The sequence below is a fragment of the Ideonella sp. FW305-24 genome, from assembly GCF_058788035.1.
Genome location: NZ_JBYTAI010000001.1, coordinates 441172 through 498569, shown reverse-complemented (window position 1 = coordinate 498569; position 57398 = coordinate 441172). Strand labels below are relative to the sequence as shown.

Genomic DNA, 57398 nt, shown 5'->3' with positions numbered 1-57398 from the left:
GGACGTGGACGACTTCGCCGGCCGGCTCAGCTTCTTCTGGGCCATCGGCATGAACTTCTACCTGGAGATCGCCAAGATGCGTGCGGCGCGCCTGCTGTGGTGCCGCATCATGAAGGGCTTCAATGCCCAGAAGGCCAAGAGCCTGATGCTGCGCACCCACTGCCAGACCTCAGGCTGGAGCCTGACCGCGCAGGACCCGTACAACAACGTGGTGCGCACGACAGTCGAGGCCATGGCCGCCGTCTTCGGCGGCACGCAAAGCCTGCACACCAACGCGCTGGACGAAGCCATTGCGCTGCCCACCGAATTCAGTGCCCGCATCGCCCGCAACACCCAGCTCATCATCCAGGAAGAGACGCACATCACCAGCGTGGTCGACCCCTGGGCCGGCAGCTACATGATGGAAAAACTGACCCAGGACATGGCCGACCAGGCCTGGGCCATCATCGAGGAAGTCGAAGGCATGGGTGGCATGACCAAGGCCGTCGCTTCCGGCTGGGCCAAGCTGAAGATCGAAGCCGCCGCGGCCGAGAAGCAGGCCCGCATCGACTCCGGCGCGGACGTGATCGTTGGCGTCAACAAGTACAAGCTCGCGAAGGAAGACGCGATCGAGATCCTGGACATCGACAACGTCATGGTGCGCGAGGCACAGGTCGAACGCCTGAAGAACCTGCGCGCTGCACGCGACAGCGCCAAGGTCGAGGCCGCGCTGGCGGCGCTCACTGCCGCCGCCGAAAGCGGGCAGGGCAACCTGCTGGACTTGAGCATCCAGGCGGTGCGCCTGCGCGCCACGGTGGGCGAGGTGAGCGACGCGCTGGAGAAGGCCTACGGCCGCCACCGCGCCGACATTCAGAAAGTCACCGGCGTCTATGCCGCGGCCTATGACTCGGCCGAAGGCTGGGAGAAGCTGCAGGGCGAGATCGCCGCGTTTGCCGAAGAAGCCGGTCGCCGGCCGCGCGTGATGATCGCCAAGCTCGGCCAGGACGGGCACGACCGCGGCGCCAAGGTGGTGGCCACCGCGTTTGCCGACCTGGGCTTCGACGTGGACATGGGCCCGCTGTTCCAGACGCCCGAAGAGTGCGCCCGCCAGGCCATCGAGAACGACGTGCATGCGGTGGGCATCTCCACGCTGGCGGCGGGGCACAAGACGCTGGTGCCGGCCATCGTCGCCGAGCTGAAGAAGCAGGGCGCGGACGACATCATCGTCTTCGTCGGCGGCGTCATCCCCGCGCAGGACTACGGCTTCCTCTACGACGCCGGCGTCAAGGGCATCTACGGCCCCGGCACGCCGATCCCCGTCAGCGCCAAGGACGTGCTGGAGCAGATCCGCGCTGCACAGTCCGCCTGAGCGGTTTGATCGACACTGATTGACTGACCGCCGGCCAGCGCCCGCACTCCGCGGGCCGCCGTCGCCCCAAGGACTGCTGCATGACGCTCCCCCTGTTCCGCCCGCCGGCTCGCGTGACCTGGACGTTTCGCTGGCCCCGGCTGGCGAAGGCGACTTCGAGGCCTTGCTGTCGCTGCGCCTGGCCGCCATGCGCGAAAGCCTGGACAAGGTGGGCCGTTTCGACCCGCAGCGCGCCCGCGAGCGCCTCTCGCGCGGCTACCTGCCGGCGTACACGCGGCACATCCTGCGCAGCGGCGAACTGGTTGGCTTTGTCGTCGTCGTGCCGCGTGAGCATGACTGGCTGCTGGACCACCTCTACATCCATCCCAGCGCGCAGGGCGAAGGCATCGGTTCCTGGGTGCTGTCGCAGGTGCTCAACGAGGCAGACGCGCAGCACAAGGCCGTCAGCGTGACCGCCCTCAAGCACAGCGACGCCAACCGCTTCTACCTGCGCCACGGCTTCGTGCTGCAGGCCGAAGGCGAGTGGGACCTGTACTACCTGCGCTCGTCACGATGAAGCCCTTCACCGTCTACCTACTGCGCTGCGCCGACGACAGTTTCTACGTCGGCCACACCGACGACCTGGCGGCGCGGCTGCGGCAGCACCAGGAGGGTGAGGAGGGCTACACGTCGACTCGCCGTCCGCTGGCGCTGGCATGGACGGGGGAGTTCGAGACGCGCGACGGGGCGCTGGCGTTCGAGCGGCAGATCAAGGGATGGTCGCGGGCGAAAAAAGAGGCGCTGATGCGCGGGGATTGGGAGGGGATTCAGGCGCTGGCGCGCAATGGCCTGGAGCGGGGGCTTCGACAGGCTCAGCCTGAACGGCTCCCTTCCGTTCGCCCTGAGCCTCCCACCACCGTTCGCCCTGAGCCTGTCGAAGGGCCGGCCGGTCCACTGGAAGACGCTGCTTCCGAAAGCCGGCTTCGACAAGCTCAGCCCGAACGGGGGGTGAGTGGCAATGTTCACCCTGAGCCTCCCTTTACCGTTCGCCCTGAGCCTGTCGAAGGGTTGCTTCGACTGCGCAGCCAGACCTCATTGAGTGAGGCAGGGCTTCGACAAGCTCAGCCCGAACGGGGAGAGGTGAGCGCTCCCCCATCCGTTCGCGCTGAGCCCACGCTTTCCGTTCACCCTGAACCCACCCTTTCCGTTCACCCTGAGCCTGTCGAAGGGCCCAAGGAACCCTGGCTTCGACAGGCTCAGCCCGAACGGAGTGGGGTGTCCGAACGGGAGGCTGAGGGCGGCGTTCTCCGCGAGCCCACATTCGCCATCGAGCCCGAACCCACATTTCCCGTTCACCCTGAGCCTGTCGAAGGGCCCAAGGAGCCCTGGCTTCGACAGGCTCAGCCCGAACGGGGGGAGCGATCTCAGCCTGAACGAGAGGAGGGGTCTCAGCCCGAACGCGGGCAGCGATCTGAGCCCGAACGAGAGGAGGGATCTCTGCTCAATCAGGCGGCAGTGGCTCAGCCCGAACCGGCTGAAACCGACCCGCTGTTGCTCGCCATCTTGAACCCGGAGCCCGCCCCGCGCCGCCGCGCCATCGCCAAGACCATCACGCTGCTGGAGTCCACCCGGGCGGATCATCGGCAGCGCGCCGATGCCTTGCTGAACGCCTTGCTGCCGCACACCGGCCGCTCGTTCCGCCTTGGCATCTCCGGTGTGCCGGGTGTCGGCAAGAGCACTTTCATCGAGGCGCTGGGGCTGCACCTGATTGCCCTGGGCCATCGCGTGGCGGTGCTGGCGGTGGACCCATCTTCCAGCGTTTCCGGCGGCTCCATCCTGGGCGACAAGACGCGCATGGAGCAGCTCAGCGTCAATGAGTCTGCCTACATCCGCCCCAGCCCCAGCAGCGGCACGCTGGGTGGCGTGGCCGAGCGCACGCGCGAGGCCATGCTGGTCTGCGAGGCAGCGGGCTACGACATCGTCATCGTCGAGACCGTGGGCGTAGGCCAGAGCGAAACAGCAGTCGCCGGCATGACCGACATGTTCGTGCTGATGCAGCTGCCCAATGCCGGAGACGACCTGCAGGCGATCAAGAAAGGCGTGATGGAAATCGCCGACCTGGTCGTCATCAACAAGGCCGACCTGGACGAAGCCGCGGCCACCCGCGCCCGCGCGCAGATCAGCTCGGCGCAGCGCCTGTTCCATGGCCACGGCATGGCGCATCCCGCGCCCGGCGAGCCTGAACGCTGGCAGCCCACCGTGATCCAGCTCAGTGCGCTGAAAGCCCAGGGCGTGGACACTTTCTGGCAGACCGTGCAGCGCTTCCGTACGCTGCGCGCCGCGGCCGGCCAGATCGCGGCACGCCGCCAGCGCCAGGACGAGTCCTGGATGTGGGAGCGGCTGGACGCCGGCCTGAAAGCCCGCTTCCGCGCCCACCCCGGCGTGCGAGAACAACTGGCACCGCTGACTGCTGCGGTGCGCGCCGGCGAGGTGGCTGCCTCGGTGGCGGCGCGCCGCCTGCTGGACCTGCTGGACACGCGCTGATCTCACCATCTTTCCAGATACCCGAACGAGACAAGAGGACGACCCCATGCAAGACATTCAGCAACGGCTGGAAGACCAGCGCCAGAAGGCCCGCCTGGGTGGCGGCGAGAAGCGCATCGCCGCACAGCATGGCAAGGGCAAGCTGACTGCGCGCGAACGCCTGGAGCTGCTGCTGGACGAAGGCACGTTCGAAGAGTGGGACATGTTCGTCGAGCACCGCTGCACCGACTTCGGCATGGCCGACAACAAGATCCCTGGCGACGGCGTGGTGACCGGTTACGGCACCATCAACGGTCGCCTGGTGTTCGTCTTCAGCCAGGACTTCACCGTCTTCGGCGGCGCGCTCTCCGAGGCGCACGCCGAGAAGATCTGCAAGGTGATGGACCAGGCGATGAAGGTCGGCGCGCCGGTCATCGGCCTTAACGATTCGGGTGGCGCGCGCATCCAGGAAGGCGTGGCCTCGCTGGGCGGTTATGCGGACGTGTTCCAACGCAACGTGATGGCCTCCGGCGTGGTGCCGCAGATCAGCATGATCATGGGGCCCTGCGCTGGCGGCGCGGTCTATTCGCCGGCCATGACTGACTTCATCTTCATGGTGAAGGACAGCTCGTACATGTTCGTCACCGGCCCCGAGGTGGTGAAGACGGTCACGCACGAGAGCGTGACGGCCGAGGAACTGGGCGGCGCGCTCACGCACACCGGCCGCAGCGGCGTGGCCGACCTGGCCTTCAACAACGACGTGGAAGCGCTGCTGATGCTGCGCCGCTTCTTCAACTACCTGCCGCTGTCCAACCGCGAGAAGCCGCCCGTGCGCCCCAGCGGTGACCCGGGCACGCGCATGGACCTCTCGCTGGACACGCTGGTGCCGGAGAACCCGAACAAGCCCTACGAGATGAAGGAGCTGATCCTGAAGGTCGTGGACGACGGCGACTTCTTCGAGCTGCAGCCCGACTACGCGGCCAACATCGTGATCGGCTTCGCGCGCATGGAAGGCGCCACGGTCGGCATCGTCGCCAACAACCCGCAGGTGCTGGCCGGCTGCCTGGACATCAAGAGCAGCATCAAGGCCGCGCGCTTCGTGCGCTTCTGCGATGCGTTCCAGATCCCGGTCGTCACCTTCGTCGATGTGCCCGGCTTCATGCCCGGCACCTCGCAGGAGTACGGCGGCATCATCAAGCACGGCGCCAAGCTGCTCTACGCCTACGCCGAATGCACGGTGCCGAAGATCACCGTGATCACCCGCAAGGCCTACGGCGGCGCCTATGACGTGATGAGCTCCAAGCACCTGCGCGGCGACGTGAACTTCGCCTGGCCGAACGCCGAGATCGCGGTGATGGGCGCCAAGGGTGCCGTCGAGATCATCTTCCGCGAAGACAAGGGCGACCCGGCCAAGCTCGCCGCCAAGGAAGCCGAATACAAGGCCCGCTTCGCGAACCCCTTCGTGGCCGGCAGCCGCGGCTTCATCGACGACGTGATCCAGCCGCACGAGACGCGCAAGCGCATCTGCCGCAGCCTGGTGATGCTCAAGGACAAGCAGCTCGACAACCCCTGGCGCAAGCACGGGAACATTCCGCTGTGAGCCTCGCCACCGTCACCTCGCTGGTTGCGCCATTGCGTGGCGGTGCCTGGCGCTGGCTGGCTGGCGCCATCGGCGTGCTGCTGCTGGTGGACGTGCTGTGCCTGATGAGCCAGGGCATGTTCAACGTTGGCGTGTTGGTGCCTTTCCTGGCGGGGTTGGGCTTGGCTGCCATGGCGCTGTTCTGGCTGCCGTTGCAGCGCTGGCGGCAGGGCAGCGAGCGGCATCGCCGGCTGTGGCGCTGGGGCTGGCGCGCGGTGGCGCTCTGGGCGCTCAGTGTGCTGGCTTTCTGGGTCGTGCTGGCCCGGACTTCGGGTGACGCGCTGAGCGCTGCCGATGCGCCGGCCGCCATCGTCGTGCTCGGCTCGGGCGCGCCAGGCGGCGTGCCATCGCCCACGCTGGCCGCACGGCTGGACACGGCGCTGGTGCAGGCTGCGCGCTTTCCGCAGGCGCCGGTGGTGGTCAGCGGCGGTGTGGACTTCCGACAGAACCTCAGCGAGGGCCAGGTGATGGGCGACTACCTGCGCGCCAAGGGCTTGCCGGCGGCGCGCATCGTGCAGGAAGAGCGCAGCACCAGCACCGAGGAAAACCTGCTGTTCAGCAAGCCGCTGCTGGCCGCGCACGGCGTGAATGCCGACGCCCCCATCCAGATCGTCACCAGCGATTTCCACACGCTGCGCGCCGGCTGGATTGCCCGCCGCGCCGGCTACAGCCACGTGCGCGCGGTGGGTGCGCCCACGCCGCTCTACGTTCGCTACAACGCCTGGCTGCGCGAGTACTTCGCGATGATCAGCGGGTTCGTGTTGCGAGAGTTCTGAGCGCCCGGCATCACACAAGACAAGAGACACCTAGGAGCATTCGATGTTCAAGAAGATCCTCATTGCGAACCGTGGCGAAATCGCCTGTCGCGTCATCAAGACCGCGAAGAAGATGGGCATTGCCACCGTGGCGGTGTATTCCGAGGCGGACAAGGAGGCTCGCCACGTGGCGCTGGCTGACGAGGCCGTGCTGCTGGGCCCGGCGCCTTCGCGCGAGTCCTACCTGGTTGCCGACAAGATCATTGCCGCAGCCAAGGCCACCGGTGCCGAGGCCATCCACCCCGGCTACGGCTTTCTGTCGGAGAACGAGGCGTTCGCGCGCCGAGTCGAGGAAGAAGGCCTGGTGTTCATCGGGCCGAAGCATCATTCGATTGCCGCGATGGGCGACAAGATCGCCTCGAAGAAGCTGGCGAAGGAAGCGAACGTCAGCACCATCCCCGGTTGGAACGAAGCGATCGACACGCCCGAGCAGGCGGTCGAGATTGCCAAGGGCGTGGGCTACCCGGTGATGATCAAGGCCAGCGCCGGCGGCGGCGGCAAAGGCTTGCGCGTGGCCTTCAACGACAAGGAAGCCTTCGACGGATTCTCGTCCTGCCGCAACGAGGCCCGCAACAGCTTTGGCGACGACCGCGTGTTCATCGAGAAGTTCGTCGAGGAGCCGCGCCACATCGAGATCCAGGTGCTGGGCGATTCGCAGGGCAACGCGGTTTTCCTGTGGGAGCGCGAATGCTCCATCCAGCGCCGGCATCAGAAGGTGATCGAAGAGGCGCCGTCACCCTTCATCAGCGAAGAGACGCGGCAGGCCATGGGCGCGCAGGCGGTGCAACTGGCCAAGGCGGTGAAGTACCAGAGCGCCGGCACGGTGGAGTTCGTGGTCGGCAAGGACCAGAGCTTCTACTTCCTGGAGATGAACACCCGGCTGCAGGTGGAACACCCGGTGACCGAGTGCATCACCGGGCTGGACCTGGTGGAGCAGATGATCCGCGTGGCGGCCGGCGAGCCGCTGGGCTTCACGCAGGCGGACCTCAAGCGCGAGGGCTGGGCCATCGAGTGCCGCATCAATGCCGAAGATCCGTTCCGCAACTTCCTGCCGTCCACAGGTCGGCTGGTGAAGTACCAGCCGCCGGCCACCGCACTCGAACAGTCGGTGCAGACGCTGCAGGGCCCCGCCTACGAGGGTGGCTTCGGCGGCGTGCGGGTGGACACCGGCGTCTATGAAGGCGGCGAGATCCCGATGTTCTACGACTCGATGATCGCCAAGCTGATCGTGCACGGCCGCGACCGCAACGACGCGATCGCCAAGATGCGCGAGGCGCTGAACGCGTTCGTGATCCGCGGCATCTCCAGCAACATCCCGTTCCAGGCCGCGCTGCTGGCGCACCCGAAGTTCGTCAGCGGCGACTTCAACACCGGCTTCATCGCCGAGCACTACGGCCACGGTTTCCGCGCCGAGGACGTGCCGCACGACGAGCCCCTGTTCCTGGTGGCGCTGGCGGCCTTTGTGCGCCGCAAGGCCCGCGAGCGCGCAGCCGGCATCACCGGCCAGTTGCAGGGCCATGACGTGGCCCATGCAGACGAACTGGTCATCGTGCAGCTCGGCGAGCAAGGCCAACATGTGCACCACCCGGTGGCGCTGGGCGAGTTCGATGCGGCCAAGGGCACGCTGGCCGTGACCGTCGGTGGCAAAACCTTCCAGATCCAGAGCCACACCAAGCTCGGCGACGTGCTGATGGTCGGCACGGTGGACGGCAAGCCCTTCAGCGCACAGATCGAGCGCAGCCCGGCGCGCCAGCCGCTGGCGCTGCGTGTCTCGCACAACGGTACCGCCATTGACGCGCTGGCGCTGCTGCCGCGTGCCGCCGAGCTGCTCAAGTTGATGCCTTACAAGGCCCCGCCTGACCTGTCCAAGTTCCTGCTTTCGCCGATGCCTGGCCTGCTGGCCGAGGTCTCGGTGGCGGTTGGCCAGAAGGTGCTGGCCGGCGAGAAGCTGGCGGTGATCGAGGCGATGAAGATGGAAAACATCCTGGTTGCCACGCAGGACGGCATCGTCAAGGACGTGCTCGCCAAGAAGGGCGACAGCCTGGCGGTGGACCAGTCCATCCTGGCCTTCGAGTGAGGCTGTGCTGGCGTCCTCTGGTCCACTGAAGGTCGCGGTCGTCGGCGCCGGCGTGGCCGGTTGCGCGGCGGCGGTGTTGCTGCGCCGCGCCGGCCATGCGGTGCAGGTCTTCGAGGCAGTGGCGGAGCTGGCGCCGATTGGTGCAGGCGTGCTGCTGCAACCCACCGGTCTGCAGGTGCTGGGTCAGCTCGGCTTGCGGGACGAAATGGTTGCGCTCGGCGCCGTGGTCCACCAACTGGTGGGCGACACCGCCACTGGCCGCAGCGTGCTGGACATGGACTACCGCTGCCTGGGTTCACAGGTGCACGGCCTGGGCGCGCAGCGCGGCGCCTTGATGGGCTTGCTCTGGCAGGCGCTGCGGGCCAGCGGCGCCGATTGGCACTGCGGCGTGGCGGTGGATGGGTTCGCGCAGGACGATGCGGGTGTGACGCTGCGCCAGCGCGAGCGTGACCTCGGCCGCTTCGACCTGTTGGTGCTGGCCAACGGCACGTTTTCGCAGTTGCGCCGCCAGCTCACGGTGCCGCAGCGCGAAACGCTGTTCCCGTGGGGCGCCGTGTGGTGCGTGCTGCCGCAGCCCGAAAGCGCGCCGTTGCGGCTGCTGCGCCAGCGCTTTCGCGGCGCGCGGCAGATGCTGGGGCTGATGCCTGTAGGCCGCCCGCATGGCGTGCCGGACGCGCCTGGCGGCGTCAACCTGTTCTGGAGCCTGCGCGACGACGCGCTGAAGCGCTGGCAGGCGCAGCCGGATGCAGCGGCGCTGTCGGCGCTGAGGGCCGAGATGCAGTCCTTGCTGCCCGAGGTCGCGCCGCTGCTGGATGGTTTGACCGATCCCGCGCAGCTGCGCGTGGCCCGCTACGCCGACGTCCGCATGCAGCACTGGCACCAGGGCCGCGTGGTGGCGCTGGGCGACTGCGCGCACGGCATGAGCCCGCAGCTGGGCCAGGGCGCCAACATGGCCTTGATCGACGCCTGGGTGCTGTCGCAGTGCCTTTCGGACCATGGTGTACCTGTTTCGCTGGCCGAGTACAGCCGGCGACGACGCGCTCACCTGCGCTTCTACCAAAGCGCCAGCCGCTGGCTCACGCCGCTGTTCCAGTCCGATCAGCGCCTGGGCCCGGGCTTTCGAGATGCGTTTTTCGGCACCGCCGGCCGCCTGCCGTGGATCAAGGGCCAGTCCATGGCCACGCTCAGTGGCATGAAGTCCGGCTGGCTGTTGGGTCGCCTGGACCTGGCCGCCGCCACGCCACCCCCGTATTCGTTTCCGATGGAGCAAACCTCATGAGCAGCCCGAAACCTTTCCGCATCCTCGGCATCCAGCAGATCGCCATCGGCGGGCCGGACAAGCAGCGGCTGAAGTCGCTGTGGGTCGACATGCTGGGCCTGCAGGTCAAGAGTACCTTTGTTTCCGAGCGCGAGAACGTGGACGAGGACATCTGCGCACTGGGCAGCGGGCCGACGGCCGTGGAAGTGGACCTGATGCAGCCGCTGGACCCGGACAAGAAGCCTGCCGTGCACACCACGCCGCTGAACCACGTGGGCCTGTGGGTGGACGACCTGCCCAAGGCGGTCGAATGGATGACGGCCAACGGCGTGCGTTTTGCGCCCGGCGGCATCCGCCCCGGCGCGGCCGGCCACGACATCTGCTTCATCCATCCCAAGGCCAATGACGAGTTCCCGCTCTCGGGCGAAGGCGTGCTGATCGAGCTGGTGCAGGCGCCGGCCGACGTGATCGCGGCATTGGGCTGATCCGGGTATTCCCGAGGATCGTGTACCGTCGAGGTCATGTTGACGAGACCGCAAGCCGTTTGGCGCCAGGACCTGAGCGCACCGCCCCTGCCGTATGACCAGTACCGCCACTGGCGCGAGGCCGGCCCGCTGCTGTGGAGCGAAGCCTGGTTCGACGGCGCCTGGCTGGTCACCCGTTACGCCGACTGCGAAGCGCTGCTGCGCGACACGGCCCGCTTCTCGGCCCGCCGCACCGGCGGCTGGGTCACGCAGCAGGCCAGCGAGCGAGGCGAACTGAGCGAGTTCCAGCGACTGTTCGCGCGCGCCATGCTGTTCGTGGACGCGCCCGACCACGGCCGCCTGCGCCAGCTGATGCAGCCGGGCTTCACGCCGGCGGCCATGCGCGGGCTGCGCAGCGAGATCGAAGCCTTTGTCGCACAGGCGCTGGACCAGGCCGATGCGGCAGCCGCTGTGGGCCAGTCCTCCGACCTGATCGCGCTGCTGGCCCGCCCGCTGCCGGCCCGCGTAATGGCGCTGCTGCTGGGCCTGTCCGACGAAGACCCGGAACTCTTCAGCGTGGCCTCGTCCGACGACCTGGCCGCCTTCATCGGCGCGGCCCAGCCCAGCGAGCTGCAGGCCCGCCGGGCCCAGCGCGCGATGCTGCGGCTGGCGCGCGGCTTCGAAGCGGTGTTGAGCGCACGCCAGCAGACACCGGACCGGCCGGTGGCCGACCTGCTGGACCGCCTGCTGCAAGGCCAGGCCGAGGGCCGCATCACCAGCGATGCCGAACTGCTGGCGCAATGCGTGATGCTGCTGTTCGCCGGCCACGAGACCACACGCCACTTGATTGGCAGCCTGGTGCAGACGCTGGCCGGCGACCCGCTGCGCTGGCGCATGCTGCGTGAGCAGCCTGACCTGATTCCACGCGCGGTGCGCGAGGTGCTGCGGCTGGAAACCCCGGTGCAATACACCGGCCGCCGCGCGGTGGCCGATGTGCAGTGGCATGGCCAGACCATCCGCCGCGGCGAGCTGGTGCTGGCGATGATCGGCTGCGCGAACCGCGACGAAGCCCGTTTCAGCGAAGCCGAGCAGTTGGACCTGGCGCGCCAGCAGGGCGCGTCGCTGGCGTTTGGCACCGGCCCGCACGTCTGCATTGGCGCGGCGCTCACGCAGATGGAAGCCGAGGTGGTGTTGCAGCAGATGTTGCAGCGCTGGCCCGAGCCGCCGCAGTTGCTGGCCGCGCAGCCCGACTGGATTCCCGATGCGCTGTACCGCGGCCTGCGCAGCCTGCCGGTGATGCCGGCACGGCATGCACATGCCCCATCGGTGCTGCAGATGCAGGGCTGAGCAGCTGTCATTGTTTGGCGCATCAGCTCATGTGCTGAGCCATCGTCAATCGGAGGGGGGAAACGTCCTCCAGGCTGAGGGGACTGCCTGTCAGGCCTGACAGGTCCGGCCGTGCGCGCTGTCACCTATGCTGGGTCCAGGAAGTTGCGCTGCAAGGCGCCTGCCCTTTGATGGCCAGCCCTTGTGATCCTTGCTCTTCGGACCGAGAGGCTGAGCATCTCTCGAAGAGCTCAAAAACATCACGTTGGGTCGACGGTGCCTGGATCAGAACGGGCGGTGCAAGCGACGGCGGGTCAAGCGATGGTTTCGACGGCGCAGGTCGACGCGCTGGTCCGTGGCGCCTATCGCCCGCATCGCGACTTGCCCGCGGTATTGAGCGGCCTGGCCTGCGCCTTGATGGCGCAGCTGCCGGTGCAGCATGGCAGCCTGGAAGTCAGCGGTGTGGGCCGGCTGAGCTTTCACGGCGAACCGGCGGGTGGCATCGGCACCCGCTGGCACGACGCGGCCTGGGAGCAGGGCTGGCTGCCGCTGGAAGGTCATCCGCAGCCGGCGACCGGCGTGCAGACCGCGTTCACCGCTCACTACGCCGGCATGCCGATCGGCGAGCTCACGCTGGGCTGGCATGCGCAAGCCGAGGGTGGCGCGCAGCATGCCGATGGGGTGGCGCATTTTGCCAAGCGCTGTGCCTACCTGGCGCACCGCTACCGGGTGCAGGCCTGGTCGCGCCGGCAGCTGCGCCGGGCCAGCCTGCTGGTGGGCATCAGCCAGCCGCTGCACGCGCTGGAATGCTTCATCGAACGTGCGGCGGGCAGTGACCTGCCGGTGCTGCTGCACGGCGAGTTCGGCACCGAGAAGGCCTGGGCGGCCGCGGCCATCCATGTGGGCAGCCGGCGCAGTGCCGGTCCGGTGGTCGAGGTGCATTGCGCGGACCCTGCAGGCGAGCCGGCCCAGTGGCTGGCCAGCGCCCAGGGCGGCACGCTGTTCCTGAACGGCATTGACGAGCTGAGCCCGCGGCTGCAGACCCAGCTGCACCGCCACCTGCAACACCTTTGCCCGACCCACCTTGGCGAGGCCACCGAGGCCAACGGCGCTCGCATCATCGCCTCGGCCACCGCGGACCTGTCGCGGCTGGGCGCCGAAGCCGGGTTCTCCAGGGCCTTGCTGGCCGAACTGGACTTCCTTGGTGCCGAACTGCCGCCGCTGCGCGTGCGCGAGGACGACATGGAGGCGCTGATCAGCGCCACGCTGGAGCGCCATGGCTTCTCCGCGCCCCAGCGTTGCAGCGCCGAGCTGCTGCAGGCCTGCCGCGGCTACGACTGGCCGGAAAACGTCTCCGAACTGGAGCGCACCATTGCCCGCCTCGCGGTGATGACGGACAGTCCGGCCATTGGCCATGCCGAGGTGCTGCAGCATGCGCCCTGGTTGACGGGCGGCCACCGCTCGGCGGTGCCGGTGGAGCCGGTGGAACCGGTGGAACCGACCGCAGCGCAGCCGGCGCAGGCTGGCAGCCAGCCGGCCGCAGCTGCCTTGCGGCCGTCGCCTGCCACTGCCAGTTCACGGCCCACTGCCGCGCCGCGCACGGCGGCGCAGTGGGTGCAGGTGGTGCTGGAGCGCCAGACCCGGGTGCTGGACACGGTGCATGCCGGCCTGCGGCGCGCGCTGGTCTTCCTCGCCGAGCACCATGCCGAGCCGATTGCGCTGGGCGAGCTGGCCGAGCAGGCCCATGTCAGCGCCTCGCACCTGAGCTACCTGTTTCGCAGCACGCTGGGCCTGAGCTTCAAGTCCTTCCTGCTGAGCATCCGCATCCATGTGGCGCAGCAGTTGCTGCTGCTGGAGCCGCAGCTGCGCATCACCGAGGTGGCGCTGCGCGCTGGCTTTGCCGACCTCAGCCACTTCGAGCGCTGCTTCCGCCGCGCCATTGGCCAGAGCGCCCGCGAACATCGGCGGGCGCATCTGGGCGCGGCGTGACCGGTGGCGCTAATCCGCTGCGATGGCGTTGCTCAGCTGGAAGGTCCACGTCTGCGCGGAGGCGTCGATGCAGGTGACATTGGTGAAGGACCGCTGGCTGGAACTGATGTCGTAGACGCCTTGCTGCTCCGGGGGATCCTGCCCATCCACGGTCTGGCCGCCACCGCATTTCAGGACCGGCCCGTCGACGCTGCCTTCGGCGCCGTAGACGATCAGCGTGCCGAGGCCGGCGACCTTGATGGAGACGTTGCTCAGAGAGTTGGACATGGGGAAACCTTTCGATGGCAACGCGGCGCGAACACAGGCCCGGCCTGGCGCCGCTGGGCAGGCCGGGAGGGCCAGGGGCCCCGGGAGGATCAACTTGCGGGCTGGACCGTTTCAGCGCCTCGGCGTGCCGGACGTGATGCGCAGCACGGCGGTGGGCTGGTCGTGCGGCATGCCGGGTGGCAGCACCGAGACGCTGAGCACCACGTCGCCCGCGCTTTCGCTTGGTCCGGTGGTGATCAGCTCAACGTCGCGCTGCGTGGTCGAGCCGGTCAGCGCGGCGGGGCCTTGAACCGACCAGCTGACGCTGATGTCCGACAGCGGCGGGGACGTGCTCACGGCATAGCGCTGGCGGCCATTGGCCTGCAGCTGCGTGGGCGCGGGTGCGCCGCCAGCACCGGTGATGGCGGTGGCATACACGGTCAGCGGGATCAGCGCGTGAGCTTGCGCGCCACCTGTCAGCACGGTCACGGCAAGGCCATCGGCCCCTTCGACCGCGCTGGGCTGCACCCCTTGTGCCGTGACCGTGGTGTCCTGGGCTGCAAGCGAGACGTTGGCGCCCCCGGTCCAGAAAACCTGGGCGTCATCCGCCGAGGGCTGGACCGCTGCAGCGAAGCCTGCCGTTTGCCCGACTGGAATGCTGCTGATCGGCAAGCCGCCTTGCGCTCCCATGATCTGAACGGCCAGGGGGCTCAGCTGCCGACTGGCCCGCCAGTTGCCGCCGGCGAAAGCCAGTGCCACCGTCACCTCGGCGTTGTTGCTCGCGCTGTTGGCAACCAAGCTGACCACCGGGCCGCTGGCGTCGCCCATGATCTGCAGGTCGGCGCCGACCGACCATTGCCAGTCGCCGGCCTGCGCTGGCACGACGCCGGCCGGCAGTGTGCAGGCGCTCAGCACCCGGGTTTCGCCGACGCCGATGCAACTGCTCTCGGAGCCCGTGCTGCCGCTTGTGTCGTCGGCCACCGGAGGCGCCAGCGCCAGCACGAGTTCGAACACGGTGAGGGCAATGCTGGCCACCGCAGGCGTGCCCTGGCCTTGGGGCGTGAAGGTGGCGGTCAGCGTGGTGGCGCCGGGCTGCTGTGATCGCTGCTGGGAGATCAGTGTCAGCTGCGCGGTGTTGTTCGTACCGGTGATGAGCAGGGACGAAAGATCACCCGTCAGCGTCCACAGGATGCTGCCGGGTCCGTTCGGCAGGTTGAGCAAGCTGTAAGTGGCCTGCGCAAACGGCGCGAGGGCGGTGCAGGGCGCGTTGCCACTGAGGTCGGTGATGTTCATCTGGAGCTCCCATCTCACCACTGCACTTCCACAGTGATGATGCAATGTGGCGGGTAGGGCGTGACCACGTTCCAGGTCTGGGCCAACCCCAGGGCCATGCTCGGGCTGTAGGCCAGCACATGGCTCAGGTTGTGAGAGGCACCGACGAAATTCGGGAACAGGGCCGGGTTGTTGTTCAGGTCCGCGCCGGTGATGTTGAAGTCGCCGGCAATGATGATCACGTCGTTGGCGCCCGTGGCAGCCAGATCGGCCTGGAACTGGTCCGAGTTCTGGAAGAACTCGAAAGCCGGGTACATGCCGGGTCCGGCGAATGGATTAGCGCCGAGCCCGATGGTGGCCCAGCTCGCGGCGAGCCAGTTGGCCTGCAACTCGGCATGCCAGGTGTAGAAATAAACGGTATGCGCCACGGGCGGCATGCCGGCTGTCAACGTGAACTGCTTGCGCACCGGCGCGCGGATGTTGCGGGCCGCCTGACGCAGGTTGTTCATCGGGCCCAGGCCGATCGGCAGCCCGGTGATGTAGGTCTCCACCCCGTTGGGCGCCGGCATCGCCACCGGTGCCAGCGAGATGCGGGCAGCCGCCGCAGCCGGCGCCAGCGCGCCGGGGCCGGCAGTGTCCCAGGCCACCAGGTAGGCGCGGTTGATGCCCACGGCGAAAGGCTGGCCAGGCCCCAGTTCACGCACGTGGTCCAGCGGCACGGCAAAGGTGGCAAACGGCGGGGCACCGCCTGTCAGCCGCGCCCGTATCGTGCCGGCCGGCGCCAGCGCGACCTGGGCTTCCTGGATGGCCACCAGTTCGACTGGCGGCGCCGTGCCATTGGTCATGTTGACCGCGGCCGCCAACTGGGCGCCGCGGCCGGCCGCTTCACCGCTTGAATTCCAGGTCGCTAGACGCAGGCTGGGCATGATGGTGCTTTCTGGGAAATCAGTTGAACCTGTGCTCCACGAGGTAGGTGGGCACTTTGAAGCGCTTGAACGGTGGGTACATGGTGTCGTAGCGCCCCTCCCACGGCGGCGCCGATTCGTAGTGCAGAAACTTCCGGTCCTTGCGAGGCGGCAATGTGAGCCAGGCTTGCTGTTCGAGCGTCAGCGAATCGTTGCCCCAGTTTTCCAGGAAGCTGGCGAGGGCCTCGCAGACGCTTCTGATTCTTTCGATCAAGGGTGACCAATTCCTGTTCAGGTCGCTGAAAATGTTGGTCCGCTTTTGGGCAACATTCGAATAAAACTCGTCCTCCCGTTGGACGGCAATCTTGAAGAAGTATCCCCAGATGGCTGGAAGCTGCCTGACGTGGGACGCCACTGTGCTGGTGAATTCATTTGACGGCGGGTCGCCGAACGTGTCCTTGATCACCGATACCAGTGCCGCCTTGAACCAGAGCCCGGTCAAGTCCTTCATGGAGCTGTGATATTCCAGCCAACTCGTGTCGCTGCCCGGCAGTTCCGATGTTTCCTGCTCGGGGTTGTCGAATGAAAGCACCTGGGTGGACTGTTTTTCGAAGGCTTGGTATTGAAGCTTGAGTTGATAGGGCTCGCTGAGGGCGCCCAGCGCGCCGGTCAAGGTCTTGCTCACCATCACATACAGCAAACCCATGTTGCGTGCCTTATCGAGGGTCCACTCCGATTTATCCACATCGGTGGCGCCGACGCCGGAAATGGCGTCGCCCATCCAGGTGAACACCTCCCATATCAGTCGGCGCCAGAACCAGGTGTCGAAGTCTCTTTGAATCTTCGCGTCCGAGACATCGGGCGGAATGGGCTGGGTGAAAAGCGCATTGTGCCGGTCGCGGGCCTGGCGAGTCTTGCTGATCGAGTAGAGGAAGTGGCCGGCCAGTGTCATCGGCACATTGGCTTGAGAGGAATAGCCGCGGCCCCAGTCCTTTTCGCTTCTGCACAGAATGGTGTCGCAGACAAAAGGGTCCCATTTGTCGTTGGCATTGCGTGCCAGGCGGGCTTTCGCGGCAGCAATGTTGATGCCGTCATCGACATTTTCGGGTGATATCTGCGGCACCACCTTCTCCCACGGGCTCATCTTGTATTTCAGCTCACTGCTTGCGTCGCTTGATGGCAGCAGTTTATTTTCTGTCGCGTAGGCATTGGAGAGCAATTCAAGCTTGCTCCTGATGTCCTCACGCCAGCTTCCGAGTGTGATGTATTTGATGTCTTCCTGCTGGATGTCAACCGATTCTGACAGCAGCTTGCCGAGATCGATTTTGAATGCATGGGCATCTGCCGGGTCGGCAAAGACCAGCGGCTCGGTGACGAGTTCAAGCACGTTGCCGGAGTCGGATTCGATCAACCATTTGCCAAATCCATTGATCACCAAACTCATCACTTTCACGTGAGTGAACGCGAACACTGGGTTGTCGTGGGAGCAGAATTCGATTTCGAAGCCATACGTGTTGTTCGGCATTTGTTCTGCCCCACGCACGAAATTCACCTCTTCCCCCGAGTCGGGACCGTCCAGGAAAAAGGTGATTTTTCCGTCTTTTTGCCTGAGTATTTTCATTTGGCTTCTCTCCGCTCGCCTTCGGTGCCTGGCAGGGTCACCCCCGAATGCCGGATCTGGTCAGGGCTTGCTGACAATTTGCATGGCGTGCTGCACGGCCTGGGATACACCCGCCTCGCTGGCTCGCAGGGCTGCATCTACGTCGGCGACGGCTTTCTGTGCGGCGGCTTCTTCCATGCTTCTGGCATCCGCCGAGGCTTGCAGGGCCGTGCGCAACGCCGCATGCGTCGCCGCGATGGCCGCGTCCACTTGCTGCTGCGTGTTGCGCACCGCGTCTTCGGCCGCGCGCATCGCCATTTCCAGCGGGGAGCGCGCGGGGCTGGGGGTTGGGTCGTCGTTCATCACGGGTTCTCCGGTTCGAGGGGGGCCAGTGGTGGCCGGGGAGCGGCCGGCGGGCTGCGCAGGCCGAATTCGCGCAGCGAGATCACACCGTTGCCGCTGAGCAGCAACTCGGCCTGCTGTTCGCCCGAGGCCAGGCGGTAGAGGCAGGTGTGGCCGTCCTGGCCCATGCGGGCCTGGTGGGGGCGGGCGGCGGCCAGCAGGGATTGGGCGGAGGCGAGGTAAGCGTCCACCAGGCGGCGGGCGGCGTCGCCGGTTTGGCCCTGGAACCTGGTGTGGCGCACGATCTGCATCAAGCCCTCGGACAGGCGCGAGAAGCCGACCTGCTTGCCGCTGGATAACCACGCACCGACCGCCTGGCCGACTTCGGCTGGCGAGGGCAGGCCGTTGACCTGCGGGCAGTCCAGCGCGCCGAAGAACAGCGGCAGCAGCGTGTTCTTGGCATCCTCGGCCTGCGTGGCCCGCAGCTCGGGGCTTTGCGGGGCGCCGGGTTGTGCGGCGAGCGCCTGGTAGAAGCCGAGGTAGTCGCAAAATTCGAGCGGTGTGCGGGCCTGCTGGACCGCGAATGCGGCGGCCTCGCTGGTGATGGCGTTGTCGCCAGCGGCCAGCAGCGGGTCGTTCATCAGCCGCACCAGGGCCACGCGGTCGAGGAAGTCCATGGCCTGGAAGACCGGTGCGCTGGCCACGCCCAGCTTGCCCAGCCAGGCCTGCGGCGCTGTGAGTTCGGCCTGGTTCAGCAACTGGTGTTCGGTGCACACGCGGCGCAACTGGGTGGCGAGCAGCGCGTTGTCGTCACCGCCCTCGGCCTTGGCCAGCACGCGCAGGTCGGCCAGGCCCAGCGACATCAGCTTGACCGGGCTGGCCAGCAGCGTGAGCACCGGCAGCAGCGCCAGCGGCGAGCCGTGCAGGCCGAGCTGGACCTGGGCCAGCAAGGTGGTTTCGTCGGGAAAGTCATAGCGCACGGCGGTACTGGCAATGGCCCAGGCGAACCACTCCAGGCCACCGTCGACAAAGGCCAGTGCGAGGCGGCCCAGGTCGGACAACGAGCCTGGCTGCTGGACCGGCCGGCCGGCGACGGAGACGGACATGGCGATGGCTCCTGTTGCGTTGTGCGTGCCTGCGGCTGGCTCAGCCCGCCGGGAAGCCCTTGAGCACGTTGGCCGCGGCGGTGCCCACGTTGCTGAAGTCGGTGGTGGCGTTCTGCATCAGCTTCTGGGCTTCGTTGATGGCCGTCTGGTACTTCGTGTCGCCGGTGGCCAGCAACTGGGCCATGGCCACGCCGACGGCGGTGGTCGCAATGGTCGAGATGTTGCGCAGCGCGTCGGCCGCGTCCTGCACCGCGATGGCGGTGGACTGGGCGACCGACTGGTAGGCCTTGCCGGCGCCGCTGGTCAGCACGACCTGCGGGCTCATCGTGGCCAGCTGGACCTGGTTGATGACGTCGATGACCTGGGCGTTGACCTTTGTCGGATCCATGGCTGCTCCTGTGTGGGCGGGGCGCTTCAGCGGGCTTCAGCTGCCGCTGGGGGGCGGTGCCGGGGCGGGTTCGGGCGCAGGTGCGGGTGGCGCCGGGGCGGGGGCAGGCGACGGTGCGGGCGGGGGCGCAGGCGCCGGCACTGGCGCCGCGGCGGCCTGGGCGAGTTGCTGCAGGTCGGCCTGCGCGGTGCTGGCGTCTTGCGAGGAGCCGGTGGCCTGGGCCTGCAGCACCTGGATCGCGGTCTGGCCCTCGGCCAGCGCGGCGGCGATCACCACCGCAGGCGGTGGCGGCTCGGGTGGCGGGCTGGGCAGTGGCAGGACCACCGGTGGCGGCCCGGGCGGCGGCGCGGGCACCGGTGGCGGGCTGGGGAAGGGCGCCGAGAGCATCTTGGCGCAGGCCGCGGTGACGGCCGCCGAGCCGATCATGCTGGCGCTCTGCTGGCGGTTCACGGCGTTGTACATCGCCATGCCCAGCGTTTCCAAAAGCACGGCATCGAGCATGCCGTGGGCCTGCGAGGGCGACTGGCCAGTGGCCAGCGTGACGACGCTGCTGACGGCGTCGACGATCTGGCTGTTCACGCTGCTGTCGTCGGTCATGAACCGGCTCCCTTCTTGATGATCAATGCGAGGACCTGGGCCAGTGCGGCATCGGCCAGCACCTGGCCGCGCTGCTGGTTGGCCACGGCGTTTTCCATTGCCAGGCCGATGCTGTCGGCCATCGCGACATAGGTCATGCCCATGGCCAGCGCGGGGGCCTGGCCGATGGCGGCCAGCGAGCCGGCGGCGATGTCGCCACTCAGGCTGACGACGGCCGACGGGCGTGCCAATCAGTGGCTCCGCTGCAGGGCCCGGCCGGGCGCGAACCTGGCCGGGCTGCCGGCCTTACTTCAGGCCGAGGATCTCGGTCGTGGCGACACCGGTGGACGCGGTGTCCACCGCCAGGAGCGTGGCCACGCCCTGGGTGGTCGAGGCCTGCATGGTCACGTAGGACTGCTGCTGGTTGTTGGTGGCGTTGTGCGCCGCGTTGGACAGCGCCTGGCTGGTGGCCACGAACAGGTTGCCCATCGCGATGGCGGGCGAGTCGCCCAGCACCTTGGTGTTGACCTGCGAGACGGAGTCGGTGATCTGGCTGTTGACGGCAGTTGGAAATGCCATGGTGAATGCTCCTTGCAGTTGAGGGATTGAACGGTTGGAAACAGCGAGGGAACACGGGGCGCCTCAGCGCAGCCCGCGCGTCGCCCGGCTCAGCCGAGGATCTTCTTGGTGGCTGCGCCGGTGGCGCCGGTGTCCAGCGAATACAGCAGCGTGACGCCCATCGTGGTCGCGGCCTGCGCGGTGACGTACATCTGCTGCTGGGCCATCGTGGCGTTGTGCGCCGCGTTGGCCAGCGCCTGGGCGGTGGCCTGGTACAGGTTGCCCATCGCGATGGCTGGCGAGGTTCCGAGCACCTGGACATTGGCCTGCGTCACGGAGTCGGTGATCTGGCTGTTGACAGCGGTGGGAAATGCCATGTGCTCAGCTCCTTGTCGTTAACGGTTGGTGGCGCGGCTCAGCTGCCCAGGATGGTTTCGGTGGCAACGGCGGTGCTGGCGGTGTCGATCGCGTACAGCGTGGCCACGCCCATGGTGGTGGCCGCCTGCGCCGTCACGTAGCTCTGCTGCTGCGCGCTGGTGGCGTTGTGCGCCGCGTTGGCCAGCGCCTGCGCGGTGGCCTGGTAGAGGTTGCCCATGGCGATCGCCGGTGCGTCACCCAGGACCTTGGTGTTGGCCTGGGTGATGGAGTCGGTGATCTGGTCGTTGACGGCGGTAGGGAAGGCCATGTCGATTCCTCAGAAGTTAAGAACCCAGGCCCTTGACGCCGGTGCCGGTGCTCAGGATGCTTTTGGTGGCAACGCCGGTGGTGGCGGTGTCGATCGAATACAGCGTGGCCACGCCCATCGTGGTGGCCGACTGGGCCGTCACGTAGCTCTGCTGCTGGGCGTTGGTCGCGTTGTGTGCCGCGTTGGCAAGGGCCTGGGCGGTGGCCTGGAACAGGTTGCCCATGGCGATGGCGGGCGCATCGCCCAGCACCTTGGTGTTGGCCTGGGTGACCGAATCGGTGATCTGGTCGTTGACGGAGGTGGGAAATGCCATGTCGACTCCTGAGCGTGCGGACCTCGCGGGTCCTGTGGTGGATGGGCCGGCAGACGGCGGGTGGCTGGCTGGCTTGGCGCTGGCTGCAGACCCGTCGTTTGCGTGAGTTCATGCTAGGAGGACCGCCCCGCCGGCGATCTGTGCCGATGACGGAATAGGACGCTTCAGCGACGGGGAAACACGGTGCCGATGACGCTGGCCGGGTGCGGTGCGGTAGAAGCCGGCAAGCGGTTTGGCCGCATCCGGCGACCGGGCCCTGGGCCGGCGCCGGGCCGGTGCCGGAGCGACCCTGCGGAATCGACGATGTGCGGGTTGGGCGCCTGTCCACCTGTTCACGCCCCGCGCGACCGGCTTGACCGCTTGTTGCATCGCCGCGCGCCGGGCGGGCCTAAACTTGTTCCGCTTGGCGGCAGCCGGCCGGCCGTGTGAGGCCCCGCCGTGGTGTCGCCGTCGTTTGCACCCTTGCATGTCCAGTACCCTGAATTTCGCGTCCTTCCTGCAACAGCTTCTCGACGGCCTGCCGGGCTGGACCGGGCAGGTCGAGCAACGCCTGCTCGATGCCGCCACGGCTGCGCTGGGTGATGCCTGGCAAAGCGCCGTGCAGCGCGGGCAGGTCAACGAGCTGGTCAGTGCGCTGCGCGGCCGGCCGCGGCAGCTCGGCGAGGCTTTTGCCCGCAGCCTGGCCGAGCGCATGCGCGAGGAACTGGCCGAGCCGTCGCCCTTGAACCACGACCGGCCGCTGCACCTGATGGAAGATGCCGGCACGCTGAGCCTGATGGAAGAGCACGACGTGGAGGTCGGCATCGAGCAGGTGCGCATCGAGCGGCAGATCGACCAGGCGGGGGAATGGACACAGCGCGAGCTGCGCGGCCTGTGCGGCAACCTGCCGGGCCGGCCCATGCACCTGCCCGGCAGCGCCTACCCGCTGACGCCCGAGGTCTGCGCCGAAGCCTACGGCCGCGCGCTCAAGGCGCTGCACTTCGCCGCCGCGCAGCAGCTGACGGCGATGCGGCTGGCCGGCCCGCTGCTGGCCAAGCGGCTGGCCGAGGTCTTCGAGCAGCACCTGCAGCTGCTGCGTGACGCGGGCGTTTCGCCCGCACCGCTGGTGATCCGCTCGGCCGGCGGCGCGGGCCTGGCCTGGGGCGAAACCGCCGCGGCCGCACCCGGTCCGCAGGCCTTGCCGCAAGACGGCAACGCAGCCGCAACCCAATCCCGGCAACTCGGCGAGCTGCTGCAGATCCTGTCCCGCCAAAGCCATTCCGGCCCGGCGATGGACACCGTCTGGCAGCGCCTGCATTCGCCGATGACGCGGCTCGCGCCCGCGCAGCTGGCCGCGCTGCAGCAGGAAGATCACCCGTTTTGGCGCCTGCTGGACCGCATTGCCGGCCTCAGCGAAGTCCAGTCGGCCGATGACCCGCAGATGCAGCGCCTGGCCGATCAGCTGGACCCGATGCTGGTCCAGCTGGAGGAGGCCGGCGACACGCTCTCCAATGCCAGTTTCGACAGCGCACTGGCGCAGCTCGACAGCCTGCCCGCGCCGATGCCGGCGGTCAGCCCGCAGGCGCTCGAATCGGCGCTGGACCACGAGGCCCGGCGTCGCGAGATGGAGCCGGCGGTGCGCGGCCAGCTGGTCGAGCAGCTGCGCGCCCTGGTGCTGCCGCCGGTGCTCAAGCAGTTCCTGCTCGGCCCCTGGGTGCAGGTGCTGAGCCGGGTGCTGGCGCGCGACGGCACCCAGGCGCCAGCCACGCTGCATGCAATGAACCTGGTGCCGGACCTGCTGGCCGCAGCCTCGCAGCAGCGCCGCGGCCAGCCACTCGCGCCAATGGACCGCCAGCGCCTGCTGGACGCCGCCGAAGACGGCATGGACGCCGCAGGCCTGCCGGGCCACATGGTGAACGGCTACCTGGCCGACCTGGCCGCGGTGCTGAGCGGCGTGGCGGCGACCCACAGCAGCCCTGAGGCGCCCGATTCACCGACGCTGGTCATCACCCCGGCGATGCTGGCCGCTGCCAAGGGAGAACTGCTGCCGGAGCCCGAGCCACCGCCACCGGGTTTCGATCCGACCAACATGCGTGGCTGGTCCGATACCGCGCGCGAGGAGTGGCACGGCCACGCCGAGCTGGCCACCGTGCCGATGGCCATGGCCGAAGAAGCGGAGGCCGCGCGGCTGGCGCGCGAGGCCTGGCTGCAAGGCCTGAAAGCCGGCCAGCTCTGCCGGCTGATGCTGCAGGGCCGCTGGACCACCGCGCTGCTCACCTGGCGCAGCGACAACGGCCAGTTCTTCATGTTCAAGAGCCGCCACGCCGCCGGCAGCCACACGCTGACCTATCGCGCGCTGGACCGCCTGCGCCGCGAAGGCCTGGCCACGCACATCGAGCCCGGCCAGATGCTGGCGCGGGCGCGGCGGGCGATGGCGAACTGAACGGCGGCGCTCAAGGCCGCCTGGGGGCCTTCAGGCCGACAGGCCGGCCAGCAGCGGCGGGCCCTTCTTTTCCGGCGGCTTGGCGGGGAAGAAGATCACGCGCTTCAGGCGCTTTTCGTCTTCGCCAGCTTCCTGCTTGACGATTTCGCGGGCGTGGAACCGTCCCAGCGTGGCCACGGTGACATCGCCTTCGGCGGTGGCGGAGACGTTCTCGCGGATCAGTGCGAAGGTGGCACGCAGGATCTGCTCGACGCGTTTGTCGGGCACGTCACCCAGGACCTTGGGGTCGCGCAGGCGCAGTTGGGAAACGATTTCAGCGGGTTTCAAAAGGATTCTCCTCGGGCTGCGCGGAAAACAAGGCCGTCCGCGACTCTCGGCCATCAAGTCGTCGCAGCGGTCCCCGCGGTTCGGGCGGTGCGCAGCGCCTCCAGCCGCGCCAGGCGAACGGCCTGGTCCATCGCCAATGCGGCCAAGTGCAGCATCAGCCGCGCACGGTCGATCTGCACCGTGTGGGTCAAGGCAGGCTGTTCGTGCAGCGGCTCGCAGCCGCTGGCGAGCAGCCACTGGTTGACGAGCAGCCGGTCCCCGTGGATCGCGTCCGCATGCGGCGCGGCGCCGGTCAGCAGCGCCTGCAGGAAGGCTTCGGGCGCCGCGTCCTCCTTCAGGCGGCGGCCGATCGAGCGATTGAACGCAGCGGGGAGCTGGGGTTCGTCGGCCTGGTCGTTGAACAGCGCGCGCAGGTAGAGCTCGTTGTCGTCGGCGGTGATGTTTTCGCGCTGCTCTTCGACGCCCTGGGCATCAATGCGGCAGATCGACAGGAAGTCGGCCACGGCATTGCGCACGTGATCGAAATTGCGCAGCGTGACCTTGCCTGGAAAGGCCTCCGTGAAGCGCTGGATGTTGGGCTGAAAGCGCACGCCGCGCCGTTCGGCCCAGTGGGCAAACCTGAGCAGCCGGCCCCGGTAGGTCTTGTGACGAATGCCCCATTGCAGGTAGGCCGAGCTTGCCCAGGCATCGTGGCGGCGCACATAGATCACGACATGCCGGTCAACCTGTGCCGGGTCCAGGCGATGCATCGCCTCTATCGCCTTGTCGGGGCGGTCAAAAAGCGATTCGCTGCTCCAGATCAGCGTGTGGATGCGACGCTCGATTGCCAGCGCCACCGTTGCGACCAGCACGCCGTGCAACTGGTCAGCGCCCTCTGCGTGAGGCAGCGCATGCAAGCGGGCTGTTTCACCGAACTTCTGCCATGCATGACGCTGCACCGGTGCATGTTCCAGCACCAGCCCCAGGTACCAGACACCCTGGGCTTCCAGCGTGTGGCGGGCATCGCGCAGCGTGGCCTGGATCGAACTGGTGCCGGTCTTGCCGCTGCCGGCGTGCAGGATCAATCGAACCGGAGGACGTGCCATCAGATGAGTTTCCGGTTCAGAGCGGCTCGCCGCCACTGCGCAGCCGCTGGTCTTCGGCTTCGAGCGCGTCCAGCCGGCGGGCGTTGGCGATGCACAGCCTGGCGAGCGCACCCAGCAAGCGGCCGTCGTCGATGCGCGGTTGCTTCGGCGTGATCGCGCCGATCTGCAGGGGCGGCTGGCCTTGTTGCACCAGCAGGGCGTCTATCGCCTGGCGGTCGGCATGGGCGTGGCGCGCCACCTGCTCGATGTCCGCTGCATGGGGGTACAAGCCCTGCAGGAATGCCGTGGGTGACGCCGCCTGTGGCAGCAGCCTGCCAACGGCCTTGTCGAAGACCATGGGCAGGGCATCGCTGTCCTGGCGGTCATTGAAGAGCGCACGAAGGAACAGCTCGGTGTCGTCAGGCGTGTGATTTTCGTGGACACGCTCCAGCGGCAGGTCGGCAAGTCCGGCGAACTCGCAGAAGTCGTCGACGACGTCGCCGGCAGCGTCGAAGTTGCGGACCGTCAGGCGACCCGGGAAGGCAGCGTCGTAGCGTGCCAGCGTGGGTGCGAAAAGCGGCTTGCGGTGGGCAACCCATTCGCCGAAGCTGCGCAGGCGGCCGGGGTAGGTCTTGTGCTTCAGGCCCCATTGGATGTACGCCGAGCGGGCCCAGGTCTCGTGGGCCCGAACATAGGCCAGCACCGCCAGGTCCAGGCCTTGTTCGCAAGCACGTTGCAGCGGCCCGAGCACCGCGTCGAAGCGGTCAAAAAAAGATTCGCTGCTCCAGATCATGCTGTGCACGCCGGCCTCGCGGCCGCGCCGAAGCGTGGCTTGCAGCACGCGGTTGAACTGCGCCTCGGCCTCCGCCTGCGGGAGGGCCAGGAACTCATCCTGTCCGCCGAAGCGTTGCCATTCGAAGAGCCGCGCGGGCGAGTGTTCGAACATCAGGCCCAGGTACAGCACGCCCCGTGCCTGCAGCACTGGGGCATTCGCCTTCAGCGTGGCCTGGATCGAGCTGGTGCCGGTCTTGCCGGCGCCGATGTGGAAGATCAGTTTCATGGAGCGACTCAGGCGGCGGCTGGGGCCGCCAGCGCCAGCAGTTGCACGCCGCTGCCCTTGCCCAGTGCCAGGCTGCGCAGGCAACCGGTGTGCACCAGCAGCAGCTGATGCGGCGCGCAGCGGTAGCTGACGGGTGCCACCACGGGGGGCTCGGCACCGTCGATGCCAAGGGCGTGCGCGCCTTCGGAAACCTCGGCGCTCAGCTCGCCGCCGTACAGCCCGATCACGCCATGTTCTCCGCCCGCCAGGTTGAAGTCGAGCTGCGCAAGGTCACGGGGCATCAGCGAATGCTCCTGCAGTTGCGCCAGGTTGAACTCGCTGCGGAACAGCAGGCACATGATTTCAAGGTACAGGTCGGCGGCCTTGCGCTCCAGCGAGAAGTCGCCAAGTTCGCTGCGCGAGAAGGTCCGTTGGTACACCCCCAGCTGATTCAAGCTGCGCAGCGCCAGGAACTGCTCCTGTGAAAGCCAGCCCTGCCTGGCCATCCATTCGACACGCCGTGCCTCGGTGCTGCTGAACAGGCCTGCCGCCACCTCGCGGCGAGCGGGGCGTTGCGAGGTGCTGCGTGGCAACAGCGCAAAGTCGGAGTTGTCCAGCCGCACGCTGATGTTGGCATGGCGCTTCAGCACCGCCGGGTCGCAGCTGATCGAAAAGCCCAGCAGTCCCTTGCCCATGCCGGCGGCTTCCAGGTCCGGCCTGTGAATGTCGATGTGGCCTGCGCCGATGCACTGGTCCCGCTCGAAGGCCAGCAGGCGATGGCCGGCGACATCGAAGTTGGCACAGTAGACCCAGCCCGAGATCGCGGTCTCGGAGATCTGTTCAATGAATCCCTTCAGCATTTTTTGTGTTCCCTATCTTGAGTGTGGTGGAAGCCCAATCGGTCGGCCCCAGGCCGGCGGCCACGAGGTAGCGCCTGGCCATCTGCGCGGCGCTGAGCGGGCGGGGGAGCTGCATCTTCTTGCGCGCGCCGGGGCGGCTTGCGCACTTCAGCAGCACCCGCGCCAGGTCCTCCGGATCGTTGGGCTTGAAGTGGTGGCCGCTGGTGCCTTCGATGACTTTTTCGGCCATACCCCCCAGCGCGGGCACGATGACGGGCCGGTCGGCGGCGTAGGCCTCCTGGATCACGACCGGTGAGTTTTCCCACCACTTGCTGGCCATCAGGACGTAGTCGCAGGCCTGCATCAACCGGTGCACGTCCTGGTTGTTGTAGGGGCCGACGTATTCGATGCGCGGGTCTTTCGCCTGGGCGTCTTCGAAGCGCTTCTGGAACTCCTCGGTCACGCCGACCACGTTGCCGTGGATGCGCACGCGGATCGCGGAGGCGCCGGCAACGGTGACCGGCAGCAGGTCCAGGGCATCGAGGATCTGGTCGATGCCCTTGAAGGGGTTGATCTGGCCGAAGTAGCCGAACACGGTCAGGATCGTCCGCGCTGCGGCTTCGCTGCGCTGCCAGGGCAGGCCGGCAGGGCTGCGGTGGGGTGGTGGCCTGTCGGTGGTGGGAGGCGGTGGCACATAGCCGGCCAGGCCGTTCTCTATCACCACCAGTTGCTGCTTCGGGATGCCCCAGGCGATGAAGCGGCTGGCGAGGAAGTGGCTGGGCGAGACCAGTCGCGTCATCTGGCCCATGGCCGCCAGGAAGGACTGCTTGCGCACGTTGAATTCCTCTGCGTCGTGCTCGGGGAAGCAGCCTGCGCAGCGCACCGAACCTGCTGCCTCGCAGAGCTTCTTGTGCGGCCGGGTCACCATCTGGCCGTGGTGGTGGCAAATGGCCAGGAACTCGTGCAGCACCAGCACCGAAGGCACGGGGAAGCGCTCGGCCAGGCGGCGCACGGTGTTGATGCCGATGAACAGGAAGTGGTGGAAGACCATTGCGCTGGGCTGCAGCGTCTGGACCAGTTCGGCCACGGCGCCGAGCTGGCTGGGCTCGGCGAGGTGGAAGTAGTGGTCGTAGCGCGCCGGTTGGTAGGCGATGGTGTGTTCATCCGGCGTCTCGAAACGCAGCTTGGCCAACTGGGCCTCCGGGCACATCGCGACGAACGCGGCCTTCTGGCCCAGCGCCAGCAGGCCCTTGTAGAGCGTGTACGCGCTGACCTCGGCGCCGCCTTTGCTGATGGATGGATGGGCGTGCGAGAAGACGACGATCATGGTGCTGCCCGGTGGCCCTCGTCCTGCTGCTGCCAGCGCAGGATCAGCTGCTGGTTGACCCGGTCGTGCAGCGGCATGCTGGTCGGCCGGCTCAGGCGCAGGCAATGCGGCGCGGCTGCAGCACGCGAGCGCACCGGCGGCCGGGGCAGCGCGTTGGTGCGCCAGTAGCCGGGCAGCAGCGTAGGGGCCTGCACGCGGTGCGCCTCGAAGGCGGCGGTGTGCCAGGCAAAGGCCTGGCTTTCGTGGCCGGTCTCGGCCTGGCTGCCCTTGAAGAATTCGATGTCCAGGTAGTCGATCTCACTGCTGGCTTGCTGCAGGTGGCTTTGCACGGCCTCGGTGCCGGCCGGCGTGAGCAGCACGGCGGGGCCGAGGAAGGCAAAGCGCCGCACTGTGCAGGTGGCCAAAAGGTCCGGCAGCAGCGACCAGCTTTCGGCGCCGGCGGCCAGCCGGGCGATGGCCAGCGGCATGCGCGGGTGGCTGCTGGCGCGCAGTTCGCTGAGCCAGCCGGCCCAGGTGCCGGGCGCCATCGTGGCGGGCAGCAGGATGACCAGGCCCAGGTCGGGTGCCGCAATGCGGCGCAGGCAGCTGGCCAGCGCCTCCAGCACCAGCAGCTGGTGCTGCTGCGCCTGCGGCAGCACGCAGACGATGGCCTTGGCCATGGCCTGGCGCTTGACCCAGGTCATCTGCTTGTCCCGGCTCTGGCGCAGCAGCGAGGCAGCCGAGTGCACCAGCTCGTCCAGCCAGGGCATGCATTCGATGCCGGGCAGGATGGCATTGATGCTGGCCAGGTCCAGCTGGTAGTCGGTGCAGCGGATGGTTTCCAGCGTCAGCTCGTGCAGGCAGGTGCTGTGGTCCTCGAAGTCGAAGCGCAGCATCCAGGTGTCGAGGTTGTCGGGCTTGGAGTCGCTGCGCAGCACGCAGCTGAAGCCGGCGGTGGCCGTGCGGTCGGCCATGGTCGGGAAGCTGGCCGCCAGGTCCTTGCGCGGGGTGAAGGCCAGCGTGCCGGGTTCCAGTTCATAGAGGGCCTGGCCGAGCCTGGCCCTCACCATGCGCGGATGGCTCATCGGGTGCAATAGCCAGCCCGAGAGCACGATGCCGAAGTTGGGGATCACCAGGCAATGGTCGATGCCGATCTTGATGCCCAGGGTGTCGAATCGCTGGGCCACCGGCGTCCACGGCAGGCAGGCGCGCATCAGCGCCAGCAGCTCGCAGCCGCGCTCGACCTGCGCCGGGCCGGCGCGGGCGATCAGCGCCTCGGCCTCGCCCAGCGCCTCGGCCAGCCTGGGCTTGCGCAGTGGCTGCACGGCGCACAGCCATTCCTGCGCCTGGCCGGCAAAGGCGATTTGCGCCGGATGCTGCAGCTGGGCCAGGTCCAGCCCGTCGGCCACATGCAGCACGCCTGCGAAAGCCCAGGCCTCTTCGGGCAGGTCGGGCCGCGGCGCGGCGACCACGGCCAGCGCGGCCGGGCGCTTGTGCCCGTCGCTGAGCACGAGCATCGCGCACAGCGTGGGCTGGCGGGCGCGCATCCAGCCGCCGACCAGCAGGTGGGTGTCGGACAGCCGGGCGGCGAACTCGATCACGCCGCTCTGGCGCTGCGGGTCCTGGCGCAGCGGCTGAGCCAGCGAAGCATAGGACTTGCGCGCCAGGCGTCGCAGCTCCGGCGCCAGCGGGCCGGGCTCGCCTTCGATGAAGTCGCTGCGTTCGGTCGAGCTGCGCAGCAGTTGCAGGTCGCCGAAAGTCCACTCCAGCGCGGTGGGCAGGTCTTCCTCGCGGTCGTTGCAGCGCACGTGCAGGCTGGCCAGCGGGCTGATGTCGGTCAGCGTGGCAATGCGCAGCAGTTCGTCGGTGTCGAAGGCGAACGAGGTGGGCATGTCGCGCTTGCTGCCCAGCCAGATGTCGGACCGTGTGCCCTGCAGCGTGGTCTCGGCCAGCGGCCGGTCGTCGCACCACAGCGTGATCGTCGGCAACTCGCTGCCGCTTTGATGGGCGGCCCAGCCGACCAGGCCGCGCATGAGGTCCAGCGCTTCCACATAGCCGCGGTAGGGCGAGTCATGCGGAGCGTCTTGTGCGTGCTGGGGCGCCCGGCTGCGTGGCGGCCGAGGGCGCATTTCCAGGGCGGCAGCGCTGAGCAGCCCCAGCATCGGGCCGTTCATTGCGCGCGGCCAGCGGGCTGGCGTGCGGGAGCAAACAGCGATGGCAGCGGGGCAGGGGCAGTCTTGAGCATGGGGCGCGAGCCTGAGCGGTTCCAAACACGGTAGGGCGTGCAGGAAGGCTTGCGCCAGCGACGCGGGTCAGGCGGCGTGGGCGGCGGTGTGCGCATCTCCCTGCGGTCGGCCGGGCGCATGGCCCCGGCGCGTCACGCGGCTCTGTCTTGCTACTTCTGCAAGCCGCGATATGCGAAAGATAGGTTTGCGCAGCGTCAATTCCGTGACGGATGTCATGGTCCCCCCACGCTTGTGGGGTGCGCCAGCAACGGTGCCCACCTTCGCCGTGCTCAAAGGGGCGCCTCTTTTTGGTCGCCGCTTCAGTTTGCGTTGGGGGGCGGCTTGCGGTCCATGTGCGCTGGCATCGCGACCAGTTGGCCGTCCAGCTTGCGGCAGGTGCCGGTCAAGGCCTTGCCGTCCTTCAGCGTGAAGCTGACGCTGGCGCCTTCGGCGTGGCCCACGCAGGCCTGCACGGCCTCGGGTGGTGGGCTGGGCGGGCGGCCACGGTCCCCGCCGGGCGGGCCATCCTGCGCCTGGGCGGTGCAGGCGAGGGCCAGGGTTGCAAGGCTCGCGCCCAACGTGCGGGCGGCGGCCGGGAAAATCGGGGGGAAAGTCTTCATGGTTTGTCCAAGCTCAAACAAAGTGAATGGGCCGGATGTTCGACTGCCTGCTTTGCCTTCGCGTTGCCTGACATTGCCGCTTGGTGACGCCCACGCGATGCGAGGCGACAGATCAGGCGCCACACGCGGCGCTGGTTTCAGGCGGGCGTCAGGCGGGATTGCTAACCTTGCCCGGCGCCATCAAGAGCCAAAGCCAACAGGAGACAAATCAGATGCCGTCGTACACCGACTTCTACCGCCGCTCGATCGACGAGCGCGACAGTTTCTGGGCCGAGCAGGCCGCATTGGTCGAATGGCAGCGGCCGTTCGACCAGGTCTGCGATGCGACAGATCCCCGATTCCCGAAGTGGTTTGCCGGCGGGCTGACCAACCTCTGTCACAACGCGGTGGACCGGCACCTGCGCGAGCGGGCCGACCAGGCGGCACTGATCTTTGTCTCCAGCGAAACCGGCGTGGAGAAGACCTGGAGCTTTCGCGAGCTGCATGCCGAGGTGCAGCGCTTCGCGGCCATCCTGAAGGCGCAGGGCGTGGGCCGCGGCGACCGGGTGCTGATCTACATGCCGATGATCGCCGAGGCGGCATTTGCGATGCTGGCCTGCGTGCGCATCGGCGCGATCCATTCGGTGGTCTTCGGCGGTTTTGCCAGCCACGCGCTGTCCAGCCGCATCGACGATGCGCAGCCGGTGCTGGTCGTCAGCGCCGATGCCGGCATGCGCGGCGGCAAGGTGGTGGCCTACAAGCCGCTGCTGGACGAGGCGATCGAACTCGCTTCGCACAAGCCGGCCAAGGTGCTGATGGTGGACCGGGGGCTGGTGGACTTTGCACCTGTGCCAGGCCGTGACCTGGACTTCGCGGCCGAGCGCGCGGCCCAGATGGACGCCGTGGTGCCCTGCGAATGGGTGGACAGCGCGCACCCCAGCTACATCCTCTACACCAGCGGCACGACGGGCAGGCCCAAGGGCGTGCAGCGCGACACTGGCGGCTACGCGGTGGCGCTGGCGGCCAGCATGCGCCACATCTACATGGCGCAGCCCGGCGAGACCTTCTTCTCCACCAGCGACATCGGCTGGGTCGTCGGCCACAGCTACATCGTCTACGGGCCGCTGCTCAATGGCACCGCTACCGTGATGTACGAAGGCTTGCCGACCCGCCCGGACGCGGCGGTCTGGTGGCGCATCGTCGAGCAGTACAAGGTCAATGTGATGTTCAGCGCGCCAACGGCCGCGCGGGTGCTGAAGAAGCAGGACCCGGCCTGCCTGACGCGGCATGACCTGTCCAGCCTGAAGGCGCTGTTCCTGGCCGGCGAGCCGCTGGACGAGCCGACGGCGACCTGGATGTCCGGGGCCATCGGCAAGCCGGTGATCGACAACTACTGGCAGACCGAAACCGGCTGGCCGATCCTGGCGATCTGCAATGGCGTGGAGCCGGCGCCGACGCGCTACGGCTCGCCGGGCATGGCGGTCTATGGCTTCGACGTGCGGCTGATCGACGAGACCAGCGGCGAGGAGATCACCGAGCCCAACCACAAAGGCGTGATCGCCGTGCAGGGCCCCCTGCCGCCCGGCTGCCTGCAGACGGTCTGGGGCGACGACGAGCGTTATGTGAAGACCTATTGGTCCAGCGTGCCGGGCAGGGCGCTCTACAGCAGCTTCGACTGGGGCGTGCGCGACGCCGATGGCTACTACTTCATCCTGGGCCGCACCGACGACGTGATCAACGTGGCGGGCCACCGGCTGGGCACGCGCGAGATCGAGGAAAGCATCAGCAGCCATGCCGCGGTGGCCGAGGTTGCGGTGCTTGGTGTGGCCGATGCGCTGAAAGGCCAGGTGGCGATGGCCTTCGTGGTGCTGAAGGACGCCGCGCTGGCCGCCGAGCCGGCCGACGCGCTGAAGCTCGAGGGCGCGATCATGAAGCAGGTCGACGAGCAGCTCGGCGCCGTGGCCAGGCCGGCGCGGGTGCGATTTGTCAGCCTGCTGCCCAAGACCCGCAGCGGCAAGCTGCTGCGCCGCGCGATGCAGGCGGTCTGCGAAGGCCGTGACCCGGGCGACCTGACGACGATGGACGATCCTGGTGCACTGCAGCAAATCAAGGACCTGCTAGGCGGGCCGGATGCGCGGCCTGCTTAAGTGTTCGAGCGCCAAGAAATTTCGGCCGGTTAAGGTGCAAATTCCGCATCGTGAGATCGAACTTCAAAAAAGCACCCCATTGAATCGGCTGGCAAATCAAAATCCAGGACTGGCTTTTGTGGTCGCGCAACGCGTGACCGCTGTTCTCCCCTCTCTCTCAGGAAAACCGCCTTGAGCAATTCGCAGCCCACCATCATCTACACCTTGACCGATGAGGCGCCGCTGCTGGCGACAGCCGCCTTCCTGCCGGTCATTCGCACGTTTGCGCGGCCGGCCGGCATCCAGGTCGAACAGAGCGACATCTCGGTCGCCGCGCGCATCCTGGGCGAGTTCCCCGAATTCCTGACCGAAGCCCAGCGCGTGCCCAACACGCTGGCCGAGCTCGGCAAGAAGACGCTGGAACCCGATGCCAACATCATCAAGCTGCCCAACATCAGCGCTTCCCAGCACCAGCTGACCAGCGCGATCAAGGAACTGCAGGCCAAGGGCTACGCGCTGCCGGACTTCCCGGAAGACCCGAAGACCGACGACGAGAAGAAGATCCGCACGCGCTATGCCAAGTGCCTGGGCAGCGCGGTGAACCCGGTGCTGCGCGAGGGCAACTCCGACCGCCGCGCCCCGGCCGCGGTCAAGAACTACGCCCGCAAGCACCCGCACTCGATGGGCGAGTGGAGCATGGCTTCGCGCAGCCACGTGGCGCACATGACGCACGGCGACTTCTATCACGGCGAAAAGTCGATGACGCTGGACAAGGCGCGCGACGTGCGGATGGAACTGGTCACCGCGGACGGCAAGACCATCGTGCTCAAGCCCAAGGTCTCGCTGCTCGAAGGCGAGATCATCGACAGCATGTTCATGAGCAAGAAGGCGCTGTGCGACTTCTACGAAAAGCAGTTCGAAGATGCGCGGGCGACGGGCGTGATGCTGTCACTGCACGTCAAGGCCACGATGATGAAGGTCTCGCACCCCATCGTCTTCGGCCACGCGGTGAAGATCTTCTACAAGGAAGCCTTCGAGAAACACGGCAAGCTCTTTGACGAGCTGGGCGTGAACGTCAACAACGGCATGGTCAATCTGTACGACAAGATTGCCACGCTGCCGACCTCCAAGCGTGAAGAGATCATCCGCGACCTGCACGCCTGCCATGAGCATCGCCCGGAGTTGGCGATGGTGGACTCGGCCAAGGGCATCACCAACCTGCACGCGCCGAACGACGTCATCGTCGACGCCTCGATGCCGGCCATGATCCGCATTGGCGGCAAGATGTGGGGCGCCGATGGCAAGCCCAAGGACACCAAGGCGGTGATCCCGGAATCGACCTTTGCCCGCATCTACCAGGAAGTCATCAACTTCTGCAAGACCAACGGCAACTTCGACCCGCGCACCATGGGCACCGTGCCCAACGTGGGCCTGATGGCGCAGCAAGCCGAGGAATACGGCTCGCACGACAAGACCTTCGAAGTCACCGAAGGCGGCGTGGCCAACATCGTCGACATCGCCACCGGTGAAGTGCTGCTGAGCCAGACGGTGGAGGCCGGCGACATCTGGCGCATGTGCCAGGTCAAGGACGCGCCGATCCGCGACTGGGTCAAGCTGGCCGTCAACCGTGCGCGCAATTCGGGCATGACCACCATCTTCTGGCTGGACCCGTATCGTCCGCACGAAGCCGAGCTGATCAAGAAGGTCAACACCTACCTGTTGGACCACGATACCAGCGGCCTGGACATCCAGATCATGTCGCAGGTGCGGGCGATGCGTTACACGCTGGAGCGCGTGATCCGCGGCCTGGACACCATCTCGGCGACCGGCAACATCCTGCGCGACTACCTGACCGACCTGTTCCCCATCATGGAACTGGGCACCAGCGCGAAGATGCTGTCCATCGTGCCGCTGATGGCCGGTGGCGGCATGTACGAGACGGGGGCCGGCGGCTCGGCGCCCAAGCATGTGCAGCAGCTGGTGGAAGAAAACCACCTGCGCTGGGATTCGCTGGGCGAGTTCCTGGCCCTGGCCGTCAGCCTGGAAGACCTGGGCCTGAAGACCGGCAACGCCAAGGCCAAGCTGCTGGCCAAGACGCTGGACGCCGCCACCGGCAAGCTGCTGGACAACAACAAGAACCCCTCGCCCAAGACCGGCCAGCTGGACAACCGCGGCAGCCAGTTCTACCTGGCCATGTACTGGGCCCAGGAACTGGCCGCGCAGACGGAAGACAAGGAGCTGGCAGCCCACTTCGGTCCGCTGGCCAAGAACCTGACCGAAAACGAGCCCACCATCGTCGCCGAGCTGGCTGCGGTGCAGGGCAAGCCGGTCGACATTGGCGGCTACTACCAGCCGGACGCCGAAAAGCTCAAGGCCGTGATGTGCCCCAGCAAGACCTTCAACGCCGCGCTGGAAGCCGCGCACAGCTGAGCCAGCCCCCGCGACTGAACACCAACGGCCACCTTCGGGTGGCCGTTTTTCATGGGGATGGGTGAGCGATCGTTCGTGGCAGGAGAAGCCTTGCTCATCGATCTCCGTGCACGCGCCGCCAAGCCTTCGTTCATCATTGGGTCTGCGACGGTTGCCGGCTTGGTGCTTACCGGTGCCTCTCCCCGTTGTCTCGTCCGCCCGACCGGGGTGAAACGAGGCAGTGCAAGCGGCCTTCGCTTCCCTCACACTTGCTGTCTGTCCGCTCCGCAGCTTCCGCCGCCGCCCCGCATGCGCTTCGATCTGGTCACGCTCAACCTGGTGCTCGCCATTGCCGAGACGCGCAACATCACGCGGGCGGCTGAGCGTGAGCACCTTGCGCTGGCGGCAGCCAGCAAACGGCTGAAGGACCTGGAGACGCGGCTGGGCGTGCAGCTGTTCGAGCGCCGCGCACGCGGTGTCGAGACCACCGAGGCCGGCCGCGCGCTGGTGCGCCACATCCGCAGCCTGCATGCCTCGCTGCATGCGCTGGAGAGCGAGGTGGTGGAATTCAGCCGCGGCATCAAGGGTCATTTGCGCATTGCCGCGAATGCCGGCGCCATCGCCGAGGCCCTGCCGGCCGACCTGGCGGCGTTCTCCCGCGAGCACCCGCAGATCCGCATCAGCCTGGAAGACCTGACCAGCGCCGACGTGCAGACGGCAGTGGCCGAGGGCAGGGCGGACATCGGCATCTTCGCGCCGCCCTTGATCGATCCACGGCTGCGGGCCTGGCCTTATCGCACCGGCGAGCTGGCGGTCGTGATGCCGCGTGGCCATGCGCTGGCCAGCCGGCCCGCGCCGCTGCCGTTCGACGCCTTGCTGGATTTCGACATCGTCGGCCTGCACATTGGTGCCTCGGTGCACGAACTGATGCTGCAGCGAGCGCTTGAACGTGGCCGAACGCTGAACGCGCGGCTGCAGGTGCGCGGCTTCGACGCCATTGCCCAGTTGGTGGATGCCGGCCTGGGTGTGGCGGTGTTGCCAGCCGCCGTGGCGCACCGCTTCGCCAAGCTGTTCGCCATCGAAGTGCGGGCGCTGGACGAGCCCTGGGCGCAGCGCCGCTACCTGCTGGCCGCGCGTGAACAAGCGGTGCTGCCGACCGTGGTGCAGCGCTTTGCCGATGCCCTGCGAACCCTCGCCGGCACCGAGGCCGAGCCGGCGCTGCCGGACCCGCGCCGCAGTCCGGCCATGCCGACGAATCCTTGATCGGAATCCCCGACAATCCTTCTCCTGCGGCCACCAGCCGCCTTGACAAGCCAGACGCCATGACCACCGCACGCACCCTGTACGACAAGTTGTGGGACGAACACGTCGTCCACACCGAAGAAGACGGCACTGCCACGCTCTACATCGACCGGCACCTGGTGCACGAAGTGACCAGCCCGCAGGCCTTCGAGGGGCTGGAGATCGCACGCAGGCCGGTGTGGCGGCTGTCGGCCAACCTGGCGGTGAGCGACCACAACGTGCCGACCACCGATCGCTCGCAAGGCATTGCCGACCCGATCTCCAGGCTGCAGGTCGACACGCTGGACGCCAATTGCGACCGCTACGGCATCACGCAGTTCAAGATGAGCGACAAGCGCCAGGGCATCGTGCACGTGATCGGCCCGGAGCAGGGCGCTACGCTGCCGGGCATGACGGTGGTCTGCGGCGACAGCCACACCAGCACGCATGGTGCATTTGGCGCGCTGGCGCATGGCATTGGCACCAGCGAGGTCGAGCATGTGCTGGCCACGCAGACGCTGCTGGCTAAGAAGGCGAAGAACATGCTGGTCAAGGTCGAAGGCCAGACGAGCAAGGGCGTGGGCGCGAAGGACATCGTGCTGGCCATCATCGGCAAGATCGGCACGGCCGGTGGCACCGGCTACACCATCGAGTTCGCTGGCGCTGCCATCCGTGCGCTGAGCATGGAAGGCCGCATGACGGTCTGCAACATGGCCATCGAGGCTGGCGCGCGTGCCGGCCTGGTGGCGGTCGACCAGACCACGATCGACTACGTGCAGGGCCGGCCGTTCAGCCCGAACAGCGTGGAGATGGAACATGCGGTGGCCCACTGGCGCACGCTGCACAGCGATCCGGGCGCACATTTCGACAAGGTGGTCGAGCTGGACGCCGCGCAGATCCGCCCGCAGGTCACCTGGGGCACGTCGCCGGAGATGGTGCTGTCCATCGAGGACCGGGTGCCGGATCCGGACAAGGAAAAGGACAGCGTCAAGCGCGGCGCCATCGAACGTGCGCTGCAGTACATGGCGCTGGAGCCGAACAAGGCGATGTCGGACATCCGCATCGACAAGGTCTTCATTGGCTCGTGCACCAACAGCCGCATCGAGGACATGCGCGAGGCGGCGGCCGTGGTGCGCCGCGTTGGCGGGCGAATTGCGCCCAACGTCAAGCTGGCGCTGGTGGTGCCAGGCTCTGGCCTGGTCAAGGCGCAGGCCGAGGCCGAGGGGCTTGACGAGGTTTTCAAGGCCGCGGGCTTCGAATGGCGAGAGCCGGGCTGCAGCATGTGCCTGGCGATGAATGCCGACCGGCTGGAGCCGGGCGAGCGTTGCGCCTCGACCAGCAACCGCAATTTCGAAGGCCGCCAGGGCGCTGGCGGCCGCACCCACCTGGTCAGCCCGGCAATGGCCGCCGCAGCTGCGATGGCCGGACATTTCGTCGACGTGCGTCGTGTGGCTTGAATACGCTTGAGGAGCGGATGATGTTGAAGAAGTTGAGCGTGACCCTGGCTTCCCTGCTGCTGCTGGCGCTGGTCGGTTGCAACACCGTCGAAGGCATGGGCAAGGACATTTCCAAGGCTGGTGACGCCATTGAAGGCGCCGCCAAGAAGTCCAAGTAACCCGGGTTCAGTCATGCAAGCCTTCACCCTTCACAAGGGCCTCGTGGCCCCGATGGACCGGGAAAACGTCGACACCGACGCGATCATCCCCAAGCAGTTCCTGAAGTCCATCAAGCGCACCGGCTTCGGCCCGAACCTGTTCGACGAGTGGCGCTACCTGGACCATGGCGAGCCCGGCCAGGACCCGGCCACGCGCCGCGCCAACCCGGACTTCGTGCTGAACCAGCCGCGCTACACCGGCGCCTCGGTGCTGCTGGCGCGGCAGAACTTCGGCTGCGGCTCCAGCCGCGAGCACGCGCCCTGGGCGCTGGAGCAGTACGGTTTCCGTGCGCTGATCGCCCCCAGCTTTGCCGACATCTTCTTCAACAACTGCTTCAAGAACGGCGTGTTGCCCATCGTGCTGCCGGAGTCGGCGGTGAACCAGCTGTTCGATGAGGTTAAGGCCTTCCCTGGCTACCAGCTGACGGTGGACCTGCCGCGCCAGGTGGTGATCAAGCCGGACGGGGCCGAGATCCCGTTCGACGTGCAACCCTTCCGCAAGTATTGCCTCGTCAACGGCTTCGACGACATCGGCCTGACGCTGCGGCACTCCGACAAGATCAAGGCCTTCGAGGCCGAGCGCCTGGCCCGCATGCCCTGGCTGGCCCAGCGCGTGCGCTGATTCAGATTCCTCTTTGAACATGACCATGAAGATTGCAATCCTGCCGGGTGACGGCATTGGCACTGAAATCGTTGCCGAGGCCGTCAAGGTGCTGAAGGTGCTGGACCTGTCTTTCGAGATGGAAGAGGCCAAGGTCGGTGGTGCCGCTTATGAGGCGCATGGTCACCCGCTGCCGGAGTCCACGCTGAAGCTGGCCCAGGCGGCCGACGCGGTGCTGTTCGGCGCCGTGGGCGACTGGAAATACGACACGCTGGACCGGCCGTTGCGCCCGGAGCAGGCCATCCTGGGCCTGCGCAAGCACCTGGGCCTGTTTGCCAACTTCCGCCCGGCGATCTGCTACGAGCAACTGGTTGGCGCGTCCAGCCTGAAGCCGGAACTGATCGCCGGCCTGGACATCCTGATCATCCGCGAGCTGACCGGCGACATCTACTTTGGCCAGCCGCGCGGCCGCCGCACCGCGGTGGACGGGCACTTTCCGGGCGCTGAGGAAGCCTTCGACACGATGCGCTATTCGCGCCCGGAAATCGAGCGCATTGCCCACGTTGCTTTCCAGGCCGCCCGCAAGCGTGCAGGCGGCAAGGGCGGCAAGGTCACGTCGGTCGACAAGGCCAACGTGCTGGAAACCTTCCAGTTCTGGAAGGACGTGGTCACTGCCGTGCACGCGGAGTACCCGGACGTGGCGCTGGACCACATGTACGTGGACAACGCGGCGATGCAACTGGTCAAGGCGCCGAAGAACTTCGACGTGATCGTCACCGGCAACATGTTCGGCGACATCCTGTCGGACGAAGCTTCGATGCTCACCGGCTCGATCGGCATGCTGCCTTCGGCTTCGCTGAATGCGAAGAACCAGGGCCTGTACGAGCCCAGCCACGGCAGCGCGCCCGACATCGCAGGCAAGGGCGTGGCCAACCCTTTGGCTACAATATTGTCTGCCGCCATGATGCTCCGTTTCTCCCTCCAACAGCCCGAAGCCGCCGACCGCATCGAGTCCGCGGTGAAATCGGTGCTGGCCTCGGGCTACCGCACGCCCGACATCTGGAGCGAGGGCACCCAGAAGGTGGGCACGCGCGAGATGGGTGATGCCGTGGTCACGGCACTCACCTCCACCAAAACCGGCAAAACCATTAAGAGCTGATCAGCTCCGGTTCGTCTCGCCCCTGCAACCCAGATCCCGGCGACACGAGCCGGGGAGGTCTGGATTTCTGCACTCTCACTAGGCAAGGCAAAGGCGAACTGACATGGCACAAGCACTCGTAGGACTGGTCGGCTGGCGCGGCATGGTCGGCTCGGTCCTGATGGACCGCATGCAGGCCGAAGGCGACTTCGACCTGATCGAACCGCTGTTCTTCTCCACTTCCAACGCCGGCGGCGCCGCCCCGGCGATGGCGAAGAACGAAACCAGGCTGCAGGACGCGTTCGACATCGAGGCGCTCAAGCGCTGCGCGATCATCATCACCGCGCAAGGTGGCGACTACACCACCGAAGTCTTCCCCAAGCTGCGTGCCGCAGGCTGGAACGGCCACTGGATCGACGCCGCCTCCACGTTGCGCATGAAGGACGACGCCGTCATCGTGCTGGACCCGGTCAACATGCCGGTGATCAAGAACGCGCTGAGCGATGGCGGCAAGAACTGGATTGGCGGCAACTGCACCGTCAGCTGCATGCTGATGGGCGTGGGGGCGCTGTACAAGGCCGGCCTGGTTGAGTGGATGAGCACCCAGACCTATCAGGCGGCCTCCGGCGGCGGCGCGCAGCACATGCGTGAACTGCTGACGCAGTACGGCACGCTGAACGCTGAAGTGAAGGCGCTGCTGGACGATCCGAAGAGCGCGATCCTGGAGATCGACCGCAAGGTCATCGCCAAGCAGCGCAGCCTGACCGAGGCCGAGACCGCCAATTTCGGCGTGCCGCTGGGTGGTTCGCTGATCCCCTGGATCGACAAGGACCTTGGCAATGGCATGTCCAAGGAAGAGTGGAAGGGCATGGCCGAAACCAACAAGATCCTCGGCCAAGGTGAGGGTTTCGGCTCGCCCGCCGTGCCGGTGGACGGCTTCTGCGTGCGCGTCGGTGCGATGCGCTGCCACAGCCAGGCACTGACCGTCAAGCTGAAGAGAGACGTGCCATTGGCCGACATTGAGGCCATGATCGCGGCGGACAACGACTGGGTGAAGTTCGTGCCCAACACCCGCGAAGCGACCATTCATGACCTGACGCCGGTGGCTGTCACCGGCACGATGACGATTCCTGTCGGCCGTGTGCGCAAGTTGGCGATGGGCCCCGAATATTTGGGCGCTTTCACAATTGGTGACCAATTGCTCTGGGGTGCGGCCGAGCCACTGCGGCGCATGCTGCGCATCCTGCTGGGCGCTTGAGGCCTGCCTGGGCAGGGTGCCCAGGTCTGCCTCGCATGCCACAACAGGGCTTCAAACGTGACTTGTTACACGCTCCGGCGCGCGCAAACCTGCTCCCGTTGCCACTTGGCAACAGGCAAGTGCAGCGGTTTGCGCTATTCAGCGCATTCGCGGCAACGTCAGGATTTGGATGAGCTTGGCAAGCTATATGCTTGATACAGTGCCGCTTTCCTGCCAGAAGTTCCCCACTTGTTTGGGGATATCCTGCAGGGAGTTTTGTCGTTGGCGTGCAGCCTGAGTTGCCCAGGCTCGCGGATTGCGTTTTCGGAGACGCTTTGAAGAACCCCTCATTCCTGGCCCGTGGCCCTCTGCTCAGTGCTGTTGCGGCGGCGGCGCTGCTGGCTTGTCATCCGATCGCGTCTGCGTTCAGCTTGGGCCGGATGACGGTTCAAAGCGCGCTGGGCGAATCGCTGCGGGCCGAAATCGAGATCACCGGCCTGACGGCCGACGAAGCCGCCTCGCTGCGCAGCAGCGTCGCTTCAGGTGATGCGTTCCGCGCAGCCGGTGTCGACTACAACGCGGTGCTGATCGGCGCCCAGGCCACGCTGCAACGGCGTTCGGACGGTCGCCCGATCATCCGCCTGGTTGGCGAGCGGGCGGTGTCCGAGCCCTTTGTCGACGTCATCCTCGACTTCTCGTGGAATGGCGGCCGGCTGCAGCGTTCGTACACGCTGTTGATCGACCCACCGACCACACGCAGCAGCGCCGGCACGCAGTCCGCGCCTGTGAATGCCGCGCCGGCGATCTCGGCCGCACCGATTGCGCCCACGCCGGCTCCCGCACCGGTGGCCCCGCCGCCCATTGCCACCGCGCCCTACACCCCGCCGCGCCCGGCGCCCGCACAGGCCCCGGCAACTGCGCCGCGTCCGGTGGCCAGCCAGCCTGCCACGCCTTCCTCTGCCTCAGGCGACAGCGTGAAGGTGCGCAGCGGCGACACCTTGTCGTCCATCGCCAATGCCAATGCGCGCCAAGGCGTGTCGCTGGACCAGATGCTGGTCGGGCTGTACCGCGGCAATCCGCAGGCCTTCCTTGGCAACAACATGAACCGGCTGAAGGCCGGCGTGGTGCTGAATGTGCCTGACGCGCAGAGCGCCGGCAGCATTGGTGCCGACGAAGCGCACCAGGTCATCCAGGCCCACAGCGCCGACTTCTCGGCCTTCCGCCAGCGCCTCGCCGAAGGCGCGCCTGCGGTCAAGACGACTGAATCGGCCCGCCAGGCCAGTGGCAAGGTCGAGGCCGCGGTGCAAGACCGCAAGCCTGGCGGCCCCGCCACCGCGCCCGACCAGCTGAAGCTCTCGCGCGGCAAGACCGGCGAGACCGAAAGCAAGATTTCCAAGGAAAGCGAGCGCAAGGCTGCCGACACCCGCGTGGCCGAGCTGTCGCGCAATGTCGAGGAGCTGAAGAAGCTTTCCGGCAACAAGGCTGCCACGGCGCCTGCGGCGGCCAGTGCGCCGCAGCTGGGTGTCAAGGTGCCTGTGGCTGCCGCGCCTGCGCCGGCCCCGGTTGTGGCGCCGGCCACCGCGCCTGCGGTGCGCGCATCGGCCCCGATACCACCCGCACCAGCGCCGGCAGCGGTCGTCGCGCCGCCGGTGCCGGTTCCGGCGCCCGTGGTGGCCTCGACTCCTGCGCCGGCCGCCAGCATCGCCACGCCAGCGGCGAGCGCTGCTGCCAGCGAGCCGGTGCTGCCGGCTTCGGTGCCCAAGCCCCGGCCCAGGCCCCTGCCAGCCCCGGTGCCGGAGGCCGAGCCCAGTTTCTTCGAGTCGCTGACCGGCAATCCCTTTGTGCTGCCAGGTGCTGTCGGCCTGGTGGCTTTGCTGGCCGGCCTTGGCGTGATGCGCCTGCGCCGCCGCAATAGTGACCAGGGCAGCGAGACCTCGTTTGTCGAAAGCAAGCTGCAGCCCGATTCGTTCTTCGGCGCCAGCGGCGGCCAGCGCGTGGACACCCGCGACGGCACCAGTTCCTCGTCCTCTTCGTTGAGCTACTCGCTGAGCCAGCTGGACGCCATCGGCGACGTGGACCCGGTCGCCGAGGCCGATGTCTACCTGGCCTATGGCCGCGACCTGCAGGCCGAGGAAATCCTCAAGGAAGCGCTGCGCACCGACCCAGGACGCGTGGCCATCCGCAGCAAGATGCTGGAGGTCTACGCCAAGCGCGCTGACGCCAAGAGCTTCGAGATCCAGGCCCGCCAGCTGCTGGAAATGACCGGCGGCCTGGGAGAGGACTGGGAGAAGGCGCAGGAGCTGGGCCGCTCTATCGACCCGAACAACGCGCTCTACCAGCCGTCTGGCCCGATTGACGAGGTCGACATCGACACCTCGTCCGATGCACCACCGGACCTGCGTGAAGACCCGGCCCCTGCGCCTTACCAGCCGCCAGTCGCACCGGCGCCGGTCTACGCCGCGCCAGAGCCGCTGCCTGCGTTCGACGAACTGCCGCCACATCCGGACGCGCTGACGCCGGACGGCCGGGTTTCGACCTACGACCTGGACATTGACCTGGACGCGGCTTCCTCGCTGACCGGCCTGGAGAGCACCCGTCCGCTGACGACCGTGGGCGGCAATGTCACCGAGCTGCCACCGCTGCAGGACGAACTGGGCGGCAAGCTTGACGCTTTGGACATGCCCGAAGTGCTGCCCACCGGCATGGAACCGCTGCCCGACCTGTCGGACCTGCAGCCGCCCGCGCCACCTGCTGCGCCGGCACCTGACTCCGGCTCGGTGGAGTTCGATTTCGGCGACCTGTCCCTGGACCTGAACGAGCCGACGACGGCCTCAGGCACTTCGGCCGACCTCAGCGCCGACCTCGAGCCCGAGACCGAATCCGGCGACACGACGCCGTCGATGTCGTTCGATCTGGAGCCGGAAGATGGTGACCCGCTGCAGCGCAAGATCGAGCTGGCCGATGAGTTCCGCCGCATCGGCGACGTTGAAGGCGCACGCGACCTGCTCGAAGAAGTGCTGAGCAAGGGCAGTGCTGCATTGCGCGCCCGCGCCCAGTCCATGCTGGATGAGCTTGGCTGACAGCGTGCCGGCTGGTGAGGCGGCCGACTCGCCGCCCGCCAGCCTGGCGACGGCGGCGATGTTGCCGCCTGCGCTGGACGAGGCTCCCTCGCAGCGCATGGCCCTTGGCATTGCCTACCGTGGCGATGCCTACCACGGCTGGCAAAGCCAGCCCAGTGGCCGCACGGTGCAGGACAAGCTGGAGACGGCGCTGGCCAAGTTCGCCGCGCAGCCCGTGACCACGTTGTGCGCCGGCCGCACCGACACCGGCGTGCACGGCCTGAACCAGGTCGTGCACTTCGACACCCCGCTGCAGCGCGAGCTGTTCTCGTGGGTGCGCGGCACCAACCGCTACCTGCCGCCTGACATTTCCGTGCAATGGGCCCGGCCGGTACCGGCCAAATTCCATGCCCGCAACAGCGCGCGCGGCAGGCGCTATCGCTACCTGTTGCTGGAGTCGGCCGTGCGGCCGGCCATCGAGCAGGGCGGCTGCGGCTGGATCTTCCGTCCGCTGGATGGTGACGCGATGCGCGACGCGGCGGCCCGTCTGCTGGGGGAGCACGACTTCAGCTCGTTCCGCTCGTCCGAATGCCAGGCCTTGTCGCCGATCAAGCTGATGCGGCAGATCGACATCAGCCGCCGAGGCGCCTACTGGCGCTTTGACTTCGAGGCCTCGGCCTTCCTGCACCACATGGTGCGCAACATCATGGGTTGCCTGATCGCCATCGGCACTGGCTCACGCGCGCCTGGGTGGATGGACGAGGTGCTGGCCGCGCGCTCACGCGACGCCGCCGCGCCGACCTTCGCGCCGCAAGGGCTGTATTTCGTCGGCCCGGTCTACGATGCCGACCTGCAGTTGCCGAACCACACGCACGCGATGGACTGGTTGCCATGACCCGAATCAAGATCTGCGGCCTGACCCGCGAAGCCGACGTCGACGACGCGGTGGCGGCCGGTGCCGATGCTGTTGGCCTGGTGCTGTATGCAAAGAGCCCGCGTGCCGTCACCGCCGCTCGGGCCGGCGAACTGGCGCGGCGGCTGCCGCCTTTTGTCACCCCGGTGCTGTTGTTCGTCAACGCCAGCGCCCAGGAGGTGAGGGCGGGGCTGGAAGAGGTGCCGATGGCGCTGCTGCAGTTCCATGGCGACGAGCTGGCGGATGACTGCGCCAGTTTCGGGCGTCCCTTCCTGCGCGCCGCGCGCATGGCACCCGGTTTCGATTTGCTAGACTTCGCAGCTCGCCACCCGCAGGCTGCGGCCTTGCTGCTCGACGCCCACGTCGAGGGCTACGGGGGCGGTGGAAAGGCATTTGATTGGTCGCTCATTCCCGCAAACGTGCCCCGTCCGCTCGTTTTGTCTGGTGGGTTGAATCCTGCAAACGTGATCGATGGGATCTTGCACGTCCGGCCCTGGGCCGTTGACGTCAGCTCCGGTGTGGAAGCAGCCAAAGGCATCAAGGATGCCGCGCTGATGCACCGGTTCTGCGAGGCTGTGCGCGAGGCTGATGCCCGCATGGCCGACGCGATCTCCTGATCCCAAAGGTTTTTCCATGTTTGCCTATCAACAGCCCGATGCGGCTGGCCATTTCGGCCCCTATGGTGGGCGGTTTGTTTCCGAGACGCTGGTGCACGCGCTCGACGAACTGCAGGCCGCCTACGAGCACTATCGCCACGATCCTGAATTCATCGCCGAATTCAACAGCGAGCTGGCCCATTTCGTCGGCCGGCCCAGCCCGATCTACCACGCCGCCCGCATGTCGCGCGAGATCGGCGGCGCGCAGATTTTCCTCAAGCGCGAAGACCTGAACCACACCGGCGCGCACAAGATCAACAACACCATCGGCCAGGCCTTGCTGGCCCGGCGCATGGGCAAGCCGCGCGTCATTGCCGAGACCGGTGCTGGCCAGCATGGCGTGGCCACCGCCACGATCTGCGCCCGCTACGGCATGGAGTGCGTGGTCTACATGGGCTCGGAAGACGTCAAGCGGCAAAGCCCGAACGTGTTCCGCATGCACCTGTTGGGCGCCAAGGTCGTGCCGGTCGAGTCCGGCAGCAAGACGCTGAAGGATGCCCTCAACGAAGCGCTGCGCGACTGGGTCACCAACGTCGAGAACACCTTCTACATCATCGGCACCGTGGCCGGCCCGGCGCCTTACCCGGCGATGGTGCGCGACTTTCAGCGGGTGATCGGCGATGAATGCCTGGTGCAGATGCCCGAGATGGCCGGCCGCCAGCCGGACGCGGTGATCGCCTGCGTGGGTGGCGGCAGCAATGCGATGGGCATCTTCTACCCGTACATCCCGCACGAGGGCGTGCGCCTGATCGGTGTCGAGGCCGCCGGCCTGGGGCTGGACAGTGGCAAGCATGCCGCCAGCATCTCGGCCGGTTCGCCCGGCGTGCTGCACGGCAACCGCACCTACCTGCTGCAGGACGACAACGGCCAGATCATCGAGACCCACTCGGTCTCGGCCGGGCTGGACTACCCTGGCGTGGGCCCCGAGCATGCCTGGCTGCACGACATCGGCCGCGCCGAATATGTCGGCATCACCGACGAAGAAGCGCTCGCCGCCTTCCACCGCCTGTGCCGCACCGAAGGCATCATCCCGGCGCTGGAGTCGTCGCATGCGGTGGCCTACGCGATGAAGCTGGCGGCAACCATGCGCCCTGATCAGAACCTGCTGGTGAACCTCTCCGGCCGGGGCGACAAGGACATCAACACCGTCGCCAGCCTGGCCGGGATGGAGGGCCTGTCATGAGCCGCATTGCAGCCACCTTTGACGCGCTGAAGCGTGACGGTCGCAAGGCCTTGATTCCCTACGTGACAGCGGGCGACCCGGCGGCGGACGCCACCGTCGAGATCATGCTGGCGCTGGCCGAAGGCGGTGCCGACGTGATCGAGCTCGGCGTGCCGTTTTCCGACCCGATGGCCGACGGTCCGGTGATCCAGAAAGCCTCCGAGCGCGCGCTGGCGCGTGGCATCGGCACGGTCCAGGTGCTGGCGATGGTGCGGGCTTTCCGCATCCGCAACCAGCACACGCCGGTGGTGCTGATGGGCTATGCGAACCCGGTCGAGCGCTACGACCAGAAGCACGGCTCGCAGGCCTTCGTGAAGGACGCGGCCGAGGCCGGTGTGGACGGCGTGTTGATCGTCGACTACCCGCCGGAAGAGTGCGAGGACTTTGCCGCGCTGCTGAAGTCGCACGGCCTGGACCTGATCTTCCTGCTGGCGCCCACGTCCACCGAGGCGCGCATGGCGCAGGTCGGCCGCATTGCCACCGGCTATGTCTACTACGTCTCGCTGAAAGGTGTGACCGGGTCCGGCAATCTGAACGTGGCTGCGGTCGCCGAGGTGGTGCCGCGCATCCGCCAGCACGTCAAAGTGCCGGTGGGCGTGGGTTTTGGCATCCGCGACGCGGCCTCTGCGCAGGCCGTGGGGAGGGTGGCAGACGGCGTGGTGATAGGCTCTCGCCTGATCCAGCTGCTCGAAACCCAGGCGCACGACTTGCTTGCACCCACGGCTCGGCAGTTCATGGCGGAGATCCGCCATGCGCTGGATGCGCTATAAAGTCACATTGAATGTTGAGGAGCTTTGATCCATGAGCTGGCTTGAGAAACTGCTGCCCCCGAAAATCCAGCACACCGACCCGAGCGAGCGCCGCTCGGTTCCAGAAGGCCTGTGGATCAAATGCCCCTCCTGCGAGTCGGTGCTGTACAAGACCGACCTGGAGCAGAACCTGAACGTCTGCCCCAAGTGCAGCCACCATCACCGCATTGGTGCCCGTGCCCGGCTGGATGCTTTCCTGGACGCCGAAGGTCGCTACGAGATTGGCCACGAAGTGCTGCCGGTCGACGCGCTGAAGTTCAAGGACAGCAAGAAGTACCCTGAGCGGCTCAAGGCCGCGATGGAAGCCACCGGCGAGACCGATGCGCTGATCGTCATGGGCGGCTCGGTGATGAGTGTGCCGGCGGTGGTCGCGTGCTTCGAGTTCGACTTCATGGGCGGCTCGATGGGCTCGGTCGTCGGCGAGCGTTTTGTGCGCGGCGTCGAAACCGCCATCGAGCAGAAGGTGCCGTTCATCAGCTACACGGCCACCGGCGGCGCGCGCATGCAGGAAGGCTTGTTCAGCCTGCTGCAGATGGCCAAGACCAATGCTTCGCTGACGCGGCTGGCCAAAGCCAAGCTGCCCTACATCAGCGTGCTGACCGACCCGACCATGGGCGGCGTCTCCGCCAGCTTCGCCTTTGTGGGCGACGTGGTGATTGCCGAGCCCAAGGCGCTGATCGGCTTTGCCGGCCCGCGCGTGATCGAGAACACCGTGCGTGAAAAGCTGCCCGAAGGCTTCCAGCGCGCCGAGTTCCTGATGCAAAAGGGTGCGGTGGACATGATCGTCGACCGTCGCCAGTTGCGCCAGACCATCGCCCACCAACTGGCGATGCTGCAACGCCAGAACGCTGACGCAGTGGCCTGACCCGGCTTCGAGACCGACCCAGCTTTTCCCTTTCTCTCCTTCGCCCCGGCCCGCCATCAGGCGCGCCGGGGCGTTTTCATCGGCACTTCGCTTCATGAACCTGGACGACTGGCTGGCGCACTGCGAGCGCCTGCATCCCAAGACGATCGACATGACGCTGGAGCGCACGCGCACCGTGCGCGAGCGCCTGGGCCTGCAATTCAAGGTGCCGCTGATCTCGGTCGCCGGCACCAATGGCAAGGGCTCGACCTGCACGATGCTGGACAGCATTGCCCGCGCCGCCGGCTACCGCGTCGGCCTGTACAGCAAGCCGCACCTGGTGCACTTCGAGGAGCGCTGCCGCATCAATGGCGAGCAGGTGGATGGCGCCACGCTGGTGCCGCACTTCGAGGCGGTAGAGGCCGCGCGGGGTGACATCTCGCTGACCTACTTCGAGTTCACCACGCTGGCAATCGCCCGCGCGCTGGCCGAAGCCGACCTGGACCTGGTGATCCTGGAGGTGGGCCTGGGCGGCCGGCTGGACGCGGTCAACGCGTTTGACGCCGACTGCGCGGTCATCACCAGCATCGACATCGACCATGTCGAATACCTGGGCCCGGACCGCGAGAGCATTGGCCGGGAGAAGGCCGGCATCCTGCGCGCTGGGCGTCCGGCCATCGTGTCCGATCCAGTGCCGCCGGCCAGCGTCATCGCTGCCGCCGAAGCCCTGGGCGCCGACCTGTGGCTGGCGGGGCGTGACTTCAACCAGTCCGGTGACCGCCAGCAATGGGCCTGGAGCGGTCGTGGCCGGCGGTATCACAGCCTGGCGTACCCGGCGCTGCGCGGCGCGAACCAGTTGCTGAATGCCGCAGGTGCATTGGCGGCGCTGGAGTCTCTGCGTGATCGCGTGCCCATCACCGCGCAGGCGGTGCGGCTGGGCCTGGCCACGGTTGAACTGCCGGGCCGCTTCCAGATCGTGCCGGGCCAGCCCACGCTGGTGCTGGACGTGGCGCACAACGCGCAATCGGTCGCCGCGCTGGCGCTGAACCTGGACCAGATGGGCTTTTCGCCCTGCACCCATGCGGTGCTGGGTGCCATGCATGACAAGGACCTGGACGCGCTGGTCGCACGCATGGCCACGCTGGTCGACAACTGGTACCTGTGCGACCTGCCGGTGGCGCGCGGCGCCAAGGCTGCCGAGCTGGCCGAGGTGGTGGCGCGTGTGGCACCGAAAGCGCAGTTGCAGCAGCACGCCAGCCCCAAGGCCGCGCTGGCGGCAGCCCTGGCTGGCGCAGACCCGGCTGATAGAATCGTGGTCTTCGGCTCGTTTCAAACCGTGGGCGGCGTGCTGAAGGATGGTCTGCCTCGGCTGGGCGCGCCTCACCAGGCGTGAGCGAGGCCAGGCAAGCGGGCCCTATCCTTCCAGCCTGCCGCCTGCCCGGTCATCACGCATGGGTTTGCTGTCCAAGTTCAAGTTCGGTTCTTCCAAGACAGCGGCCAAGGCAAGCCCTTCGGCCGCAGTCGACCCCGCCGAGTTGGTGCGTGAGGTGCGCAACCGGGCGCGTCGGCGCCTGATTGGCGCGGCAATGCTGCTGGTCATCGGCATCATCGGCTTCCCACTGCTGTTCGAGACCCAGCCCCGGCCGATCCCGGTCGACATCCCCATCGAAATCCCCGCGCGCGACACCGTGCCGCCGCTGCTGCCCAGCGGTGCGCGCCAGGCCAGGCCCGATCCTGCGCTGCAACCGCCGCCAGAAGAGGCGCCGGCTGGCAGCCTGCAAGCCAATGCGGCCGACGCCACACCGCAGGCCAGCGAGCCGTCTTCTCCGGCCAGCGTGGCCGCGCCGGTGCCCAGGCCGGCGCCGCTTCCGATGATCACCGAAACGGCGCCGAGCCGGCCGCAGCTCGTGCCCAAGCCGCCGCAGCCGTCCCAGGCCGTCGCCGCCGCGCCATCCAGCCCGCCGGCCGCCAAGCCTGCTTCAAAGCCGGCCGAGAAACCCGCGGAGCGTGTGGCCGAGAAGCCGCCGGAGCCCAAGCCGGTGGCGGTCAAGCCTGCCGAAAAACCGGCGGCCGAGAAGCCGACGCCCGAGCAGATCCTGGCTGGCAAGTCCACCGTGGCCGATGATGGCCGCTTTGTCGTGCAGATCGGCGCTTTTGCCGAAGCCGGCAGCGCCCGCGAGGCGCGTGGCAAGGTCGAAGGCCTGGGCTTGAAGACCTACACCCAGGTGATCGAATCGGCCACCGGTCGGCGCATCCGCGTGCGGGTCGGGCCGTACGCCACCAAGGCCGAGGCCGACAAGGCAGCGGCGCGCATCAAGGCCAGCGGCCTGCCAGCCGCGGTGCTGACGCTTTGAACACTGGTGTGCTGGCAGCCGACCTGGGCGGCCTGTCCGTGCTGGACTGGGGGTTGCTGGGCTTGCTGCTGATCTCGGTGCTGCTCGGGCTTTGGCGCGGGCTGGTGTTCGAGGTGATGTCGCTGGGCGGCTGGGTGCTGGCGTGGATCGTTGGCTTGCATGGCGGTCCGCTGGTCGGGCAGTGGCTGAACATCGGCCAGCCAGGCTCGATGTTGCGCACCGGCGTGGGTTTTGTGGTGGCTTTTGCGGTGACCTTGCTGGCTTGCGGCCTGGCGGCCAGGCTGGTGCGGGCGCTGGTGGCGGCCACGCCGCTGAGCGGGCTGGACCGGTTGCTGGGCGGTGTTTTTGGGGTGGCGCGTGGGCTTTTGCTGCTGCTGGTGCTGGCCACGGTGGTCAGCTGGACGCCGTTGGCGCGGGCCGATTGGTGGCAGGCTTCACAGGGCGCCCGTTGGCTGGCCAGCCTGCAGCATGAATTGCGTCCTTGGCTGCCGGAGCGCTTCAGTGCCAGCATTCCGGTGCGTGGCGCTTGATCCCGCAGTAGCCGCCTCCAGATGCCGGGTTTACCCGGTGACAGACAATTTCGACTTCTTTCGATCTTTTCGACCTTTCGAGAACGGACCCCTCCCATGTGCGGCATCGTCGGCGTGATTTCCAAACAGCCGGTCAACCAACTCATCTATGACGCGCTGCTGCTGCTGCAGCACCGCGGCCAGGATGCAGCTGGCATCGTCACCATGCAAGGCACCAAGTGCTTCATGCACAAGGCCCGCGGCATGGTGCGCGACGTCTTCCGCACCCGCAACATGCGCGCGCTGCCCGGCACCGTGGGCCTGGGCCAGGTGCGCTACCCGACGGCCGGCAACGCCTACAGCGAAGAAGAGGCGCAGCCCTTCTACGTGAATGCGCCCTTCGGCATCGTGCTGGTGCACAACGGCAACCTGACCAACGCGCACGACCTGAAGAAGGAACTGTTCGCGATCGACCGGCGCCACATCAACACCGAGAGCGACACCGAGGTGCTGATCAACATCCTGGCGCATGAGCTGGAAGTTGCCGCGCGCAACCTGCCGCTGTCGCCGGACGAGGTCTTCAAGGCCGTGCGCGCGGTGCACGGCCGCATCAAGGGCTCCTACGCCGTTGTCGCGCTGATCGCCGGCTACGGGCTGCTGGCGTTCCGTGACCCGTACGGCATTCGCCCGCTGTGCTTTGGCACGGCAGAAGGCGAAGAGACGGCTGGCGTGATGGTGGCCAGCGAATCGGTTGCGCTGGAAGGCACCGGCCACAAGTTCCAGCGCGACGTGGCGCCCGGTGAAGCCATCTTCATCGACACCGAAGGCCGCATCCACAGCGAACAGTGCGCGCCTTCCGCGACGCTCAATCCGTGCATGTTCGAGTACGTCTACCTGGCCCGGCCGGACTCGGTGATCGACGGCATCTCGGTCTACCAGGCACGCCTGAACATGGGCGAGACGCTGGCCCAGCGCCTGATCTCGACCATGCCGCCCAGCGATATCGACGTCGTGATCCCGATCCCCGAATCCAGCCGCCCGAGCGCGATGCAGCTGGCGCAGAAGATCGGCAAGCCGTACCGCGAGGGTTTCGTGAAGAACCGCTACGTCGGCCGCACCTTCATCATGCCGGGGCAGGGCGTGCGCAAGAAGAGCGTGCGCCAGAAGCTCAATGCCATTGGTGTCGAGTTCAAGGGCCGCAACGTGCTGCTGGTGGATGACTCCATCGTGCGCGGCACGACAAGCAAGGAAATCGTGCAGATGGCGCGTGAAGCGGGCGCAAACAAGGTCTACATGGCCTCGGCCGCGCCGCCGGTGCGCTACCCGAACGTGTACGGCATCGACATGCCGACCAAGGAAGAGCTGATCGCGCACAACCGCAGCATCGAGGAAATCCGCCAGTTCATCGGCGCCGATGCGCTGATCTACCAGGACGTTGACGCGATGAAGCGCGTGGTCGGCGCGTTGAACCCGTTGGTGCGCAGCTTCGAGGCCTCGTGCTTCGACGGCCACTACATCACCGGCGACGTCTCGGTGAAGGATTTCGAGACCATGAAGGCCCAGCGCGCCGCGCAAGGTGGCGACGAAGAAGAGATGGCAGACCGCAGCCGCCTGGCGCTGCAAAGCGGCAGCGAGGCGGGCTGATGAGCAGCGACAAGACCCACGTCAGCGACGAGGAGCGCCGCATCGCGCGTGCCAGGCTGCCCGAGGGCTTGCGCCCCGAGACGCTGGCCGTGCGCGCCGCGCTGGCACCCAGCCAGCACGGTGAAAATTCCGAGGCGCTGTTCCTGACCAGCGGCTACCTGCAGCCCGACGCCGAAACCTCGGCCCGCCGCTTCGCGGCCTCCGAAGACTTCACCTACTCCCGCACCAGCAACCCCACGGTGCGCAGCTTCGAGGCCCGCCTCGCGGCGATGGAAGGCACCGAAGCCGGGGTGGCCACGTCGACGGGCATGAGCGCGATCCTGCTGCTGATCATGGGCCTGCTGAAGGCGGGCGATCATGTGGTCTGCTCGCGTTCGGTGTTCGGCTCGACGATCAACCTGTTCGCCAAGGAATTCGGCAAGTTCGGCGTGGAGACCAGCTTTGTCTCGCAGACCGACCTCGCCGAATGGCGCGCGGCGATCAGGCCCAACACGAAGCTGTTCTTTGCCGAGACGCCGACCAACCCGCTGACCGAGGTCTGCGACATTGCCGCGCTGGCCGAGCTGGCGCATGGCGCCAGCGCGCTGCTGGCCGTCGACAACAGCTTCTGCTCGCCGGCCATCCAGCAGCCCGCCAGGCTGGGGGCCGACGTGGTGATGCACTCCGGCACCAAGTACCTGGATGGCCAGGGCCGCGTGATGGCCGGTTCCTTGTGCGGTTCGGAAAAGCTGATCAAGGATGTCTTCGGCCCGGTCATGCGCACCGCCGGCATGACGCTGTCGCCCTTCAATGCCTGGGTGGTGCTGAAGGGGCTGGAGACGCTGGGCATCCGCATGAAGGCCCACAGCGAAAACGCGCTGAAGGTCGCCCGGTGGCTGGAGAGCCGGCCCGAGGTGGCGCGCGTGTTCTATCCCGGCCTGGCCTCGCATCCGCAGCACGAGTTGGCGATGCGCCAGCACAAGGACGGGCAGGGGGGGGCCGTGGTGTCATTCGAGCTGCGGGCTGACACGCCTGAAGCCGCCAAGGCCGCGGTCTTCCATGTGATCGACAGCACCCGGGTGCTCAGCATCGCCACCAACCTCGGCGACACGAAGTCCATCATCACCCACCCGGCGACGACCTCGCACGGCCGGCTCAGCGAGGCCCAGCGCCAGGCTGCAGGCATCGGCCAAGGCCTGATCCGGCTGGCCGTGGGCCTGGAACACCCCGACGACATCACCGACGATCTGCTGCGTGGCCTGTCCACACTGAACCACTGATGAGCCAAGCACAACCATCCAAGCGGGTGCGCACGCGCATCGCGCCGTCGCCCACCGGCTTCCTGCACCTGGGCACGGCGCGCACCGCGCTGTTCTCCTGGGCCTACGCGCGCCATTTCGATGGCGACTTCGTGCTGCGCATCGAAGACACCGACGTGGCCCGCTCCACCCAGGCCTCGGTCGAACAGATCATCGCTTCGATGGACTGGCTGGGCCTGGGCTACGACGAAGGCCCGATCTATCAGATGCAGCGCCTGGCGCGCTACCAGTCGGTGATCGAACAGATGCTGGCTGCTGGCACCGCCTACTACTGCTACAGCACGCCTGAAGAGCTGGACGCGCTGCGCGAGGCCCAGAAGGCCCGTGGCGAGAAGACCGGCTACGACGGCCGCTGGCGCCCGGCGCCGGGCAAGACGCTGCCGGAAGTGCCGGCCGGCGTGAAGCCGGTGGTGCGCTTTGCCAATCCGCAGGATGGCGAGGTCAGCTGGCACGACCTGGTCAAGGGCACGATCACCATCGCCAACCGCGAGATCGACGACCTCATCATCCAGCGCCCGCCGGCCGACGACGCGCCCCCCGGCACGCCGGGCGTGCCGACCTACAACTTCGCGGTCGTGGTCGATGACTGGGACATGGGCATCACCCATGTCTTCCGCGGCGACGAGCACGTCAACAACACGCCCTGGCAGATCAACATCTTCAACGCGCTGGGCGCGCCGCTGCCGCAGTTCGGCCATGTGCCGGTGATCCTGGGCGACGACGGCCTGAAGCTGTCCAAGCGCCGCGGCGCGGTCAGCGTCACGGCCTACGAGGAAAACGGCTACCTGCCCGAGGCGATGCTGAACTACCTGGCCCGCCTGGGCTGGAGCCATGGTGACGACGAGCTGTTCAGCCGCGAGCAACTGGTGGAATGGTTCGATGGCCAGCACCTGTCCAGGAGCCCGGCGCAATGGGACCCGGCCAAGCTGGCATGGGTCAATGCCCAGTACATCAAGCAGACCGACGACCTGCGCCTGGCCGAGATGGCGGCGGCACAACTGCGCCGCCGCGGCATTGCGGTGCTGGAGTCCAGCCCTGGCAGCCAGCATGGCGTGACCGCGGCGATGTGCGCGTTGTTCAAGGACCGTTGCAGCACCACGGTCGAGCTGGCCGACTGGCTGGCGATGTACTTCGCGCCGGTGCAGCCGGTAGAAGCCGAGCTGGCGCAGCATGTGACCGACGCGGTGCGGCCGGCCCTGTCAGCGCTCGCCACGCGCCTGGAAGCGCTGGCCGAGTGGGACAAGGCGAGCATCCAGCAGGCGATCAAGGAGACCATTGGCGAGCAAGGCCTGAAGATGCCGCAACTGGCCATTCCGGTGCGGGTGCTGGTCTGTGGCCGGGCCCAGACGCCGTCGGTCGACGCGGTCCTTTCGCTGTTCGATCGTCAAGTTGTCGTCGAACGCTTGCGAAACGCTTGAATTTCGCTATATACTCTTGGTCTTGCTTGAACGGCGTAACCGATCAAAGCGGCTGAATTCAGGTGGTGGGGCGAAAGCCCGGCTTGCTTGAAGAAGGTGCAGAGATGGGGGTATAGCTCAGCTGGGAGAGCGCTTGCATGGCATGCAAGAGGTCAGCGGTTCGATCCCGCTTACCTCCACCAAACTTGGTGGCGCCGTTGAGGCAAAAAAGATCCAAGGCGCCCTTCGTCTAGAGGCCTAGGACACCACCCTTTCACGGTGGCTACAGGGGTTCGAATCCCCTAGGGCGTACCAGACACACTTCGGTGAGAGCCGAAGCAGGGTCTGGCAGGCAGTTGATGCCTGGAGTTGTTCGCAAGAGCAGCTTGAAGTTCAGCAAATGGTTAAAACCACTGCGGAGTGGTAGTTCAGTTGGTTAGAATACCGGCCTGTCACGCCGGGGGTCGCGGGTTCGAGTCCCGTCCACTCCGCCATCGAACAGCAACGCCTGCTGGACGAGAGTCCTGCAGGCGTTTTCATTCGATTGCCGTTGGTTGGCGAATTTGGGGGTATAGCTCAGCTGGGAGAGCGCTTGCATGGCATGCAAGAGGTCAGCGGTTCGATCCCGCTTACCTCCACCACCCCAGCCGATGGTTGAGAATGAAGTGAAAGTCTTGGCGCCCTTCGTCTAGAGGCCTAGGACACCACCCTTTCACGGTGGCTACAGGGGTTCGAATCCCCTAGGGCGTACCAGATACACTGCGGTGCAAGCTGCAGCGAGATTTGGCAGGCAGTTGAATGCCTGGGATGGTTCGAAAGAACCTTCCAAAATTCAACACCACTGCGGAGTGGTAGTTCAGTTGGTTAGAATACCGGCCTGTCACGCCGGGGGTCGCGGGTTCGAGTCCCGTCCACTCCGCCATAGAATTCCGTCTCTTGGCGCCCTTCGTCTAGAGGCCTAGGACACCACCCTTTCACGGTGGCTACAGGGGTTCGAATCCCCTAGGGCGTACCAGA

51 protein-coding genes, 7 tRNA genes and 1 pseudogene (1 of these 59 running past the window's edge) are annotated in these 57398 nt (G+C 67.2%); 39 read left to right on the top strand and 20 right to left on the bottom strand.

What is annotated here, in order from left to right:
• The 11 genes and pseudogenes from scpA to AC3WR5_RS02150 form a co-directional block, all read left to right on the top strand.
• A protein-coding gene (gene scpA / locus AC3WR5_RS02200) for a methylmalonyl-CoA mutase (protein ID WP_492481502.1) crosses the window boundary here: on the top strand, positions 1-1348 show its 3' portion. It extends 815 nt beyond the left edge of the window; only the last 1348 of its 2163 coding nucleotides appear in the window; the start codon falls outside the window, past its left edge; its stop codon occupies positions 1346-1348.
• A gap of 19 nt (positions 1349-1367) precedes the next feature.
• A complete protein-coding gene (locus tag AC3WR5_RS02195) occupies positions 1368-1904 on the top strand; it encodes a GNAT family N-acetyltransferase (RefSeq protein WP_492481500.1) in 537 nt (178 codons plus the stop codon).
• Positions 1901-2110, top strand: a pseudogene (locus AC3WR5_RS02190) (GIY-YIG nuclease family protein); the annotation flags it as partial. The gene AC3WR5_RS02195 and the pseudogene AC3WR5_RS02190, both read left to right, overlap by 4 nt.
• A gap of 732 nt (positions 2111-2842) precedes the next feature.
• The gene (meaB, locus tag AC3WR5_RS02185; RefSeq protein WP_492482600.1) at positions 2843-3871 is read left to right on the top strand and encodes a methylmalonyl Co-A mutase-associated GTPase MeaB; all 1029 of its coding nucleotides are present in this window, start codon (positions 2843-2845) and stop codon (positions 3869-3871) included.
• Between the two features lie 46 nt (positions 3872-3917).
• The gene (locus tag AC3WR5_RS02180) at positions 3918-5450 is read left to right on the top strand and encodes an acyl-CoA carboxylase subunit beta (RefSeq protein ID WP_141286867.1); all 1533 of its coding nucleotides are present in this window, start codon (positions 3918-3920) and stop codon (positions 5448-5450) included.
• Positions 5447-6265, top strand: a complete 819-nt coding sequence (locus AC3WR5_RS02175; protein WP_492481497.1) for a YdcF family protein — start codon at positions 5447-5449, stop codon at positions 6263-6265. The genes AC3WR5_RS02180 and AC3WR5_RS02175 overlap by 4 nt, the downstream gene beginning before the upstream one ends.
• A gap of 43 nt (positions 6266-6308) precedes the next feature.
• Positions 6309-8381 (top strand): acetyl-CoA carboxylase biotin carboxylase subunit, encoded by a 2073-nt coding sequence (locus AC3WR5_RS02170; protein ID WP_492481495.1) that lies wholly within the window; start codon positions 6309-6311, stop codon positions 8379-8381.
• Between the two features lie 4 nt (positions 8382-8385).
• A complete protein-coding gene (locus AC3WR5_RS02165) occupies positions 8386-9660 on the top strand; it encodes an FAD-dependent oxidoreductase (RefSeq protein ID WP_492481493.1) in 1275 nt (424 codons plus the stop codon).
• Complete coding sequence (locus AC3WR5_RS02160; RefSeq protein ID WP_492481491.1) at positions 9657-10124, top strand: VOC family protein; 468 nt, start codon at positions 9657-9659, stop codon at positions 10122-10124. The genes AC3WR5_RS02165 and AC3WR5_RS02160 overlap by 4 nt, the downstream gene beginning before the upstream one ends.
• Before the next feature lie 36 nt (positions 10125-10160).
• Positions 10161-11450, top strand: coding sequence for a cytochrome P450 (locus AC3WR5_RS02155; protein ID WP_492481489.1), 1290 nt, complete (start codon positions 10161-10163; stop codon positions 11448-11450).
• A gap of 300 nt (positions 11451-11750) precedes the next feature.
• Complete coding sequence (locus AC3WR5_RS02150; protein WP_492481487.1) at positions 11751-13418, top strand: helix-turn-helix domain-containing protein; 1668 nt, start codon at positions 11751-11753, stop codon at positions 13416-13418.
• A 9-nt stretch (positions 13419-13427) separates the two neighbouring features.
• Here AC3WR5_RS02150 and AC3WR5_RS02145 read toward each other — a convergent pair whose 3' ends face one another.
• The 13 genes from AC3WR5_RS02145 to AC3WR5_RS02085 form a co-directional block, all read right to left on the bottom strand.
• The gene (locus AC3WR5_RS02145) at positions 13428-13685 is read right to left on the bottom strand and encodes a hypothetical protein (protein WP_492481485.1); all 258 of its coding nucleotides are present in this window, start codon (positions 13683-13685) and stop codon (positions 13428-13430) included.
• Positions 13686-13796: 111 nt separating this feature from the next.
• On the bottom strand, positions 13797-14957 hold the full coding sequence (locus tag AC3WR5_RS02140) for a hypothetical protein (RefSeq protein WP_492481483.1): 1161 nt from the start codon (positions 14955-14957) through the stop codon (positions 13797-13799).
• Positions 14958-14971: 14 nt separating this feature from the next.
• The gene (locus tag AC3WR5_RS02135) at positions 14972-15862 is read right to left on the bottom strand and encodes a hypothetical protein (RefSeq protein ID WP_231012284.1); all 891 of its coding nucleotides are present in this window, start codon (positions 15860-15862) and stop codon (positions 14972-14974) included.
• A 19-nt stretch (positions 15863-15881) separates the two neighbouring features.
• Positions 15882-17462, bottom strand: a complete 1581-nt coding sequence (locus AC3WR5_RS02130; RefSeq protein WP_492481481.1) for a hypothetical protein — start codon at positions 17460-17462, stop codon at positions 15882-15884.
• 60 nt (positions 17463-17522) lie between these two features.
• Positions 17523-17807, bottom strand: coding sequence for a hypothetical protein (locus AC3WR5_RS02125; protein ID WP_492481479.1), 285 nt, complete (start codon positions 17805-17807; stop codon positions 17523-17525).
• A complete protein-coding gene (locus AC3WR5_RS02120) occupies positions 17804-18889 on the bottom strand; it encodes a hypothetical protein (protein ID WP_492481477.1) in 1086 nt (361 codons plus the stop codon). The genes AC3WR5_RS02125 and AC3WR5_RS02120 overlap by 4 nt, the downstream gene beginning before the upstream one ends.
• A 40-nt stretch (positions 18890-18929) precedes the next feature.
• On the bottom strand, positions 18930-19277 hold the full coding sequence (locus AC3WR5_RS02115) for a hypothetical protein (protein ID WP_492481475.1): 348 nt from the start codon (positions 19275-19277) through the stop codon (positions 18930-18932).
• A gap of 36 nt (positions 19278-19313) precedes the next feature.
• Complete coding sequence (locus AC3WR5_RS02110; protein WP_492481473.1) at positions 19314-19874, bottom strand: RebB family R body protein; 561 nt, start codon at positions 19872-19874, stop codon at positions 19314-19316.
• Positions 19871-20104, bottom strand: a complete 234-nt coding sequence (locus AC3WR5_RS02105) for a RebB family R body protein (RefSeq protein WP_492481471.1) — start codon at positions 20102-20104, stop codon at positions 19871-19873. Before AC3WR5_RS02105 ends, AC3WR5_RS02110 begins: the two co-directional genes overlap by 4 nt.
• Positions 20105-20159: 55 nt before the next feature.
• Entirely contained in the window at positions 20160-20432 is a 273-nt protein-coding gene (locus AC3WR5_RS02100) for a RebB family R body protein (protein ID WP_141291256.1), read from the bottom strand.
• Positions 20433-20521: 89 nt separating this feature from the next.
• A complete protein-coding gene (locus AC3WR5_RS02095; protein ID WP_141291254.1) occupies positions 20522-20788 on the bottom strand; it encodes a RebB family R body protein in 267 nt (88 codons plus the stop codon).
• Positions 20789-20826: 38 nt separating this feature from the next.
• The gene (locus AC3WR5_RS02090; RefSeq protein WP_141291252.1) at positions 20827-21096 is read right to left on the bottom strand and encodes a RebB family R body protein; all 270 of its coding nucleotides are present in this window, start codon (positions 21094-21096) and stop codon (positions 20827-20829) included.
• A 16-nt stretch (positions 21097-21112) separates the two neighbouring features.
• Complete coding sequence (locus AC3WR5_RS02085; RefSeq protein WP_141291250.1) at positions 21113-21409, bottom strand: RebB family R body protein; 297 nt, start codon at positions 21407-21409, stop codon at positions 21113-21115.
• Between the two features lie 466 nt (positions 21410-21875).
• Here AC3WR5_RS02085 and AC3WR5_RS02080 point away from each other — a divergent pair, with 466 nt between their 5' ends.
• Entirely contained in the window at positions 21876-23831 is a 1956-nt protein-coding gene (locus AC3WR5_RS02080; RefSeq protein WP_492481468.1) for a DUF1631 family protein, read from the top strand.
• Between the two features lie 30 nt (positions 23832-23861).
• Here the strand turns inward: AC3WR5_RS02080 and AC3WR5_RS02075 are convergent, their stop codons facing one another.
• From AC3WR5_RS02075 to AC3WR5_RS02045, 7 genes are all read right to left on the bottom strand, one after another.
• On the bottom strand, positions 23862-24158 hold the full coding sequence (locus AC3WR5_RS02075; protein ID WP_141289618.1) for a hypothetical protein: 297 nt from the start codon (positions 24156-24158) through the stop codon (positions 23862-23864).
• A 53-nt stretch (positions 24159-24211) separates the two neighbouring features.
• Positions 24212-25243 carry a hypothetical protein gene (locus AC3WR5_RS02070; RefSeq protein ID WP_492481466.1) on the bottom strand — a complete coding sequence of 344 codons (1032 nt, stop codon included), beginning with the start codon at positions 25241-25243 and terminating at the stop codon, positions 24212-24214.
• Between the two features lie 16 nt (positions 25244-25259).
• Positions 25260-26282, bottom strand: coding sequence for a hypothetical protein (locus AC3WR5_RS02065; RefSeq protein WP_141289616.1), 1023 nt, complete (start codon positions 26280-26282; stop codon positions 25260-25262).
• A gap of 8 nt (positions 26283-26290) precedes the next feature.
• Positions 26291-27121, bottom strand: coding sequence for a hypothetical protein (locus tag AC3WR5_RS02060; RefSeq protein ID WP_141289615.1), 831 nt, complete (start codon positions 27119-27121; stop codon positions 26291-26293).
• Entirely contained in the window at positions 27102-28427 is a 1326-nt protein-coding gene (locus AC3WR5_RS02055; RefSeq protein WP_492481463.1) for a glycosyltransferase, read from the bottom strand. The genes AC3WR5_RS02060 and AC3WR5_RS02055 overlap by 20 nt, the downstream gene beginning before the upstream one ends.
• Positions 28424-30580 carry a hypothetical protein gene (locus AC3WR5_RS02050; protein WP_492481461.1) on the bottom strand — a complete coding sequence of 719 codons (2157 nt, stop codon included), beginning with the start codon at positions 30578-30580 and terminating at the stop codon, positions 28424-28426. The genes AC3WR5_RS02055 and AC3WR5_RS02050 overlap by 4 nt, the downstream gene beginning before the upstream one ends.
• A gap of 371 nt (positions 30581-30951) precedes the next feature.
• Positions 30952-31251, bottom strand: coding sequence for a hypothetical protein (locus tag AC3WR5_RS02045; protein WP_492481459.1), 300 nt, complete (start codon positions 31249-31251; stop codon positions 30952-30954).
• A 179-nt stretch (positions 31252-31430) separates the two neighbouring features.
• Between AC3WR5_RS02045 and AC3WR5_RS02040 the strand changes: the two genes are divergently transcribed.
• The 27 genes from AC3WR5_RS02040 to AC3WR5_RS01910 all read left to right on the top strand — a co-directional run bounded on the left by AC3WR5_RS02040 (position 31431) and on the right by AC3WR5_RS01910 (position 57396).
• Positions 31431-33377 (top strand): propionate--CoA ligase, encoded by a 1947-nt coding sequence (locus AC3WR5_RS02040; protein ID WP_492482598.1) that lies wholly within the window; start codon positions 31431-31433, stop codon positions 33375-33377.
• Between the two features lie 171 nt (positions 33378-33548).
• On the top strand, positions 33549-35786 hold the full coding sequence (locus AC3WR5_RS02035) for an NADP-dependent isocitrate dehydrogenase (protein WP_492481457.1): 2238 nt from the start codon (positions 33549-33551) through the stop codon (positions 35784-35786).
• A gap of 288 nt (positions 35787-36074) precedes the next feature.
• Positions 36075-37028, top strand: a complete 954-nt coding sequence (locus tag AC3WR5_RS02030) for a LysR substrate-binding domain-containing protein (RefSeq protein WP_231012289.1) — start codon at positions 36075-36077, stop codon at positions 37026-37028.
• Between the two features lie 59 nt (positions 37029-37087).
• Complete coding sequence (leuC, locus tag AC3WR5_RS02025) at positions 37088-38503, top strand: 3-isopropylmalate dehydratase large subunit (protein ID WP_141288925.1); 1416 nt, start codon at positions 37088-37090, stop codon at positions 38501-38503.
• A 20-nt stretch (positions 38504-38523) separates the two neighbouring features.
• Positions 38524-38661: an entericidin A/B family lipoprotein gene (locus AC3WR5_RS02020; protein WP_141288923.1), complete on the top strand. Its 138-nt coding sequence runs from the start codon at positions 38524-38526 to the stop codon at positions 38659-38661.
• A 13-nt stretch (positions 38662-38674) separates the two neighbouring features.
• Positions 38675-39322, top strand: a complete 648-nt coding sequence (leuD, locus tag AC3WR5_RS02015) for a 3-isopropylmalate dehydratase small subunit (protein ID WP_492481454.1) — start codon at positions 38675-38677, stop codon at positions 39320-39322.
• Between the two features lie 25 nt (positions 39323-39347).
• Entirely contained in the window at positions 39348-40460 is a 1113-nt protein-coding gene (gene leuB / locus AC3WR5_RS02010; protein WP_492481452.1) for a 3-isopropylmalate dehydrogenase, read from the top strand.
• A gap of 103 nt (positions 40461-40563) precedes the next feature.
• The gene (asd, locus tag AC3WR5_RS02005) at positions 40564-41697 is read left to right on the top strand and encodes an aspartate-semialdehyde dehydrogenase (RefSeq protein ID WP_492481450.1); all 1134 of its coding nucleotides are present in this window, start codon (positions 40564-40566) and stop codon (positions 41695-41697) included.
• Between the two features lie 419 nt (positions 41698-42116).
• Positions 42117-44756 (top strand): motility hub landmark protein FimV, encoded by a 2640-nt coding sequence (locus AC3WR5_RS02000; protein WP_492481448.1) that lies wholly within the window; start codon positions 42117-42119, stop codon positions 44754-44756.
• Positions 44757-44814: 58 nt separating this feature from the next.
• Entirely contained in the window at positions 44815-45630 is an 816-nt protein-coding gene (gene truA, locus AC3WR5_RS01995) for a tRNA pseudouridine(38-40) synthase TruA (protein ID WP_492482596.1), read from the top strand.
• Positions 45627-46265, top strand: coding sequence for a phosphoribosylanthranilate isomerase (locus tag AC3WR5_RS01990; RefSeq protein ID WP_141288346.1), 639 nt, complete (start codon positions 45627-45629; stop codon positions 46263-46265). Before truA ends, AC3WR5_RS01990 begins: the two co-directional genes overlap by 4 nt.
• 16 nt (positions 46266-46281) lie before the next feature.
• Positions 46282-47487 (top strand): tryptophan synthase subunit beta, encoded by a 1206-nt coding sequence (gene trpB, locus AC3WR5_RS01985; RefSeq protein ID WP_492481446.1) that lies wholly within the window; start codon positions 46282-46284, stop codon positions 47485-47487.
• On the top strand, positions 47484-48296 hold the full coding sequence (gene trpA, locus AC3WR5_RS01980) for a tryptophan synthase subunit alpha (RefSeq protein ID WP_492481444.1): 813 nt from the start codon (positions 47484-47486) through the stop codon (positions 48294-48296). The genes trpB and trpA overlap by 4 nt, the downstream gene beginning before the upstream one ends.
• Positions 48297-48327: 31 nt before the next feature.
• A complete protein-coding gene (accD, locus tag AC3WR5_RS01975) occupies positions 48328-49200 on the top strand; it encodes an acetyl-CoA carboxylase, carboxyltransferase subunit beta (RefSeq protein WP_141288343.1) in 873 nt (290 codons plus the stop codon).
• Positions 49201-49294: 94 nt separating this feature from the next.
• Positions 49295-50572 carry a bifunctional tetrahydrofolate synthase/dihydrofolate synthase gene (gene folC, locus AC3WR5_RS01970; RefSeq protein ID WP_492481442.1) on the top strand — a complete coding sequence of 426 codons (1278 nt, stop codon included), beginning with the start codon at positions 49295-49297 and terminating at the stop codon, positions 50570-50572.
• Between the two features lie 58 nt (positions 50573-50630).
• Positions 50631-51533 carry an SPOR domain-containing protein gene (locus AC3WR5_RS01965; protein ID WP_492481440.1) on the top strand — a complete coding sequence of 301 codons (903 nt, stop codon included), beginning with the start codon at positions 50631-50633 and terminating at the stop codon, positions 51531-51533.
• On the top strand, positions 51530-52063 hold the full coding sequence (locus tag AC3WR5_RS01960) for a CvpA family protein (RefSeq protein WP_492481438.1): 534 nt from the start codon (positions 51530-51532) through the stop codon (positions 52061-52063). The genes AC3WR5_RS01965 and AC3WR5_RS01960 overlap by 4 nt, the downstream gene beginning before the upstream one ends.
• A gap of 96 nt (positions 52064-52159) precedes the next feature.
• Complete coding sequence (gene purF / locus AC3WR5_RS01955) at positions 52160-53686, top strand: amidophosphoribosyltransferase (protein ID WP_492481436.1); 1527 nt, start codon at positions 52160-52162, stop codon at positions 53684-53686.
• Positions 53686-54945 (top strand): O-succinylhomoserine sulfhydrylase, encoded by a 1260-nt coding sequence (locus AC3WR5_RS01950; protein ID WP_492481434.1) that lies wholly within the window; start codon positions 53686-53688, stop codon positions 54943-54945. The genes purF and AC3WR5_RS01950 overlap by 1 nt, the downstream gene beginning before the upstream one ends.
• Positions 54945-56402, top strand: coding sequence for a glutamate--tRNA ligase (gene gltX, locus AC3WR5_RS01945; RefSeq protein ID WP_492481432.1), 1458 nt, complete (start codon positions 54945-54947; stop codon positions 56400-56402). Before AC3WR5_RS01950 ends, gltX begins: the two co-directional genes overlap by 1 nt.
• 106 nt (positions 56403-56508) lie before the next feature.
• Positions 56509-56584: transfer RNA gene (locus AC3WR5_RS01940), tRNA-Ala, on the top strand.
• A 36-nt stretch (positions 56585-56620) separates the two neighbouring features.
• Positions 56621-56696 (top strand) — tRNA-Glu (locus AC3WR5_RS01935).
• A gap of 102 nt (positions 56697-56798) precedes the next feature.
• Positions 56799-56875 (top strand) — tRNA-Asp (locus AC3WR5_RS01930).
• 71 nt (positions 56876-56946) lie between these two features.
• A tRNA-Ala gene (locus AC3WR5_RS01925) sits at positions 56947-57022 on the top strand.
• 36 nt (positions 57023-57058) lie between these two features.
• Positions 57059-57134, top strand: a tRNA-Glu gene (locus AC3WR5_RS01920).
• A gap of 92 nt (positions 57135-57226) precedes the next feature.
• Positions 57227-57303, top strand: a tRNA-Asp gene (locus AC3WR5_RS01915).
• 17 nt (positions 57304-57320) lie between these two features.
• Positions 57321-57396, top strand: a tRNA-Glu gene (locus tag AC3WR5_RS01910).
• Positions 57397-57398 lie beyond the last annotated feature (2 nt).

Bases quoted from the DNA above. Each gene is read 5' to 3' on its own strand.
- AC3WR5_RS02110 (WP_492481473.1), bottom strand. From the start codon at position 19,874: ATGACCGACGACAGCAGCGTGAACAGCCAGATCGTCGACGCCGTCAGC.
- AC3WR5_RS02090 (WP_141291252.1), bottom strand. From the start codon at position 21,096: ATGGCCTTCCCTACCGCCGTCAACGACCAGATCACCGACTCCATCACC.
- AC3WR5_RS02180 (WP_141286867.1), top strand. From the start codon at position 3,918: ATGCAAGACATTCAGCAACGGCTGGAAGACCAGCGCCAGAAGGCCCGC.
- leuB (WP_492481452.1), top strand. From the start codon at position 39,348: ATGAAGATTGCAATCCTGCCGGGTGACGGCATTGGCACTGAAATCGTT.
- AC3WR5_RS02085 (WP_141291250.1), bottom strand. From the start codon at position 21,409: ATGGCATTTCCCACCTCCGTCAACGACCAGATCACCGATTCGGTCACC.
- trpB (WP_492481446.1), top strand. From the start codon at position 46,282: ATGTTTGCCTATCAACAGCCCGATGCGGCTGGCCATTTCGGCCCCTAT.
- AC3WR5_RS02065 (WP_141289616.1), bottom strand. From the start codon at position 26,282: ATGAAACTGATCTTCCACATCGGCGCCGGCAAGACCGGCACCAGCTCG.
- purF (WP_492481436.1), top strand. From the start codon at position 52,160: ATGTGCGGCATCGTCGGCGTGATTTCCAAACAGCCGGTCAACCAACTC.
- AC3WR5_RS02170 (WP_492481495.1), top strand. From the start codon at position 6,309: ATGTTCAAGAAGATCCTCATTGCGAACCGTGGCGAAATCGCCTGTCGC.
- AC3WR5_RS02070 (WP_492481466.1), bottom strand. From the start codon at position 25,243: ATGGCACGTCCTCCGGTTCGATTGATCCTGCACGCCGGCAGCGGCAAG.
- AC3WR5_RS02120 (WP_492481477.1), bottom strand. From the start codon at position 18,889: ATGTCCGTCTCCGTCGCCGGCCGGCCGGTCCAGCAGCCAGGCTCGTTG.
- AC3WR5_RS02020 (WP_141288923.1), top strand. From the start codon at position 38,524: ATGTTGAAGAAGTTGAGCGTGACCCTGGCTTCCCTGCTGCTGCTGGCG.
- gltX (WP_492481432.1), top strand. From the start codon at position 54,945: ATGAGCCAAGCACAACCATCCAAGCGGGTGCGCACGCGCATCGCGCCG.
- AC3WR5_RS02030 (WP_231012289.1), top strand. From the start codon at position 36,075: ATGCGCTTCGATCTGGTCACGCTCAACCTGGTGCTCGCCATTGCCGAG.
- AC3WR5_RS02000 (WP_492481448.1), top strand. From the start codon at position 42,117: ATGACGGTTCAAAGCGCGCTGGGCGAATCGCTGCGGGCCGAAATCGAG.
- AC3WR5_RS02150 (WP_492481487.1), top strand. From the start codon at position 11,751: ATGGTTTCGACGGCGCAGGTCGACGCGCTGGTCCGTGGCGCCTATCGC.
- asd (WP_492481450.1), top strand. From the start codon at position 40,564: ATGGCACAAGCACTCGTAGGACTGGTCGGCTGGCGCGGCATGGTCGGC.
- AC3WR5_RS02080 (WP_492481468.1), top strand. From the start codon at position 21,876: ATGTCCAGTACCCTGAATTTCGCGTCCTTCCTGCAACAGCTTCTCGAC.
- trpA (WP_492481444.1), top strand. From the start codon at position 47,484: ATGAGCCGCATTGCAGCCACCTTTGACGCGCTGAAGCGTGACGGTCGC.
- AC3WR5_RS02130 (WP_492481481.1), bottom strand. From the start codon at position 17,462: ATGAAAATACTCAGGCAAAAAGACGGAAAAATCACCTTTTTCCTGGAC.
- AC3WR5_RS01990 (WP_141288346.1), top strand. From the start codon at position 45,627: ATGACCCGAATCAAGATCTGCGGCCTGACCCGCGAAGCCGACGTCGAC.
- truA (WP_492482596.1), top strand. From the start codon at position 44,815: ATGTTGCCGCCTGCGCTGGACGAGGCTCCCTCGCAGCGCATGGCCCTT.
- AC3WR5_RS01965 (WP_492481440.1), top strand. From the start codon at position 50,631: ATGGGTTTGCTGTCCAAGTTCAAGTTCGGTTCTTCCAAGACAGCGGCC.
- AC3WR5_RS02145 (WP_492481485.1), bottom strand. From the start codon at position 13,685: ATGTCCAACTCTCTGAGCAACGTCTCCATCAAGGTCGCCGGCCTCGGC.
- accD (WP_141288343.1), top strand. From the start codon at position 48,328: ATGAGCTGGCTTGAGAAACTGCTGCCCCCGAAAATCCAGCACACCGAC.
- AC3WR5_RS02160 (WP_492481491.1), top strand. From the start codon at position 9,657: ATGAGCAGCCCGAAACCTTTCCGCATCCTCGGCATCCAGCAGATCGCC.
- AC3WR5_RS02060 (WP_141289615.1), bottom strand. From the start codon at position 27,121: ATGCTGAAGGGATTCATTGAACAGATCTCCGAGACCGCGATCTCGGGC.
- AC3WR5_RS02140 (WP_492481483.1), bottom strand. From the start codon at position 14,957: ATGAACATCACCGACCTCAGTGGCAACGCGCCCTGCACCGCCCTCGCG.
- AC3WR5_RS02115 (WP_492481475.1), bottom strand. From the start codon at position 19,277: ATGGATCCGACAAAGGTCAACGCCCAGGTCATCGACGTCATCAACCAG.
- leuD (WP_492481454.1), top strand. From the start codon at position 38,675: ATGCAAGCCTTCACCCTTCACAAGGGCCTCGTGGCCCCGATGGACCGG.
- AC3WR5_RS02135 (WP_231012284.1), bottom strand. From the start codon at position 15,862: ATGCCCAGCCTGCGTCTAGCGACCTGGAATTCAAGCGGTGAAGCGGCC.
- AC3WR5_RS02045 (WP_492481459.1), bottom strand. From the start codon at position 31,251: ATGAAGACTTTCCCCCCGATTTTCCCGGCCGCCGCCCGCACGTTGGGC.
- leuC (WP_141288925.1), top strand. From the start codon at position 37,088: ATGACCACCGCACGCACCCTGTACGACAAGTTGTGGGACGAACACGTC.
- AC3WR5_RS01950 (WP_492481434.1), top strand. From the start codon at position 53,686: ATGAGCAGCGACAAGACCCACGTCAGCGACGAGGAGCGCCGCATCGCG.
- AC3WR5_RS02100 (WP_141291256.1), bottom strand. From the start codon at position 20,432: ATGGCATTTCCAACTGCCGTCAACAGCCAGATCACCGACTCCGTCTCG.
- AC3WR5_RS02155 (WP_492481489.1), top strand. From the start codon at position 10,161: ATGTTGACGAGACCGCAAGCCGTTTGGCGCCAGGACCTGAGCGCACCG.
- folC (WP_492481442.1), top strand. From the start codon at position 49,295: ATGAACCTGGACGACTGGCTGGCGCACTGCGAGCGCCTGCATCCCAAG.
- AC3WR5_RS02050 (WP_492481461.1), bottom strand. From the start codon at position 30,580: ATGAACGGCCCGATGCTGGGGCTGCTCAGCGCTGCCGCCCTGGAAATG.
- AC3WR5_RS02095 (WP_141291254.1), bottom strand. From the start codon at position 20,788: ATGGCATTTCCCACCGCTGTCAACAGCCAGATCACCGACTCCGTGACG.
- AC3WR5_RS02055 (WP_492481463.1), bottom strand. From the start codon at position 28,427: ATGATCGTCGTCTTCTCGCACGCCCATCCATCCATCAGCAAAGGCGGC.